The organism is Thalassotalea litorea (genome assembly GCF_043642205.1).
GTDB classification, from domain to species: domain Bacteria; phylum Pseudomonadota; class Gammaproteobacteria; order Enterobacterales; family Alteromonadaceae; genus Thalassotalea_A; species Thalassotalea_A litorea.
Genome location: NZ_JBHZSG010000027.1, coordinates 1 through 45,227, shown reverse-complemented (window position 1 = coordinate 45,227; position 45,227 = coordinate 1). Strand labels below are relative to the sequence as shown.

Genomic DNA, 45,227 nt, shown 5'->3' with positions numbered 1-45,227 from the left:
CTCTGCAATCAAAGCCTTGTCTAAAAGCCTTTAAATTCTCACTGAGTGAGCAATAATTTAATGTGATTGGTATTACCTAACAGCCCTTGATTGTGCGCTTTCCAACCTCAGTAATACCAATCACCGACTAATGATGTCAGCCTCAAACATTAGGGTTCTTGCCCTTTTGATATCAATGGCCGCGATCAAAAAAGCCTCCGTTCGAAAATATCGATAAGAGGCTTTTCTGAGTTACCATTGCCTTTTTAAATGGCAATGTTATGTAAATTTGTTAAAACAATTCTTTGGCACTAGGATTCGTTACACTTTAAAGAATATTCTTTTCCGGTACAGGTAATCTAACACCCAATAGCTGACAAACAAAAAGCTTATTGCAAACATCAACGAGCCGTTGTAATTACCGAAAACGGGTTGAAACACCTCTGAAAATAACCAACCGCCAAGACTGCTTTGCGCTATCGGGATCATCATTAATAGTCTGGCTAAAACCCCTGCAAACATATAGAAGAAAATGGCATTGGCACCACAAACAACAAATGGCGCACTCCAGTATTTATGCCCTTTAATATCAATTAACCACGTCAGAAATGCCAGACTTAGCAGCGCCCAGCCACTGCTCATCACCACAAAACTTGAGGTCCACAATGCTTTGTTGATGGGAAATACCAGCCCCCAAATTTCACCGACAACCACACATACCAGGCCAACTACAAACATTTTCTTGGCTTTATCGGACAAAGATAAGGCGTTATTAGTCAAAATATTGCCGGTGAAAACTCCGGCCAGACAACCACTGATTGCAGGCAGAGTACTAATTAAACCTTCGGGATCAAATGCAAAGGGTTTAGCGTCTGCATAGTAAAGATGCTTGGCAGCAAATACCCAGTTATCAATGAATGCCGGTAACGAGTTACCAAATTCAAGCAACCCCGTGTAAGTGTTGCCTGAATTGTCACTGTAAGGTACCAGTATCACAAGCGCCCAGTAACCCACGAGTAAACCCATTGCCCACAACCAGCGTCCCAAATTTTGCCAGTATAAGACGATAAACACCGTCGCAAAATATACCAAACCTATTCGTTGTAAAACGCCCATGACGCGCACGGAAAAAAGCTGAGCGTCGACCCAGCTAAACGCCGGATTGGTAAAATTGTAATAAAACAGCGCCAGAAATAAGCCTAAAGCAAAGAGCTTAATGCCTCGAACCAATGCATGTTTGAGTAAAAACAGTTTGTCGGTTCCCTTGGCGAGTTCGCGATTCATCACGATTGCCACGGATACCCCGGCGATAAAGATAAAAAATGGAAAGATCAAATCGGTTGGTGTCCAGCCATGCCATTTCGCATGCGCCATCGGCGCATACACATATGACCAACTGCCAGGGTTATTTACCAATATCATCGCGGCGATAGTGATCCCGCGAAACACATCCAATGCCAGTAAGCGACCTTTCGGTAGCTGGTCAATGATGTTGCGGGCATAACCCGAAATAATATTACTCATAATTTTTTATCTATTTTAGTTTGAACGATTTGGCGCCTGCGCATGACTCTCTGGGGTAAGTTCAATATTGACGGGCAACGTACCTAACGCCGTGATTTTTCCGACAAGTAACTTTGCCAGAGCAGAGTATGCTGGGCCTACGGCCAGGACGTCTGTCTCACCTTGTTGTTGAGCGTGAACATTATATGAGAAAGTCGCGATCAATACATCACTAAAGGGCTCATAGCGCTTCATTTCATAAGGCGCCCGCAAACTGACGAAAATAGTACTTTTATTGTTTTCCTTCGCCAGAGTCAATAATGCTTCAATCTGTTGTTCCTGTTCTTGTTTACTGAGGCGCGGAGCAACAGAACGTTGTAACTCAAGATCTTCCATACCGCCCATTTCCACCGCACTTTGCTTGGGCGTGATGTTGGCAACCACAAAGACATCCGTCTGCAACATATGATGTCGGGTTTGTTGATAGTCAAATTGGTGTAAATCACTGCAACTAACCAACAATCTTTCATTGTTCGCCAATAAAGCATGTTGCAGAGCTCGGCACTTACCTAAATCCGGCATCAATAGATGTACCCGTTGAGTCTCCTCAAGTGGGACCACCTGATTATTTTTTACCAGTACGAGGGATTGTTCCGCTAAATCCTTTTCAAGTCTGCGATGTTCTGGATTTCCCACGACACCATTAGCTATCGCCAGGTTTTTCCGGATTGTTTGCTCAGTGAAATGGCTGTTTATTTGCTGTTTAAGACTGAATATGCGTTCGACGGACTCGAATACCTGCGCCTGGGAAAGCCGACCTTGAGAAACGGCTAATTCAAGTTGATCTAAAGTCTGTGATAAGCGCTTAATGTCCTCTGCCTTGCGAATTCGAAATGGCATCAGCGCGATATCACTGCCGGCATTAAACGTTTCGATAATCGCATCAACCGGTTCAAAAAACTGACTGATACCGGCCATATCCAGTGCATCGGTGATGACAACACCATCAAAGCCCATTTTATCCCGTAGTAAGTCTGTCAAAATTCGTTTCGACATGGTTGCCGGTTTTATCATGGTGCTGCCGTCGCTGGCCGTAAATGTCGAATCATCCAATTGCGGATATTGAATGTGAGCCGTCATAATCATTTTTGCCAACCCAGCATTTATCGCAGTCTGAAATGGCAACAAATCTACGGCGATAATGTCTTCAATCGAGTGATCGACTCTGGGCAACCCGGTATGAGAGTCAACACTGGTATCACCATGACCTGGGAAATGCTTTAATGTGCCAACCACCCCCTGTTGTTGCATCGCATTTAACTGAGCTGCACCCAGTTCCGCCACCAGGCTCGCTTGCTCGCCAAAGGAACGCACATTAATAACCGGATTTTCCGCGTTGACGTTAACATCCACATTCGGGGCATGATTCAAATTAAACCCAAGTGCAGATAATTCCAGACCAAGAATTCGACCGGTTTGCTCTGCAAAATAGGTTCCCGATGCGGCATGAGTTGCGCCAATGGCCATGTTGCCGCTAAACGATGTAGCTTGATCCCGAGGCATACGGGCTACACGCCCACCTTCCTGATCAATTGAAATAAATAATTCCAGGCCTGAATAGGAATTTTTTGCAGCCTGTTGCATATCATAGTTAAGTTTTACCACCTGCTCTACAGACTGAAGATTTTCAGCAAACAGGATTATGCCGCCGACATTACTCTCTTCAATCATGGCCGCCAATTCGGGTGGCAAGGTGGTCAACGGTGTTCGGCAAACCTGCGTGCTGCCATGCCTGATCAACTCATCACTCTGGCAATAGTAGCGTAAATCCAACATGATTTTTTGAGCCAATGCGACTCTTAAGTTTCCCTTCACTTTATTCATAGTGTCAGTCTTGGCACTTCCGCATCCGCTTATTGCCAATATAACCAGTAAACAACTCATACTTTTCAATGACATTTTCATTACGATTTTTCTCAAGGCTTGCAGTGACACTTGCCTGTAAAATTTATTGAAGAAAGAAATTCGCTTATTCATCAATAGCGACCCCTGTATGGAACTTTTTGAAATTATTTAACACTAAGCAATAGACTCGATACAAATAATTTATTATTATGCAAACAGTATACTGGGAATTATATATTCTTTACCAGAACATTTAGAACGGAAAACAATAATGACAACACAGTTCGCTGCTGCCGATTGGATGGTTTTTACCGTTTATGCGTTGATCATGATATCAACAGGGTGGTATTTTAATCGACAAAAATCCGCCAATACCGATGATTATTTTCTTGGCGGTCATAAAATGCCGGTATTTTTAGTCGCCGTTTCAGTTCTGGCGACTTCGCAATCAGCGGCGACTTTTTTAGGCGGACCGGATCAAGGCTATCGCAACGATCTCTCTTACCTGGCGACCAATATTGGTGCTTTTATTGCGGCTTTTTTTGTTGCCATTTATCTCATTCCAAAGTTTTATCAGCACAAAGTTACCACCGTTTATGAACTGCTATCACAGCGCTTTGGCGAAAACGCCCATAAGCAAGCGGGTATCATGTATTTGTTCGGTCGAATTTTTGCCAGCGGCGCACGTTTATATATGGCAGCAATCGCCGTATCGATGATTTTATTTGGGGATATTGCCGCACAGAGTGTCATTATCTCTACACTGGTATTAACTTGCGTCGGCCTTATGTATTCAATCATTGGCGGTATACGCACCGTCATTTATTCCGATGCGATTCAATGTGCAGTCTATGTCAGCGCCGCAATTCTGGTCTTATATTTTTTACTGCAGGCAATACCTGCTGATTTTTCGCAAATCATTGACGCTCTGCGCTACCCGATAGACCGAGAGCAATCTAAATTAACGGTATTTAATTTTGATTGGGATTTTACCTCGGCCGGTGTCTTTACGATCTGGTCATCATTAACAGGATTTGTCCTGCTCAATATTGCCGCATTTGGTTTAGATCAGGATATGACTCAGCGAGTGCTGACCTGTAAAGATGCCAGACAGGGCAGTTTTGCAATGATCTATTCAGTACTTATGGTCATCCCTGTGATGCTCTTATTTATCGCTATCGGCCTGTTGCTTTATGTGCTGTACCAGCGCCCAGATCTGGCCTTTGGTGAGTCCGCTAAGGATATTACTCAAAGTTTCTCCGGCGAGAAAATTACCATATTCATGTATTACGTGCTCAATGAAATTCCGGCTGGGGTTAAAGGGTTAGTAACCATAGGTGTCATCGCTGCTGCCTTATCGACATTGAATTCAGGATTAAATTCCATGGCGTCTGTCTTAGTTCAGGATATCTATCGCCCTTATTTGAATAAGAAAGGCGCGCAAAAACCTGAGCAACATTTTGTCAAAGCCGGACAATTCTGTATGGTGCTGGTGGCATTGGCATTAAGCGCTATGGCAATCTTGTGTTATTACTGGCAGCAATATTCCGACACTCCACTTTTAGCATTTGCACTAAGCGTTATGGTGTTTTCATACAGTGGTTTATTAGGGGTTTATTTCACCGCCGTTTTTACCCATCGCGGCAATGCAACAACCGTTCCTTTGGCACTGATTACTGGTTTTTTAGTTAGTCTTTCGTTTCAACCATATATCATAGATAACGTTTTACCCGCACAGTGGCAGTTCAACCTGGGCTTTACCTGGCAACTATGTATTGGAGCCATGCTATCATTTCTAGTATGCGTTGCAGGCAACAATACCCCTAACTCTCTTAAAGTCAAACAAATGGAGGTTCAACCGTAAATGGCAATTACATACATTCTTGGTATCGACGGTGGTGGAACCAAGACGATAGGTCGTTTACAACACACAGAGACCGGACAATGTTTTGAGGACATAGTCGGTTCTAGTTCGCTGACCAATGATTTCGAGGGAGCGTGCATTGCGTTGTCAGGGTTGATAGATCGTTTATTAGAACGTTCCGCAGTGGCTCCCGAAGAGATTGCCGTGGTGATGGGACTCGCTGGTGCGGGTAACCAAACGCAAGTAGAGCGTCTGCGTAATCGTTTGTCCTACGCTTTTGCGAGTCTTGAAATATTTAATGATGCCAGAACCTCTTTATATGGCGCGAATCAAGGCAACCCCGTTGCTGTTATCGCATTAGGCACAGGCTCTGTCGGCGCTTTGTTGCGTTCAGAAAACGATGAAGAATATGCCGGTGGATGGGGGTTTCCTATCGGTGATGAAGGCAGCGGCGCTAAATTAGGCTTTAATGCAGTCAAAGTGCTTTTACTTGAAATTGATGAGCAACGCGCGAATAAAAGTGAAGTGGCCCGTTATATTCAATCTCAAATTGGCAACCGTCAAGACGATATATTAAATTGGCTACGCAAAGCAAAACCTGCAGATTACGCAGTGTTTTCCCCCAAGGTGTTTGAGCTGGCGCAATCTTGTGATAGAGCCAAAGCGCTTGTCAAAGACCATGCAAGCGATGTCGAAAATCTTATCGATTTAACGGTTAAACAAGAAACCATACCTGTGGTATTGATGGGTGGCCTTGCCGTTTCGACCTTAGCTTATCTAGCTAAGCCATACCAGCAAATGTGTCAATTGCCCAAAGGCAGCTCTTTGGACGGCGCGTGCTACCTGGCTCGCCAACTGGCGGCCAATCAAACCTTAATAAAAACCAAACGCAAGGTTGAAGAAACCGATGAGCAAAGTTTATTGCTCGCACAATTAAATTCCATGGTTTCAGAAGAACGCAACCCAAATACCATGCAGGTAGATTTGATGACATCCAGAGAAATTCTGGAACGCCTTAACGAAGAAGATGCCTATGTCGCCGTGGCCGTGCAGCGTTGCATCAGCCCCATCAGTGATGCGGTTGAGATGATCGTTAATGCCTTTAGCAAAGGTGGGCGCCTTGTTTATATCGGCGCAGGTACCAGTGGCCGACTTGGTATTCTTGATGCCGTTGAATGTCCGCCGACATTCAGTGTTTCGCACAAGCAGGTTATCGGTTTAATTGCTGGTGGTAATGACGCCATATACAAAGCCGTTGAAGGCGCAGAGGATAGCCTTGATGGCGCGGTTAATGATTTAAAAGCCATTAACTTTAGTGCTGATGACGTACTCGTTGGTATTGCCGCGAGTGGCCGTACGCCTTATGTAATCGGTGGTTTAGATTACGCCAACTCACTCGGCGCGAATACGGTGTCTTTGACCTGTAACCCAGGTTCAGAGGTATCTAAACACGCAAAAGTCAGTATTTGCCCTGTAGTAGGCCCGGAAGTACTAACCGGCTCAACCCGATTAAAATCCGGTACCGCACAAAAGCTTGTACTCAACATGTTAACCACAGCTAGTATGATTCGAATTGGTAAGAGCTATGAAAACCTGATGGTCGATGTGAATGCCAGTAACGAAAAATTATACGCCCGTGCGATACGCATTGTCATGCAGGCAACCAATTGTGATCGCGATACCGCACTGGAAGCGCTCACTAAATCCGGTTATAAAGCCAAATTGGCTATTTTACATGTACTCACCGGTGTCGATACCGAACAAGGTAAACAACTACTTGAGCAACACGGTGGTTTTTTAAGACGCGCTGTAGAGGCTTGCCAGCAATACTCACCCAACGTAACGGAGAAATAAGGAAGGTCATGTCAGTTAGCCGACGCTCGCAAGTAACAGGATTAATACTAAAGACATTTTGCATTGTGGTTTTGACCCTTTGTACTCCGTTGACGACATCAGGCGTTCAAGCTAAGGAAGGCTTGATACCTGAATCCTCACACACTCTAATGCCCATCCCGGGTGCCGAGCGAGGACATCAATACCTGAGTGCTCTCAAAGGTAAGCGGGTTGGCGTGATTGTCAATCAGACATCTCGAGTAAAAGACACGCATCTGGTCGATTTTCTTCTGAGTAACAACATAGACGTAAACTTTATTTTTGCACCTGAACATGGATTTAGAGGCGATCACGATGCCGGTGCCATCGTTGACTCGTCGGTTGATCCTAAAACAGGTATTGAAATCCTATCAATATATGGCAGTAGTAAACGTCCCGATGATGCAACGTTAACGCAACTCGATGTTTTAATTTTTGATATTCAGGATGTTGGCCTGCGTTTCTACACCTACATTTCATCCATGCATTATATGATGGAAGCAGCGGCAGACAACGGCATCGAGTTCTGGGTTTTCGACCGGCCAAACCCTAATGGCGCATTCGTCGATGGTCCCATTTTAGAACCGGAATTTAAATCCTTCGTCGGCATGCATCCAATACCTGTTTTACACGGTTTGACGGTCGCGGAACTGGCTCGAATGATTGTTGGCGAAGGTTGGCTAGAAAGTGATAACCCTTTGCCCCTGCATGTTGTAAAGGTGGCAAATTATAAACATACTATGGCCTATCACCTGCCGGTACGACCAAGCCCAAATTTACCTAATTCACAATCTATTGCCTTGTATCCGTCGCTGTGTTTTTTTGAAGCGACGCCAATAAGTATTGGCCGCGGTACACCATTCCCGTTTCAGGTGATCGGCTACAAGAGAGACAGTGACGCTACCATTGGTGACTTTAACTTTACCCCGCACGCGACGCCAGGCGCATCACTCACTCCTAAACTACAAAACATCCCATTGCGTGGCCAGGATCTTCGCCACGCCGACATTCGAGGTTTACAGTTAAACTCGCTGATTGAATGGCATCAAAAATTCTCGGAAAACGACTTAGTTTTTTTTGAACGCGCTGATTTTTTCGATAAATTGGCAGGCACTAAATCACTACGGTTGGCCATTGAAGCTGGTCTGAGTGAAGAGCAGATAAAACAGAGTTGGCAACAAGGTTTAGAACAATATCGGCGCATCCGAAAAAAATACCTGATATATCCGGAGTCCTAAACCAATAAATTATTTATCCCGCATTCAGGAATTGGCTATAAATCTTAAGACGCTTTCTGCTTTAGAAGTCCTGACTTCAGCGCTTGATTTTTTACTCAGTCACATAACAACCGCTCCGAGCTAAAAACGATTAGTGGCTTTGTACAATAAAGTCTCGAACCGCTTTATTCGATTCCTCAACCATTTTTCGAGCGCTCCGCGATGCCTGAGTTAATGCGATGAACAACAGATCAATCACAAATTCCTGAGACGTACGGGATATTATTGATGATAACCGCATAGACGATTGTTCTGCCACCGTATGAAGCTTGATATCAGCATGTTTCATCAATAGGTTATCACTGTAATTGGTGATCGTAATAACATTAGCCCCGCATTCTTTTGCTAATTTAGCGACAGCGACGACATCACTGGTATTCCCGGACTCACTGATACATATCACCAAATCATCCTGGTTGAACGTCGAAACATAGGATAACTGAATATGGCCACTGGCCTCAGCCAATGCCATTTTGCCAATTTTTTGTAACTTGTAACTCAAGTCTTTCGCGACTAACGCCGATGCACCAATACCGCTAACCAATACTCGCTTTGCCGATTTAATCATCTTAACGGACCGTTCGATATTCGCGTCTGTATTCAGGCCTGACGTTTCAATTAATACCTTGTGTTTACTGGCCAGCAGCTTCTTATTCAGCTGTTCAAAATCATCGTTTACGGTAATTTTGCCATGCAACTGGACATCATCGGCTTCAGAATTAATCGCTTCAATTAACGCAAACTTAAAATCCGGATAGCCCTTATAGCCAAGTTTTTGGGTAAATTTAACGATGGATGATTGGCTCACGCCAACCAGCATCGCGAGCTTTTGCGAGGATAAATCTTTGATGACATTAGGGGATTGAAGCGCAAATTCAGCAATTTTTGCTTCATTGGAGGTTAATGATTCACGTATTGCACGGATCTTAACTAGGACCGACATTGGCATTTCCACCGACTAATAAACAATTAGGTAAAATACTACCACAAACCCTGTTTACAGCTCAACGAAGGCGTCAAAAAGCCAATAAAAACAACATCGTGAACAACAAATCTGGCAGGGAATAACACCAATTTCGGAGAAAATAAATTTATTCACAAGAATTCAGCATGAAGGACTAAATATTTCCTTAGCTAAAATTGATAACCAACCTGTAATAACAAACCGAATTCAACATCATCTTTGCCATCACCAATGACGAAACTGGCACCAAGGTTTGTACCGGGTTGTTCAATGCCATTTAGAAAATAATGATAACTACCGGCAAGACCCCATACAATTTCATTGTCATAATCTGGAAATCTGCGACTCGGTTCACGACTTTTTTCACTACCCACGGCACCAAGGTAGATGCCTATACCGTGTTTGTCAGCATAAAACGGGTCAACATCGAACAAATTTGTGCGGATCCAGCCAACGCCTAAGCCACAAGCTAATCCCCCCTCAGAGGAATGACCCAGACAGCCAATTGATGCATATTTCATATCATATTGCTTAGTAACATTGATGTTACCGCCAAGCCCACTATATAAAATCCCAAAACCAAGCCCATAACCAAAATCATCATAGGCGAAAAAACTGTCTTCTTTCGCCGTATCATCACCAGAATCTTGATTGTCGCCTGCAATTTCCTCTGCATTGCTGTTTAAAGGTTGATTCGCCGAAGCATCGGGCTCATTCACTTGCTCGGAATCTGTACCTGGTATAGGCTCTGCTGGTGTAGCTTCAACCACGTTGTTATTTGTTGTTTGCTGTTCCGTAGCTTGTTGTTGAGCAAAACATGGGGTAGCAACCACCAGCACGGACAGGAGGAGGATTAGCGATTTCAAGGCAAGTCCCTTCTATTAATGATAAATTATTGTTTTACCGCATTTATCTAAGTCTATAAGATAGTTTTCAGTTTGCCAGTTAATCACCAAACGGCATCGATTATGCAATCGATTTACTGGATTTTGCAGGGTCGATATCTGGCCAAAAACAGATGTAATAAAGACATAAAGGTTTGAGGTTCGCAACAGACTAAGGGCACGGCTACGTTATCGGATTGAATACGTTTTGTTAACTTAAGGTCAATGCTACAAATATGTACACAAAAAACCCTTGAATTCGTTGCAACGGTCACTTTTTTATAATAGAACATGTGCATAAAGAATTAAGCCGTATCTCCCAAAAGCGAATCACGATAACAATGAAGTACGCTGGTCTCCTATTCCTAATCATCGCCAATCTGGTATGCGCCCGCGCGTCTCTGGCTCAACAAGAACCTGAACAAACTCTGGTAAAACCCGGCACGTTTGATGTTCGCCTAACGGCCGGTTTCGGTGGGATCGAAAACCCGCTAAGGGAACGGGATCACATTTCCTCTCCTTTACTGCCGGAATTTAGCTACTATGGCGACAAATTTTTTGTTGAAAACCTTGTGCTTGGCTACAGTCTGCACGAGTCTGAAAACTGGCTAATTGATGCTTATGGTTATTTCAATAACGACGGTTATTTTTTCGCAAAAAATAACAGTGAAAAACTGATTTCTATTGCCGGAATCACACAAAATACCTGGCGAGCTAATAAGGTAGCCTTAAACCTCAAGGAAGTAGAGCGAGATTTAAGTTATATGGGTGGCATTAATATTACCCATATAACCCCGTGGTACCGCACTAATTTATCGTTAGCGAAAGACATCACATCCGTGCACCATGGTGAGGAAGTATCACTGACGTTTTCCAAACCCATACAATGGCATGCGTTTACAGCAACCGTGCAAACAGGTGCAACCTATAAATCGGCTAAGATTAATGAGTATTATTACGCCTTAACTCCCACAGAAAATATCATTTCTATTCGACAGCAATCGGTTGGCGCTACCATTTCACCTTGGTTAAATATGAGTTTACGCTATCATTTTACACCAACGTGGTCCGTTGGATTGTCCCTGAAAAAAACATGGTTGGACAGTAAAATGGAATCAAGTATTTTGGTCGAACAATCCAGTTACTATTCAGGCTTTGTAGGGGTTTCATACAGGTATTAAGATGACGTTGAAGCCACTTTCGATAAGATTCTGCAGTTTGATTGTCTGTTATCTGAGTATCTTTTGTACTCAGGCGCAGGAAGCGGTGACTGCCTCAGCAGATATTTCTGACATAAATATCCTGCCAGAGATTTGTGTGCGCAATCAACGCAGTGCCCAGTGCCAGTTTAAATTAGACGTAAACCTGCAATTAAAATCGAAAATGGACGTTTGCCTGGTGATAAAGGCGATGCGCATTCGACAATGTCTTACCGATGTCGACCATGCCATGTTTCAACGCACCTTAACCATTAGCGAGAACGTCAAAATAGATATTATCAATCGTCAAACCAATGACATTCTTTACACCTCAATTCTAAAACTTGCGGAGTTTAAACCGGTAGATTTGCGCCCGAGAAGAAATTTCGGCTGGATACTATAAAAATGCCTGTTAAAAACTACCATTTGTTATTGATTGAAGATGATATTCCTCTGGCAGAATTAGTCAGCGACTACCTAAACGATTATGAATTTGCTGTTACCTGTGTACACAGCGGTCAGGAAGCGATAGAGCAAGCCCAAAACGCCGCTTTTGATCTCATTCTTTGCGATATAATGCTCCCCGATATTGACGGATTTGAATTATTGCCCAATCTGGATATCGGTCCACAAGTTCCGGTTCTTTATTTAACGGCGATGACCGATAGCATGTCGCAAATCAAAGGGCTCAATGCCGGAGCAGCAGACTACATATTAAAACCCGTGGATCCAGAAGTCCTTCTTGCCAGAATACGGGCGAACATACGAATGATGGAAAGAAGGACCCAGGCGACATCGTTAACGCTTGGAAACTTATTTCTCGATAAAACCACCGCTCAGGCAACCTATTACGGAAAACGGTTAGACCTAACAGCTCAGGACTTCGAAATCATCTGGTATTTTGCCCAGCGTGGTGATGATATTGTCGACAGAGACAGTCTGTTTGAAGACATTATCGGACGGAGTTACGATGGCAAAGACCGAGCGGCCGATCTGCGTATCAGTCGCTTGCGAAAAAAACTAAGCACGGTAGGTCTGGAAGAATTAAGTATTGTCTCAATACGTAATAAAGGGTACGTTTTCAAATACTGGGCTCATCTGAATAATGCATAGTCACTTTATTCGCTTTTACCTGTTTATCCTGTTAGCTGTCTTTGCCCTGGTTTTTAGTTTCGGTCAACTGTACAGTCAGTTTTATGCGCCGCCAGTACAATACAATATCCCTGTGGAAAGCGTATTTTCAGCTCAAAAAAGTGACAACCCAGCAACGTTCCGCTACATCCATAAATCCAACATTCAGCTTTCTAGCGAATTGCGCTCGCAGTTAAAGAACCAACAAACCATCGCATATGCGGTCAATGAGCAGATGTATTATCTGCGTAATCACGATCAAAATCGCTATATTCAATGGGGTCCGGTAGACATCAGTCCTGAGTCGGTCGACGATAATTACCTGATTTTATTCTTTTACAGTGGTCTTGCTATCGTATTTTTATTACTGATGTGGCCAATGTTCCGGGACCTGTCATTTTTACAAAAGTGCGCCATTGAGTTTGGCGAAAACCCGCAAGCCCAACCCTTGACCATACGTAAAAAATCCACGGTTTATCCTCTGGCCCATGCGCTTTACACCATGAGCAGTCGCCTTGTTGAATTTGTCACATTACAGCGAGATATCGCAAAAATTATTGCCCATGAAGTTCGCACCCCACTGGCTCGGATGAAATTTGTTTTAAAGCGTGTTGAAGGAAAAATAGAGGACAAGCATCTCCAACGCATGCTTATGGATATTGCAGAGCTAGAAACGCTAGCCACCGACTATATGACCTTTAGTCGCTCGCAACAATTAGATCCGGATTACTTACAACCTCTCGGTCTACAAACGATACTTTGCAACCTGGAAAATAAATATCGCAACCTGGACACACCGGTTTATTTCCGCTTCCCTGAACCTACCATCGAAGTGTTTGCAAATCAGACGCAACTTGAACTGGCGCTATCAAACTTGCTCAATAACGCATTACGTTATGCACAAAACCAAGTACAGGTGAGTATTGACTGCGATGATAACGCTGTTATGTTTCATATTGACGACGACGGTCCTGGCTTTGACGCAGATAGACCTCGCACCAACAATCAGGGTACAACCACAGGCTTTGGTCTTGGCTTGTATATTGTTGAATCCATCGTAAAACGGCACAATGGCGAGTTAAGCAAATCTTCTTCGCCTATCGGCGGTGCTCGCGCATCGGTAACAATCCCCCGTAACATACGGTAAACATTCCTTCCTCAAAATTCAGTCCAAAGTGGATTGGCAGTGCTACTGGTGCCGCCATGTAATTATTGCTCACTCAGTGAGAATTTAAAGGCTTTTAGACAAGGCTTTGATTGCAGAGAATGGTCGTTCCATTGTCTCAAAATCGGTCAAAATCAGTAACGTCGGATAAACGCCTTTAATACTCACCCGTAGGGAGTTTATCTTAAGGCCCATTTACGACCCTATATTTCAATAATATAGATTGACTATATCAATGAAATCTATGTTGTAACTGAACCTCTGCCCTAACTCTGAGTTGTGCACAAACTTAATGTGATTGGTATAACCTCCATTTCAGGGGTTATCGCGGCATCTCATTAACCAAACACTAAAGCGCGTTAGACCCTGCGTTAAACGTCGTTTATGATTCAACAAAAAATAACCAAAGCATTACAAACTGTTAACAGAAGTTTTTGCTCAGCTCGGTAAACTAAAACCTAACGGCCAGATGCAGTGTCAGGTGCAGCGAATCTTAATAAATATCCACAAGTGAGCTGCTAAGCAGGTTTTGGTTAAATAAAATAATAAGCATTTCACGGAGTGATGATATGAAAGATCTAATTGTATTGACTGCGATTGCCTATCTTGTGCATCAACATATCGGCGATCACTTTCAACTGGTAAAGTATGACGCTAATGATGAAGTCATTGCCAAAGTTGATACGTTTGCCACCCTGGATGAATGTCGTCAGGAAGAGCTGCGTCAAAAACAAAATGCACAACTACTCGAGTTCCTGAGCAGCAGTTATTCCTGCGAAGAAATCCAGTGGTTTAGCAAAAAGTAAACTGTCCTGATAAATTGTGCACATCCATTGTGCCAGGGCAGGCTATGCTTGCACGGACAAACTTTCCCCTTTTTAAGGTTCCAGTCTAAGATTAACTAAGTTAAACATTAGATTACGGGCAAATGTTATTTGCCTTAAAAGGCTAAACTATGGGGAATCATCCAATAAAATTATCTTTGATAGTTTTGTTTGTACTCACATTAATATCAGGCTGCAGTTCGCAACCTGACGACTATTGTCCGTCACAATATCAAGCTGATGAATGTGCACAAGCACGGGCAAACGACAATACCACGATAAACAAACATTACGAACAAAGACGCTGGCGAAGCTCGAAAGAGCAAAAGAAAGAGCCATTAGAGCTTGGCATAGAAGCTGAGATCCCGATTCTCGACGGGCAAGTAAAAATTGTTGGTCCTACCATTGAAGATGGCGTTAATTCTCTGGCGATGAAAATCTGGATGATTGAAAATGCCAAATATACTGTCGATGCAACCTACTACATTTTTGATAACGACCTCGCCGGATACGCATTTTTAGGCGCTATGTGTAATGCCGTTAAACGTGGTGTCGATGTCCGCTTGATGGTGGACTCACTCGGTTCGGCAGACATGCGTCATGAAGAATTAAAAGGCCTGATTCGGTGTGGCGATGAAGCCGGATTTATTCGTGGACCGGATGGCAAGCTCACCAATAAACGTGCGCGGGTACAGGTAATGATTTTCAACGCTGTTTCGAAAATTTTTGTCAATATTAATCGCCGTTCGCACGATAAGTTATTAGTCATTGATGGCAATTCACCTCAAGATGCCTACGTTATGACCGGTGGCCGAAATATCTCGTTGCATTACTATGGCATCGACGAAAACGGCGAAAAAAATAAGGATACGTTTCAAGATTTAGAAATAGTGATTAAAAACCCTGAAGGGTCAATGGAACAACTATTAAAAACTCATAAGCGAGGAAAACACGGGTTCCCACTGACCATATCAAAAATATCAGAGCTTTATCTGACCTTACTTTACAGTCATTCTGGCAACAAATACCTTACCGCCTGGTTGCCCTATTCAGGGCAACAGAAAAAACTTCAGGAATCGTTAGACGAAATCAAACAAGGCCCATTATTTTCCAAATCTTATGCAAATATTGAACAGGAATTACAACAAGGTTACAACCCATCGAAACTTAGGTTGGCTCATGAAATGGCCAATATTGTCAGCTGGGAAGTCTTTGAAAAATATTCCGATGTACAGGGTCGAAACCCAAATTCAATCGTCGAAATACTTCAGGAATTAAGTAGCGAAAAATACAACGTTAAACATATTCGCTTAGTGTCACCCTACATTTTTCTGGCCAATGAGGAACCGGAAGAAAAGGATGGACGTTATGAGGAATTGGAAGGCATGCGACAATGGTTGGCAGATGATCCGGAACGTACCATTGAAATCATCACCAACTCGGTCATGTCTTCGGATAATTTCATGACCCAATCCATTATCGATATGGAAATGGTACCACGCATGTTAAGTGATGATCCTACATTTATCGATACATGGCAGGACGATTTAGAGGTCAGTGAAGAAAATCCAGAATTTATTGCCTCGAAAGACTTTCAAGACGCTATCAGTAACCCACGCATTAAAGTGTATCAACTTGGCAAACTTGATTCGGACTTGATCGGCGGGGATGAAACCTACGGTAAGCTTCATGCAAAATACATTGTCACCAATAATGTTTCTTTCGTCGGCACCACAAACCTCGATTACCGCTCCCGTTTTATTAATAATGAAATGGGATACTTCATGCTCGGCGCCGGCGTTAATGATGAACTCAATCAAATATTCGATAATTTGAAAAAGCGCTGTTATTTATGGGGTGAGCCTGACTGGCTGGAAATGCGCAAAAAAATGCGAGACCAGGAAGGCATGGAAGGGTTTTCCGCCAGAAGTCAACGCAGCGTCTATAGCAAGCTCATTTTCACTGGCATAAAATGGCAATTATAAATACATTCTGATGAGCAGACAGTGAGAACTGTCTGCTCATCTACTACCAGCTTCGACTTCCACCTTCCATCCTTGAGCTTGTACTAGTGGATCACCTGCCGGCTAAAATGCAAATGCTTACTTTCTTTCATTAACTGATAAAAATTTTGCTTATCAATTTTAATCAGGGTTTGATGATCACCCCCTTCAATATAGACATGCTCGAGCTCATCAAGGTCCTCTTCACAAACCGTATGCAGATTATAAGCCTGGCCTACGGCAGGTATCGCGCCATGCTCACAATCATCGAACATTGAATACACTTCCTGCTCTCTGGCAAGCCGATAGCTTGCCAAAAGCTCATCATTTAACGCCGATAAACTGATTTTATTGCTCGCCGGTAGCACCGCCAACAATCGTCGGCCCTCATGATCTTTCAACACTACCGCTTTGGCAATGTGTTGCAAGGGGACGCGAGCTGAAATTGCAGTGGAAACAGAGCTACTGCTGTGCGGGTGAACAACACATTGAAATGGCACATTGCGATCATGTAAAAAGGATTCAAGTGTGGTAGAAATTGTCATAATAACTTACCTCCTGACAAACACTTAGTATCAAAGAAACGTCTGATATTTAAAGCCGATGGCGTCCTTGATTTATGGCAAATGCGGTTACTTAGAAAAGCAATAAAGGCAGCGAAGCCATGCTAAAACAGAGCAAACACTAAGTGGATTCTGCTTTAAATTATAGTTCAATTGGATTACAAGAACGCAATTTAAATGATCCAGATCAAAGGGTATTGATATTGTCAGAAACCGACATCCGATATCGCATATGCTTCTGATATAAGAGTTTCGTGTAGCCAATCAACAACCATCAATATTTTATCGCTACACTTATATGGAAAGAATTGATTAATACCGTACCAACGGACTCTACAACTCAGGGGAACCGAGCATGGGCAGAGAAATATTTACCAGGGAAGAAGAGCAAAACGTCGTCCTGTTTAAACAACGCCTCGAAGAACAACTGGTTGAGCTAAAAAGCGTATTAAATCGTCCTGAATTTGGCGAAGGACCATTGAGTATTGGAGCTGAATTGGAAACCAATATCATCAATAAGAATGGTCAGGCAAGCCATTGTAATCAATGGCTAATCGAACAATGTAACGACCCACGCCAAACCCTGGAATTGAATCGCTATAACCTTGAATTCAATTTAACTCCACAACCAACTCTGGGAACCCCTTTTACTCATCTTGCAACCGAAATGAAAGACGTGATTGCTGCGACCAATCACGTTGCCAAACAAAAACAGAGCGAGCTGATTAGCATAGGAATTTTGCCCACATTATCCCCTCAGGATTTAAATGATGATGTATTGTCTGACATGCAACGCTATAAGCTTTTTTCATCCTTATTATTAAAAGACAGAGGCGAGCCTTTTCAATTAAATATTGATGGTAAAGAGCCATTAAAACTCACCACAAATTCGATAGCCTATGAAGGTGCCGGCACGTCATTTCAACTGCATATTCGGGTCCCCACCAAAACCTTTGCCAATATCTATAATGCGGTACAACTAATCACCGCCCCGGTTCTTGCGTATTGCTGTAATTCTCCATCTTTGCTTGGTCATGAACTTTGGGACGAGACTCGTATTGCATTGTTTAAGCAATCTATCGATACACGAAGCGATCATAAAGAGTGGCGGCATCCGCCAAGGGTTGTTTATGGCCAAGAGTGGAATCGTCATGGGGTTTGGGAACTATTTGCTGGCAACTCACGCTTATATGAACCGATTTTTGCAGAAATTTACCCTCAACAAGCCCCCTCCAATAACCAATTACCCAAACTCGAAGAGTTACAGTTGCACCAGGGCACGGTTTGGAGCTGGAATCGAGGTATTTATGATCATCATGAAAATGGCCATCTCAGGGTTGAATTAAGAACGCTGCCGGCCGGACCAACGATATCGGACATGGTCGCCAATGCAGCTGTAATGACAGGCCTTGCCTATGGCCTGGCAGAGGATATTGAATCCTGGCTGGTAAAGCTTCCGTTTAAGTATGCCGAATATAATTTCTATCGAGCCGCTAAGCATGGCGTCAATGCCAAATTGATTTGGCCAAAAGCTGACGGTTTTGGGTTGCGCGAACACACTCCCGATGAAATATTACAGCAATTGTGGCCGTTGGCTCACCAGGGATTACGCAAAATTGGTGTAGTAGACAGGGAAGCAAACCACTGGTTAAGTATATTTAAAAACCGTTGGCAAGCTCAAACATCAGGCGCTTTGTGGCAACGTCAACAGTTAAGCGCACTCAGTAAAACCTGCTCAAAAGCACAGGCCATGACAACAATGTTAGAGCGATATCTAGGCTATCAGCGCCAGGACCTACCCGTAAGTGAATGGCAAATAGGTGAGTAATAATGGATAAGTCCGATGTCATTAATACCGCAGAGACCGCAGAAAAATATGGATTTGCTCTGTATGAACCGCATCAACTTTGTGCCCAGGATAGCCTGGAAACATTTATCAAGCAGTTCAATCACCAACCCTTTATCGTGGTATTTCGATCGAGAAAGAGCGACACAACTCCACAACTATTTACGACCTTGCTGCATGGCAATGAAACTTCGGGTGTCGAAGCGTTACGCAGACTTTTGGTCAAACCTCCGACGCCATTACATGACACCTATATCCTTGTGGCATCGGTCAAAGCCGCGGCCACTGAACCTTTGTTTTATCATCGGATGCTTCCAGGTACACAAGATCTTAACCGCTGCTTTTCGCCCAGGCTACTAGAGAAAATTGAACAATCAATACAATCGCAGCCGCAGGTGCCAGATCCACAAAATAATGCCTCAGCAATTACTCAATATTCGGACCCTCAAACTCTGGCATATCGAATCTGGCGATTTACCATAGAACTTAACCCGCGTTGGTTGATAGATCTTCATAATACCTCAGGGCTTAGCCCCGCGTTTACGGTTATCCGCCACGTAAGTGATGAACATATACTACTGTGCAAACAATTCAGTCCCTATATCGTTCGCTCAAACATTAATGTCGGTGCCCTATTTGAGCTAAACGTTGAATTCCCCTGTGTCACCATTGAGTGTGGCGGTACCGGCGATGAACTGGCAGTCCAAACCGCATATACTGGCATACATAGATTGATGCTGGCTCCTTTAGCGGAGCTACAAGAGGATAGTGAACCAGCATTGATGCTTGACGATCCTATCCGGCTGGAAATCGACAGCAGCAAAGACATTCGATTAGGTTATGGTACCTGCCAGAACGATGATTATGATATTACCCTTCTGGCAGATATTGACCGATTTAACTTTGCCAATTGGCAGGCTGGGCAAACACTGGGTTGGGCGTCAGAGAAAGGCTTTCAAGCTTTGATGGCCAAAGATGAGCAGGGTCAGGAAAGGCTCGATGATCTATTTCAGCGACAAGGTAATGAATTACAGTGCAAAGCCAACCTGCATCTGTTTATGATCACCAACCGCGCTGATATCGCCTTATCCGACTGCCTGCTCTATGCGGTATTACTGTCTTGAAGGACAATCCATACAAAATTTAGCCAGCTTTTTGCATCCAGGCACTGCACCAACCATTATTATTGACCAGTTTATTTGGGAATAATGCACAGGGTTTCCAATCAGGATCATCTCCGGCCTGGATATGCGCACAGTTGCTGCAATTTTTTCCGTCGACCTCAGACTTATGGACATATTTTAACGCCTTAGCAGTCGGGTCTTCGGTATCCAATTTCTCTGCGGCGTAACTTTTCAACGAGATCCCGCCTAATGTGACACCAATCATTGACGCAGAAGATAGTTTTAAAAATGAACGACGATTAAACTTCGACATAACATTGCCCTCTTAGATGAATAGAGATGACGTTTAAAGCATAACAAGCCCTAAGGCATTTCACGTCTATCATCCCTAAGCCTAGATGAAATACGTCTAATTAAACAAAAATCCATCAAATATCTGGGTAAACCTAAACCCAAAGCGTCAGGTTCTGACTAATAGCAATCACATTAAGTTTGTGCACAACTCAGAGTTAGGGCCGAGGTTCAGTTACAACATAGATTTCATTGATATAGTCATTCTATATTAATGAAATCTAGGGCCGTAAATGGGCCTTAAGGTAAACTCCCTACGGGTGAGTTTTAAAGGCGTTTATCCTGAGTTACTGATTTTGGCTGATTTTGAGATAATGGAATAACCATTCTCTGCAATCAAAGCCTTGTCTAAAAGTCTTTAAATTCTCACTGACTGAGCAATAATTTAATGGGATTGGTATAAACTTAAACCATCAGTAATCGAATTTTGTGGTGATTTATGTTGTCTGTTATGCAACAACACGTTGTGCTTTGTGATACAAAAGGTCGACCGACCGGCTTAAAAGAGAAGCTTGCTGCCCATATCGATGGCGATCTACATCTGGCTTTTTCCGTCATGATATTTCGGCACACTGATGACGGTGTAGAATTCTTTCTGCAAAGGCGTGCCCTCGACAAATATCACAGTGGCGGATTGTGGACCAATACCGTATGCTCGCACCCCCGACAAAACGAAGCTATCTCCGCAGCTGCATTACGACGCATAGGCGAGGAACTTGGTACATTTTCCCCACTTCGATTTAAAGCCATAGGCCATATTGTTTACAAGGCGCGCCTCGACAATGGACTAACCGAGCATGAATATGATCATATCCTGGTATGTGAATGCCCCGTGATGGAGGTAACACCAAATCCTGAAGAAGTGATGGACTGTCGGTGGTGGAATGAAACCGAAATCGAACAGGCAGTAGCACAATCCAATATTACATTTACGGCCTGGTTTGAAAAAGTGTTTACCAAGACTCGCTCATCTCTTACTGAACTTGCTACTTAACCACTCAGCCTTTTTTCCGTTTTTGCATCCTGAGACGCTTGAGCGCGAATAAAATCAATGGAGTATTGATTAAAAGCAACAGCCTGATCTACATTGCAAACATGACCGCTATCGGGTATTTCCTGCAATTGCGCACTGGGCTGATGAGCGACAGACTCGCGCACCGGGCCAATAAACATATGATCCTCTTCCCCCATCAAGTAAAGCAATGGCGTTTTGGTTCTATTTTCTTTGTAAAATTTCATTAGGGGATTCACGTCGCCAGCAAGCTTAAACCAACGCTTAAACTCTTTTTGACACAGTTTTTTGGCATCACGAATAAACATGTTTCGAGACAGACTCTGTGATTTTTTGGGCATAAGCACAAAAGCGAATAGCCGATACAACCACATGTATGGCATCACATGTTTGAACATATCTCCGAGTTTCACCAAAAATGCCGAGCGGAAGTTAAACTGGGTAACCGCGCCTCCCAGCACCATGGATTTCACCCGCTCTGGCGCCAACTCTTCAATATTGCGTATTAAAATGGTGCCCAGAGAAATTCCAACAAAATGAGCACGACTAATGGCAAGGTGATCGAGCACATGGAGAATATCCTGACTTACGTCTTTGAAGGTATAACGCGACGACAATAGTGCTTTATTTTTCATTGGCGCGGATTCACCGTGCCCGCGCAAATCCAGCAGCAAGACATTAAAATATTTTTTAAACGCCTTTATTTGCCGAAACCAAATCGTCGAACTGCCTCCAGCACCGTGGACAAAGACCACCCATTCATTACTGGAAGGATGGGTATAGGTTTTATGGAATAATAATTCAGATGTCATCAAATACTTCTACGATGAAAAACGGGATAACGGATCAAGACACCTTACTTTATAACGTTTGTCGTGCAGGCGTACATGAATAGCCATACAGGCATGTCAATTCTAAGGCACAATGTAATCAATTAAAAATCAAGAAGCAACCGATCAATCTATCTGTGTTGTTCTATACTTTACGAGACTAAATTTATATTGAACCGCTTAGAGGTATGTATGTCAGAATCTCACAACTGGTCGTTGAAAATGCACAACATTGAGAGCTGCAGTTGCAATCACGGATGCGGTTGTCAATTCGCGGGCTTCCCTACCAGTGAAAACGGGGGATGTCAGGCCATCATCGGTTATGAAGTCATAGAAGGTCATCTGAACGATTTAGATCTTGCCGGACTGAAAATGGTGCTAGTTGCATCCTGGCCCAAGGCCATGCACGAAGGCAATGGTGACGGTGCTTTATTTATTGATAAATCAGCCAGTGCTGAACAGGTGGCGGCTCTTGCTACCATAATGTCAGGACAACATGGTGGCATGCCCGTTGAAGCGATTGCTTCGTTATTTAGTGCGTTTGATGGCCCTATCATGGCCGACATTGATATCAGGGTGAATGAATTTAATTCCTATGTAAGTATCGATGGCATACTTGAAACCGAACAAACGCCGCATGTAAATCCAGTCACAGGTGCAGAAAACCTCGTCCACATTACCTACCCAAGCGGTGGTTTCTTGTGGAATGATGGGAAAGTGGGTCGCACCAAGGTATTGAATGTAAACCATGGCGAAATTGCCTTTGATTTTTCAGATACATTTGCCGCAAATGCCGTAGTCGATTGGCCTACCACATAATTGTTAAAAACGTGAACATGGGCAAAACCGGCAACCGTAATAGGTATTGGGCACCTTACTTCGAACAGAGCAAATTCCAGCAGTAATGTACATAGGTGCCTTTAATTGAAATTGAAACTGAATCTCAACCGGAATCTAAGCTTGACCTAATACAACGTGATACACCATATGCAAATAAAAATAACGCCCAGGCAACATGCATAACCTGGCATAGGACAGTTAACTTTGGCACTAAATATTCATCGATTGCTGATCATCACTACCCTACTGTTTGTGATCTACTTAAGTTGGCATTACATGTTGTTTGGTATGACCATGAATATGGATCCGGTTGCTACCTGGCAAGGCAGTGATATTTTTCTGTTGTTTGTTATGTGGGCGATCATGATGGCAGGAATGATGTTACCTTCTGCTGCTCCTGTCATTTTGCTTATCGATAAAATCAATCAAAAGCGCCTTATAAATCGTCAATCTTATACACCCACCTTGTTTTTCATCTGCGGTTATTTACTTGCCTGGTCTAGCTATTCGATACTGGTTACGTTATTGCAATGGTGGTTTCATCACTTAGCTCTGCTCACCCCGATGATGGACAGTGCCAACCATTTCTTTAGTGCTGCAATACTTATCATTGCCGGAATCTATCAGTTCACCCCTTGGAAGCAACAATGTTTGCGTTTTTGTCGCTCGCCGTTAGCTGTTATCAGTAAGGGCTGGCAGCCAGGCATCACTGGAGGCTTAAAACTGGGCTTTACCCATGGTAGCTATTGCGTTGGTTGTTGCTGGTTTCTAATGGCAATATTATTTGTTACCGGCGTGATGAACCTACAGTGGATTTTGATTTTGACGTTACTGGTTTTAATAGAAAAAATTGCTCCAAAAGGTATTCAATTCAGTAAACTAATTGGAGCGGTACTTATTGTCTACGGGCTTAGCTATTTAATTTAAACACTGCCCTCTCCTAATTTCAGCCCCTTAAAACTGACGTGTGGTAAACATGCTTTCCAATTTTTTCAGCGGCCGCACAAGTTGCCAGGTCATACTCGCATATAATTTCTCAAACCGATGACGAAAGTGCACTTCACTTGCCTGCACTTGCATAAGGTGCTCTTTTAAAACTGGATGCATGCTGGATTGAAACACCTGATACTGTTCAAACAAACGTTCAACCTCCGACATATTATCCGCTTTGATCGCCCGATAGAGATCAACCGCCATTATCGGCAAGATCCCATTCACACTGGAGGTATCTATTACTTGTCGCTTCAATTTTTTATCGATAAAGCTAGATTCTTGCTGTGACGCATGATCCACGTCCAGTATCTCGACCAAAGGCCTGGTCGCTTTTTCAGGATTATCGAGTAGCGCTTCAAAATCGATAATCACCCGGCGACTCTGAGTTGAATATAAATAACTAAAAAAGTTGTAATTAAGCCATAGCATCAAGCTTTTATCTTCACTAAAACCATCACGTTTATGCAAGGATGCAGCAACCTCTAACGGGTGTCGAATCATCAGCACGTAGACAGGTGTGATCGATGCCGCCTTAAAAACACTGTGCCAAAAAGGCAATAATATAGAAACCCGGGGATCTTTCATTCCCCACAATGTGGCTGTACCATACTCACTTTTAAGAAACGATAAACACTGTTTCTTAAAGGATTCCGATAATGATTCAGGTAAAGATGGAGGCAGTAAGGGGTAGTCCCAGCTCAAATGAAGTCTATCTAGAAGCTGTTCATTTAGCTCCAATAATCTCGCATTTTCATAAAAGCCTTTATCATTAACCCCTTTTTGCGGTTTCAATAGGGTCTTGCCCATAAAGACTCCTAGCCTAGACAGCTCCCCGGACAGAGCAGATGTACCGCTGCGGTGCATGCCGATCACAATAACTCCCAGATCATGCTTGCTCGGATGATTGATTAATTCCATTTGAGTCATATCGTTAGCTCAATTTATCTATAGCGTTGATTAAAAACCTTTAACGAGAGTGACTGCTAACGGGTTAGCAGTCTTCTGCTTTGCTGGCCAAGTTTCAATAAGGCATCGGGTAATATCTTCAATAGCCGCCCCATCCACCGGTATTTAGCAGATGGTACCCATTTATCCGCTTGAATAAACGTATCACCAGCCAAGTTATACAAACCGCTATAAACAAAGGATTTGCCATAACGAATACTGCTGGCAAACTTAATTTTGTTCCAGGGTATGTTTTTTTGCAGCTTTAATTCATCAAGGTATTGTTGAATTTTTTCAAGACAAATCAGCTCAGCCTTGTACATTGCAAAGTCATTCTGAGAAAAATTTGTCCCATGGAATACATGGGTTGCCAAATGTTCGGGCACAAAATCAAACTCACTAAAAAGCGAAATTTTTAGCCATAAGTGCCAGTCATCAACCCCCATCAATGCTTTATCATCATCAAAACCACCAACATAATCGAACAAAGACTTACGGATCACGCTGGTACAACAGGTGAGCATATTTAATCGCACCAGGTGCTCAAAGACATCACCGCGATGCTTATTTTCAAATGAAGGGGTATGCACACTCTGTCGTTCGGTATATTCGCTAAGCGCTCCGCAATACACTAGCCCGACTTTTGGGTTTTCAAACAGCGGCACTTGCTGACTTAATTTTTGCGGGTGCCAAAGGTCATCCTGATCGCAAAACGCAATGAAATCGCCATGAGCTTTGGAAACGGCAAAGTTTCTTGCTGCACCAACGCCAGCGTTTTCCTGATGAAACACCCTGATCCTAGGATCTTGTTTTCCAATTGCCTCCAACAAGGTCGCCGAACCATCACTAGAGCCATCATTTACCAGAATAAGCTCAATATTTTCATAATGCTGCTCAACAATTGATGCAATGGTTTTTGGTAAATACCTTTCCCCGTTATACACAGGTATGATGATTGAAACTAAAGGCTGTGTTTGCTTATTATTCATCGTGAAATCCACAGTTATCCATCTTAACGGAACAAGAGCATGTTAAAAATTCAACAGACGGGTAATGATGCCGTCATGGTTGGGAATGTGGCACGTTGAGTAACGCATTATGATAGGTTCTGATTTTCAGAACCTGTGTAGAATCATTCCCTAGAGGCAAACAACGCCTTTTTAATCATTAGTTCTCTCCAGTCAATGAGTATGGTTCAGGATTACATATTTTTCGAAAAAAATTATTTTGAGCGCCACAGGCCAACAATTTCTAAACCTCTTAGCAGAAAAACCTTTATAATGTCGTCTTATCCTTTGCAGTTTTGATTAGGCGAAAACATGTACACTCAGGAAGAATATGAAAACAACCCACTCCACGGAACCAGTCTGGAGCAGGTGTTAACCCAAATGGTAGATCACTACGGGTGGGAGATCCTTGCCGCTTATCTGAACTTAAATTGCTTTAAACAAAACCCCAGCATCAAAGCCAGTTTAAAATTTTTGAAGAAAACCGAATGGGCCCAACATAAAGTAGAAAGCTTTTACTTGTATCAATTTAAGAACCTGCCCCGAGCAGATGATGCTATGTTTGAATTACCACCACGAGATCGCATCGTCCCTTTGCATCAAAAGCCTAAAGAGCCGCAAGAGCTTAGCCTTGAAGACGCCGAGCGCTTACGATTAAAAAGAGAAAAAGCCGCGCGAAATAAAGATAGCCGACACCATGGCGATGACCGAAGTCGCTCTCGCCAGAGCAAAACCTCGCATAGTCCATACGAAAAGACTGCTCAAAAAAGCGAGACTAGCAATGACCCATATGCCAATTTCAAAAGCAAAGGCTAGGGTAATTTAATCGGGTAGCTTCTCTAACTCGAGAGCTACCATTCTCGGCAATCAAGGCCTTGCCTAAAAGCCTTTAAATTTTCACTGACAGGGAAAACACTTAGTGGAATTTGTATAATTCAAAGGCTTTCACCATTGCTGTTCCTGAACCAATTTAAAATGTGTTAAATCTGGTGGTCAATAATCCTATCATCACTAATACCCGAGCATTCTTAGCGCCCCCCATCATTGCCTGTACAGTTTTACGACCGGTCCGACCTTGAACAAGGTTAATCGTACGGCTTCTATGGATTACCCACGGCACCCTAATGGTATGTAGAGCTGTTCGTTCAGAAACACAGTCCTAATACCAATTACATTAAATTATTGCTCACTCAGTGAGAATTTAAAGGCTTTTAGAGAAGGCTTTGATTGCAGAGAATGGTTATTCCATTGTCAAAATCAGTGACGCAGGATAAACGCCTTTAAAACTCACCCGTAGGGAGTTTACCAGAGGCCCATTTACGGCCCTATATTTCATTAATATAGAATGACTATATCAATAAAATCTATGTTGTAACTGAACCTCTGCCCTAACTCTGAGTTGTGCACAAACTTAATGTGATTGGTATAACTTGCATTTCGTTAATAACTAGAAACTATATGATTTTTCGAGCATTTTCTTTCGTGTTTTCTTGAGGTTGATTAACCTATTGAGATCATCAGGTTTATTCGCTTTAATAATGTTAACCAAGTAAGCTATTTATCAAGACTCGTCACAAACAACGCCGATTACGGGACAGACATGCCTGATTTACTCATTTTGGGGCTCATAGGATTACTAGGATTTTGCTGCCAATGGCTGGCATGGCGAGTCAACTTGCCAGCCATTTTATTTTTGTTGCTTACCGGCGTTTTAATTGGCCCAACATTTCATTTGGTCGATGTCGATGCTCTCTTTGGCGACCTGCTGTTCCCTTTCATTTCTTTAAGTGTTGCCATAATTTTGTTTGAAGGCAGCCTGACATTGAAGCTTCAGGAACTCAAGGATGTCGGCAAAAGCGTGCGCAATATGATTTCCTACGGTGCCCTCATCAATGCGACGGTCACCACCGTTGCCACCCATTACATCATTGGTTTGAGTTGGTCCTTATCCGCATTATTTGGCGCCATAATGGTGGTAACTGGCCCGACGGTGATTATGCCAATGTTACGCTCGGTCAAGCCCAGCGCCAATGTCGCCAAAGCGCTGCGCTGGGAGGGTATTGTTATCGACCCGCTTGGTGCCTTGTTAGCGGTATTGGTATTTGAATGGATAGTGGCACAACAAACCAGCGCCAGTATCGCCCATGTATTCATTGTTTTTAGTCAAACAATATTAATCGGTATAGCCATGGGGATAAGTGCAGGTCATTGCTTTGGGTTGTTATTGCGAAACCATCTGATCCCCGACTACTTACAAAATTATGCCGCTATCGCCTTCGTCGGCGCCGCATTTGCGTTATCGAATACATTGATGCACGAATCCGGCTTACTGACTGTAACTATCATGGGAATATGGCTGTCAAATATGAAAGATGTCCATATTCGCGATATTTTAAACTTTAAAGAAACCCTGACAATTATCTTTGTCTCTGCACTGTTTATTATTCTTGCCGCCCGAATTAATTTTGAAACCTTGGCGCAGCTTGGCTGGGGAGCAGTGCTAATTCTTTTAGTGATGCAATTCATTGCCCGCCCCTTAAAAGTTTTTATCTCAACTATGGGCTCTAGTTTCAGTCTGCCAGAGCGCACATTACTGGCCTGGATCGGCCCAAGAGGTATTATTGCCGCCGCCGTTTCTGCTGCGTTTGCCCTACGTTTAGAAGAATTGCAGTTGCAGAACGCCGAACTCCTCGTTCCACTGGCGTTTAGTGTCATCATAGGTACGGTGGTGATTCAAAGTGCTACCGCTCGTCCTCTGGCCAGACACCTTAAGGTGAGTGAACCCGATACAGAAGGTTACCTGATTATTGGCGCCAATACGGTGGCGATTACTATCGCGACCGCATTAAACAATGCCGGGGTTAAAACGTTATTATGCGATACCCAATGGGAAAATATTTCTGATGCCAGAATGAATGGATTAACCACATATTATGGCAATCCGCTCTCCGAGCATGCCGAGCTTTACATGGATACATCAGGTCTGGGTGGCATGCTCGGGTTATCGCCTTATCATAGTCAGAATATCGCTGCAGCGTTACGATTCAAGGAGGACTTTGGTATCCGAAATATTTATACCCTAGCGTCAGCGGAAGATGAAAAATCCAATGCGAAGCATCGCGCCAGTGGCTTTTACAAAGGCCAGGTTCTGTTTGCTCAAAACATTCGTTATCGGGATCTAAGCCGGATCTCCCGAGGCGAGCACCAAATAAAAACCACGCAACTTACCGAAAACTATCAGTTTAGTGACTGGCAAGAAAATCATAACCCTGAGTTATCAATACTTCTGTTTGCGATAGATGACCAAAACAATATCCATTTCGTCACGCCTGAAACCAACTTAACGCCGCAGCAGGGCTGGCGATTATTCACCCTCAAGGTTAAAACAACTTAAGCGTTGTCACCGAAAGAGATGAACAAACGATGCTATTGGCAAGTCGGTAAAGATGGGAGTCGTAGTCAAACCCAATACATAAAGAGGTTGCGCTTGCCTAAAACCTAATGCTTAATGCTTAATGCTTAATGCAATGAATTGTCTGGCAAGCGCTATAATGGAATACATTGCGCATCCATTGTGTCCCTTAATAATTTAAAAAACCAACGAATATGACGCCACTTTTAAATTCTCATAGCATCGCCATTTTGATTCTGATCACCGTTGCCCTGGTGTTATTCGCGCAAGAACGCATTCGACTGGAAACCTCCAGCCTGCTTATTCTCATTATGTTGGTTTTGGGTTTCCAACTGTATCCATACACCACCGCATCTGGGGAAACCTTTAGTCCGATTGAGTTTTTTATGGGCTTTGGCCATGAAGCATTGCTGACGATTTGTGCGTTGATGATGTTGGGGCGAGGTATAGAAATCAGTGGTGCATTAAAACCGCTAACCACCTTGATGGCAAAAAATTGGAGCCGATACCCCACACTAAGCCTTGCGATGACCTTAATGATTGGCGCCCTACTCAGTGGTTTCTTAAACAATACCCCCATTGTGGTCATGCTTTTACCCGTTTTGATTGGTGTCGCACTGAGCAATGACAAACCGCCGTCAAAAATATTAATGCCCGTTGGCCTGGCAACGCTCATCGGAGGTACAGCCACGACCATAGGTACCTCGACAAACTTGCTTATCGTCTCTGTTGCCCATGATCTAGGTGTCCATCAATTTACGATGTTCGATTTTGCCTTACCAGTGCTGGTCGTCGGCGGAGTCGGTCTATTGTATTTGATTTTTATCGCACCAAAACTCTTGCCTGAGCGGGACGTACCGTTACAACACAAAGAGAGCCGGATATTTAAGGCGTCAATGATGATCACTGAAGATACCCAGCTTATTGATAAAACACTGGCGGAGGTATTGCGCAGTACCGATTATAAGATGCAGGTATCGAGAATTGTTCGTGGTGATAATCAATTGATTAAACTACCGACCATTCGATTAAAAGCAGGTGATGGGTTAATTATTAGCGGTACAGCGGAGCAGCTGCTCGAATACAGCCAGCAATTTAAAGCCGATTTGTACAGTCTCAATGATAACGTCCACCCAATCTCCAAAGACAATCCATTTGATGATGACGATCAAATTCTCGCCGAAATTCTGGTCACGGAAGGTTCATTGCTGGCCAATAAAACTCTCAATGAAACTCGCTTTTCCAGTATTCATGAACTGGTTGTTCTGGCGTTGCATCGCTTAAACAAACCGCAGCAGATTAATGGTTCCATTAACGAAGTGGCATTGCATCGTGGTGATATCCTGTTAGTTCAAGGCCGCAAGGACAACTTGCAAAAACTCAAAGAAAATACTCGTTTGTTGGTATTGGACAACACCATTCATGTGCCAGCGTCTAATAAAGCACCTATGGCAATTTTCATCATGATTGCCGTGATTGCGCTTGCAGCACTGCAGTTATTGCCAATATCCATCAGCGCATTAAGCGGTGTTGGCGCGATGTTGGTAACCCGATGTTTAAACTGGCGAGAAATAAGTAACGCCCTGAACCCATCGATTATTATGATAATCGTTGTATCTCTGGCCTTGGGTAAAGCCATGCAAATCACCGCCGCTGATCAGTTCCTTGGCCACCAATTTATTGAAATCATGCAAGGCTCCTCTCCGATCGTAATCCTGGGGGCATTAATATTCCTCATGTCTGTATTAACGAATGTGGTTTCCAATACGGCGGCAGCCGTCATTGGTACGCCAGTGGCGATTAATATTGCACAAGAATTAGGAGCACCAGCAGAGGCATTTATTCTTGCCGTATTATTTGGCGTAAATATGAGCTATGCAACGCCAATCGGTTATCAAACTAACCTTCTGATATTTAGCGCCGGTGGTTATAAATTTTCTGATTTTCTCAAAGTCGGTATTCCATTGACCTTGATTATGGGGGTAGGTTTTACCCTGTTTTTGGCCTCCTATTACCAACTATAAAAGGTAATCTCTGTGTTGAATTTTGAACTCGACTGGGCAATTATAATAAACCACAGCTTCAGTCTGGGCATGGCATTTTTATTAGCTCTACCGATTGCAATTAACCGCGAAACCGAAACTCGAAGTGCCGGACTTAGGACGTTCCCCATCGTCAGCGTTTCCGCCTGCGGATTTATATTGATTGCCTCTCACGTTTTCTCCGATGTAAATGCCCAGGCAAGAGTCATTCAAGGGGTGATAACCGGTATTGGCTTTATTGGCGGCGGAGCGATTTTAAAAAGTGATAAACAGGTTACAGGGTTAGCGACAGCGGCAAGCATATGGACGACCGGAGCGATCGGCATTGCTGTCTCCTGGCATCGCTATGAAATCGCGATTATTTTATCTCTGGTAACCTTCCTGACCCTGCAATTTGGTAGTACCGCTAAAAAAGCAATGCCTCAAGATGATAATGATCCGGAATAACGGCTCATGTCAGTGGATATAAATTGAAAGTTTGGTGAGTAAACTTCACCTTTTAGGATGGCTAACCTGTTTTCATGAATGAGAGAGCCTCACCTCTTTTTACGGCTGAACATTATTCCAATCCTCCCCGGAACTGTAAATGAACCAGTCGCTGATAAAGCTCACAGGATTGCATCAAAGATTCATGATCACCACTATCGACTACGGCACCATTATCCATAACCGCAATGTTGTCCGCATGTTGAATTGTAGACAGACGATGAGCAATGATGATCGTGGTACGATTGTGCATTAGTTGCTCTAACGCCTGTTGCACATGATGCTCACTCTCGCTATCTAATGCGCTAGTGGCTTCATCTAATAGCAAAATATCTGGATCTTTTAAAATGGCTCTGGCAATCGCTATGCGCTGTCTCTGCCCACCTGATAACCGTACACCTCGCTCTCCCAAAAAGCTCTTGTAACCCTCGGGCAGATTCTCGATAAAGCCATGGGCATGAGCTTTTTTCGCCGCATCGATCACTTCTTCATCCGTGGCCTCGGGCCGACCATAACGAATATTATGCATCACATCTGAGCTGAACAACGCCGGCTGTTGCGGTACGAGCGCCATCTTATCCCGCAGCGCTTTAGGATCAAGGCTTCGAATGTCAATGCCATCAAGTCTGACGCTCCCTTTTTGCGGATCGTAAAAACGTTGCAGCAATTCAAATATCGTGGTTTTTCCAGCACCAGATGGCCCGACAAGAGCCAGTACTTTGCCCTGCTCGACGGTTAAGGTTAATGCGCTTATTGCCGATTGGTCCGGCCGTGATGGATAGTTAAATGACACTTCATTAAAGGTGATAACCGGTTGCAACAACGATGCATCTACGACAGTTGTTTCAGGAGGGAGAATATGATTATCCACATTTAATATTTCGATTAGTCGCTCAGTCGCACCTGCGGCTCTTTGCAGCTCTCCGATAACTTCAGAAATGGTTGCCAGGCTGGATGCCACTAAAATCGCATAGAAGACAAAAGCGCCAAGATCACCTCCGCTCATTTTTCCAGAAATAACATCACTGCCACCTACCCAAAGCATGCCAGTTATTGCCCCAAAGACAATGATGATAACCCCTGCGATTAAGATTGCCCGTTGCATTACTCGACGACGGCCGATATCAAACGCCTTTTCCACCTCATCCGAGAACGCCTGTTTTTCCTGTTGTTCGCGAGTATAACTTTGCACGGTTTTTATGTGTTCAATTGCCTCACCCGCATAACTGCCCACATCGGCCATGGAATCCTGGCTCTTGCGGGAAAGCTTTCTCACCTTACGGCCATAAAACAAAATTGGTACAAGAATGAATGGGACTGACGCCAGCACTACCAGAGTAAGTTTAATATTGGTCGCAAATAGCATCACCATCGCACCAACACACATTAACGCACTTCGCAGTGCCATAGAAAAAGAAGAGCCAATAATACTCTGTAGCAACGTTGTATCGGTCGTGATCCGCGACATAATGTCGCCACTGCCATTGGTTTCAAAATAACTAGGGTGTAAGGTAATGACATGGCTAAACACCGCTCGGCGAATATCGGCGCTCACCCTCTCGCCAAGCCAGGACACCAGATAAAATCGGGTAAAAGTCCCTATTGCCAATAAAACAGTAACGAAAAGAATAAATAGCACCGCAGATTTAAGCTCTGCCATCGACTGCTGTGCAAATCCCTGGTCAATGAGCATCCGCACACCTTGCCCGACTGACAGCATTACGACAGCGGTGAAAATCAACGCAATCATCGCCGCAATTAACCGTCCTTTATAGGGACGCACAAATTGCACCAATTCCATTAAAATACTCAGGCGCTTATTCACCGGTGCATTTACGTCTAAATTCTCAGGTGTTTGCTGCTCGGTGCTGGGTGAAGATGACATGAATATTCCTGAATAAAGCTAAATCGGCATAAATAGATGGAGATTAACTCATATAATAAAGTCAATGATCCAGTTTGATATTAAGTAAGTTGCTGGCAGAATTACAAAAAACAGACGCACGTTATAGCAGTACTACCCACAACATTACTATAACACGATAACTTTCATTAAAACTGTTCATCCCATTGTTTTGAGAAAACCTTGGCCTGCTTATCGCGGAGCATCAGACATTTGGCGAACAAGCTTGTCGTCTGTGGTTGACGGCATTGCTCAGAAGGTTGATAGAATCGTAACCAAGCCGCTTGCTTTTTACCCGTAAATTTCCCCCGAATAACCAGAGCTTGATTGCCGAGTTGGTCGGCATTTTTTGTCATAATTACAGCCGTGGATGATTGTGATTTAACGGCCGGTTTATGCCTTGCTTTACCTTTTTTCTGGTTGAGGTTATTAGGGTTATTTGTGCGCGATTGGTAACCAAGACATAACCGAATTTTCTCCTTAAGTTTACGCTCTTTGTCTCTTAATATTTCGCCTCGCGGTTCGCGATAGCCAGCACGCATTTCCGCCCTGATGTTAGCCAAAGCCTGGTGATATGGTTCACATTCGGGCTTTGCCTGAGCACGAAGACTAGTGAAAATACTCAGGCAAACCAGCAAGAGAAAGATAACCACAACCACTTGTTTTCCTGAAGCCATAATCGTCCTTAAATCCCTTGCATTGATGTTACTTTAGCTTAATGCTCTTTGCCTGAAGTCCTTTTCCACTTAGCGTTACCAAACCTTCGCCCTTACCTACTCGTTTTATCAGGAATAAGCCCCTACCCTGGTGGGTTTTCAGGGTTTGAGATTGATAGCTGGCAACAGTCGCACTATTACCATTATCACTGGCAACCATTTGTAAATTTGCAGATAACTCAAGTGTGACATCCTGCTCCACGTGAGACACAGGGTTTCCTTTAGCATCTAATAACTGTACTTCAATATGCGCAATGCGATTGTTATCTTCCTTTAGCGCCTTAGTATCCGATGTTATCAGGACTGTCTCCGGAGAGTTAGCCGTAGTAACATTATCCGTTACCTCACAATTTTTATCGCCGCTGACGCTCAATAATCCAGCCGAAAAAGGCACCAGCCATTTATAAACCCGATCCGGAAAATCTACCAGATTTCTCTTACCTAATGACTGATCATTTAGACGTAAATCCAGCGAAGGACAATTTGAGAACACTTCAACAACAACCGCTTCATTATCGTCGTAATTCCAATGTCGATTAACGTTATACCAGCCCCATACGCGGCGTTGCCAACCACCTTTGCGCTTATCAACAAACTCTCCATTCTTGCCCATTTCATAAGTGGACGCATCAATAGTCTGGGTTGTAATATGCGCATGAGGCTGGTCTTGCCATAAGGTTTTAAAGAGATGGAAACCTGGCTTGTCGAAACCGGCCGTATCAAGCATCCCCGCATCAATATGTTTTGCAGGCCATTTCGAATGGGCTTCGCCCAGATAATCAATGCCTGTCCATAAAAACGTACCTGCGATAAATGGCCGCTCTTCTATCGCCTGCCATTCATGCCACTGCACGACGTTTTCGGTACCCATGATGGGTTTGTCAGGATAACGCTGATGACCATAATCATAAATAACTCGGCGATAACTATAGCCAATCACATCAAGCGCGTCGGTATATCCGCTGACATGACTTACCGAGGGTAAAATTAAATTCGCGGTAACAGGTCGTGTTGTATCAACGTCTTTTACCCAGTTTGATAGTTTTTTCGCGGTGTTTGCCAACACATATTCACCCGGCTCTTGTTCAAAAAAGCGGTGTTTAATTTCCTCGGCACTGATAAACGGCGGGTTGTAAAAATAATTACCCGATGCATTCATATCGAAATAGCCTGAAGCCTGCTTGTACCGCGGATAAGTCCATTCGATCTCATTACCAATACTCCACATAATGATAGAAGGGTGATTTCTATCTCGTAAAATGGCATTTTTTAAATCTACCTCAGCGTTTTCCTGAAAGAAATCAGCATATCCCCGACTTACAAAATCATCGTGACGCTCCCACTGATTCAGGCGCTTGTCTTTTGGATTATCCCATTCATCAAAAATTTCTCCCTGAACCAAAAACCCCATTTCATCACACAACTGCATAAACCGCTCTGACATAGGATTATGGGCGGTACGGATCGCATTGACCCCCGCCTCTTTGAGTTTGGTTAACCGTCGACGCCAGACATCGTCAGCCACCGCAACCCCTACACTGCCCGCATCATGATGCAGGTTTACACCTTTAATTTTTAAATTTTCACCGTTTAACCAAAACCCCGTGTTGGTATCAAATTTAAACGATCTGAATCCCACACGTTCATCTTGCTTATCTATCAACTTGTCCTGACGATAAATCTCAGTACTTAGAAGATAAAGATACGGAGAATTCACAGACCAAAGTTTCGGTTCAACCACAGCCAGATCAAACACCTCTTCACCCAGACTATTCGCACCGATATCGACGGTACGCGTTGCCCGCGCAACGACCTTACCTGCCATATCAGTAATTTTCGTGCTAAGTTCAAATTGCTGAGGTTGGTCATTATCATTATTAAGATCTACCTTGATCTTAGCTTGGGAGCGCTGCGCTCTGACCTCTGGCGTCGTAAATTGCACGCCCCAAATTGGTATATGTAATTTGTCTTTAGTGATCAGCTTAACATCGCGATAGATACCAGAGCCCGTGTACCAGCGACTATCAATATAACGACGGCGATCCACGCGCACAGCGAGAACATTAGCCTTTCCCCTAGGTGCTAAATAATCGCTGATATCCAGATAAAATGGTGTATAACCATTAACCCAACCGCCAATTTCCTGACCATTTAAATAGATTTTCGAATGATTATAGATGCCATCAAAGTACAAAAATTGCCTTTGCGTTTGCGGGTTAATGTGTGTTTGAAACGATTTTCGGTACCAACCTACGCCACCAGGCAAATAGGCGGTTGCACCATTTAAAGTCGAGTCGAAAGGCTGCAAAATACTCCAGTCATGGGGTAACTGGATTTCCTGCCATTGGCTATCATCCTGTGAAGTCAATTTAAAAGACGGATTATCCTCAAGAATAAATCGCCAGTTTTCATTAAAAACCGTTTCAGTTGCGAAACTAGGCAAGCTCAAAACAGCGCACAAAATGATTGTAAAAACGGGTGTTTTTCGTATTTTGGTTAACATATCGGACTCGAATTATTGTTTATTGTCAACAATAACACGATTTGTGAAAAATTCTACCCTTAACATTTTCAGTTGTTCGGTCTTATACCAATCCCATTAAATTATTGCTCACTCAGTGAGAATTTAAAGGCTTTTAGACAAGGCTTTGATTGCAGAGAATGGTTATTCCATTGTCAAAATCAGTAACGCAGGATAAATGCCTTTAAAACTCACCCGTAGGGAGTTAGTGAGAGGCCCATTTACTGCCCTATATTTCATTAATATAGAATGACTATATCAATAAAATCTATGTGGTAACTGAACCTCTGCCCTAACTCTGAGTTGTGCACAAACTTAATGTGATTGGTATTAAATATCTCATGGCTGAACTGATTGGTATTATTTTAGGCTGGGCGATAAAAGCCTATGGCGTCTACAAAGTTACCGCGAGTGTCATAAAGGAATAAAACGTAAAACACAGCCGGTAATCACTATGATTAGAAAGCTGAGAAAATACGTAGAGACGCTCGTTGCTTGAACTACCCTAAATTGGAGCAGCGCTGTAGAGAAAAGTGAATATAGTCGCGTTGTTATTAACGCTTTTGCCAGGGTTTATATCTGGCGAAGAAGGGAAATGGCATTACAGAAAATAGGGCGTGGCCAGCGAACCCTCGCTGGCCCGGCAAAGATACCTAATACTACATAAGGTATCTTCGGGATATCCTATCAATCGTTAAAAACGATTATTTCCACCAAAAATCGCCGCGGTCTGCAAGACGACGCGCTTCAAATTTTGTTAAACAGGCTTTTAGTGGGCTAGCTGATAAATCGCTTTCCGTTACCTGACGCTCTTTACCTTTTAAAAGTGTATCGCCATGAGAAACTTCAACACGACACTTTATTTCATCACCTTGAACCGTCTTAATGACTTTAACGTCATTAAATGAGGTTAGAAGGCGCGCATATGGACCGAACGTTTCCTGTTCCGTGTAATTGCTGTATGAAACACCTGCATTCGCAGCTGTTGAGAAAATCAAAGTAAATAGTGTAATCGCTAAAGTATTTTTCATGGTCAATCCCGTTACTTGGTTTAAAAGTTAAGCAAAAGCTCTAATTGATGGTTATTTTAGAGTACAAACTCTAAGAATGCACGCACTTTTTGTAATAAAATTACAAAAAATCACGTTTTATGGCTGAAAAATTCTTATTCATATAGATTAATCGTAGGATCCTGTAACTTTTATGTAAATTTACAACATTAATTTAGAGGGTAGGTATAAATCAGAAAGATAAGTGAATAGACAGGCGCTAATACCAATCACACTAAGTTTGTACACAACTCAGAGTTAGGGCAAAGGTTCAGTTACAACATAGATTTTATTGATATCGTCATTCTATATTAATGAAATATAGGGCCGTAAATGGGCCTTAAGATAAACTCCCTACGGCTGAGAACTCAGGCTTCAATACCCCGTAAAGGCTGCCCCTGTAAAGCCTTTACGGGTATAAAATGTAAATTATTTACTATTTTTCGTGGTGACTTGTTTGCCATCAAGAGACACTGGAAGCATGATGTGGGCATAATCGGTATCTCCCCACATAATATACGGTCCACCAACGTTGGGATCATCGCTAAGTCCTTTTAATAACGCTTTAGGGACAATAATCATCACATGAGGGCCGGTTTCAACATAGTCTTTTGAGTTTTTATGATCCGGATGGTGGGGTGAGGAGTTGCTCACACCAGAACCCGTAGGCTCACCTTGTAGCATGTAAGAGATACCAATCTTATCGGCGACAAATGCTTCCTTTTTCCCTACTGCTGCCATCATTTTCATCCAGGTTTCGTCATTGCACATTGGCGCTTTATCGCCGGGCATCGTATCTGGCAAACAGGTCCAGCCATTACTGCCTTCCTGCAGGACAGTGCCGTCAGTATCAATTACTGTCGCATTATCACTCACAGCGGCAGGCGCCGCCGATTTTGCTCGTGCAATTTTGTCTTCTTTAGATTCATCAGCAATTGCGGCCGCTGAGAAGATAAAGGCGATAGCAACCGATATAGATTTAAGTTTCATGTTCATCATTCTTTTCCAAGGTTGATTATAAAAGCCACTATGATCTTGCATCACCAGTAAGTTGAAATAATCGGTAGATCAAAGTGTGGAATGAGTCAAGAATAGTTGATGATGAATTTTTATCCAGCGATTAGGCACTCGCCATTGCTCATTAAATAGTTCAACTATTTGGCAAGCCAGCTCAACGTTGATCAATTGTCAGTCCTTCGCTTAAATGGTAACGGGTAAGCCTTAAAGCCAGAGATACTGAATCGCTGACATTTTTGAACGTTCAATACCAATCGAGCTCGTGGTATATAGCTCAAGCCGCCAATACTCGAATGGCTGCCTATCAGCGCTTCCTGCATAAAATAAACACGATTTAGATAACCTACAGGACCACCATATTTAACATTTTGACAGGTGGCTAAAATCGTTAAGGAGTCGCGTGAATAATCGCAGATACATGGTTTTCAACTATGGTAAATATAACGTTATCTCCAACCTTGAAATCATGTCCATGCACGAGACAGTTGTATTCAACGCCATCCTCTCCTTGCAATATCAAGCGATCAACAACATCGCCGTATTTGTCATTAGCAATATCCTGGCCAATAAACGCGCCGGTAGTCCCCATGATTGTACTGGCACTGCCGCCACCAATTTGCCCTCCGACTAATGCGCCAATAAAAGAAGCTCCAAACTGTTTCCCTAAAGAAGCATCCTTTTTAACTTCGCGAATATTGGCAACGACCCCGCTGTGCCTGACGATAGTTGGCGCGTCGTCAAGGTGGTCGGTCGGCACCTCTTGTTCCGACGTTGCACAACTTTGAATCAACATGCCAAAGATAACCAAAAGAGTAAAACGTAAAATTTTCATAAAATTTCCTTTGTAAAATTATTCATTGCTCAATGATGTTTACACAGTCGATAACCAGTTCCGCAATACCTCAGTCATGTCGATGTCAGTGGCTTAAGACGCAACGACTAAGCCTAATGACCAAGAGGATACGACGATTCCCTAAAAGTCATCCGAGCAGGATAAGATTCTCAGATCATACATTTAAAGCTTAGTTGATGATTTAAATATATTTATTTTCACAATTCCACTTCATTGACTAATCTAAAAAGACGGTTCGCTGAAAAGGCGATGGCTTTTGCTGTAAAGCCGCCATAAAAGGCGATAAATGGTGGGCTACACCGTGCTCGTTATGTGAGCCATAACAATGATTACAGCTAAATTATTAACCCCATGTAATGAGGAATGTCGAACATGCTATGTAAGTTATTAGCGATGAGTTTAACGGTTAGCAGTTTAATGACGGCGCATGTCTATGCAGCAGAAGGTGATGATGCCCCGGTAGATATTAATGAGGTTGCCAGACAGTTAGCAAACCCGAATACGAATCTGGGGGTATTAGCTTTTCCATTAGATTACATTCAATACCAAGGGGATATTAAAAACTCAAGCAGCCAGTCTGCGATGAAATTAAGTTTTCAACCTTCTTTACCTTATAAACTCAATGATTCAATGAATCTATTTTTTCGACCATTAGTGCCTGTCATATTCAAACAGCCGGTTACTGAGCTTGATGAAAATAACGAACTTTCGTTTACGAACCAAGGCATTGAATTAGGCGATATTTCATTTGATGTCGCCGTTGGCAAAACGTTTCAAAATGGTGTTATGGCAATTGCTGGTATTGTTGGTACGTTGCCAACAGCAACGGATGATAGCCTATCTTTAGATCAAACCTTGCTTGGGCCAGAGTTTTTAGTAGGTTATGCCACTGAAAAATTCGTCGTAGGTACATTATTTACGCAACAGTGGGACGTGGCAGGCGAAGACTCATTTGATACAAGTATTACTGGCGGGCAATACTTTTATACCATTAATTTAGCTGACGGTTGGCAAATTCAAGCACAACCCACATGGTCTTATAATCATAATGCTCAAAGTGGCCAAGAGTTAACATTTCCTATCGGCACCGGCCTTTCAAAAACACTAATCTTCAATAAAACCCCATGGAAAGTGAGCGTCCAATATTGGCACTACCTTGAGCAGCCCGATGCCTTTGGCCCTGATTATCAAATACGCTTTCAATTTGCCCCTGTTGTGCCATTACCTTGGTAAGAATATAGAGATTAATTAAATGAACATGAAAGTACATTCACTGTTGAGTATTTGTGCTCTTGTAGTTTTGAGTCAGTCTGCTTTAGCGAATATTGCCTTAACCGATGCTGAGTCACCTGTGCAGGTATCTGCGGGAGGGTACTTAAAATTAGATATGATTTATGACTTAGACGGCAACCGCAATAAGAACCAATTTTTAATGTCCGGTATTTCGGTGGAAGGTGACCCTGATTATAATTCAGGCAGCTATTTTTCAATGCATGCGCGAGAAAGCCGCTTTAATGTCGATGTGAAACGCAACATTGATGGCTCAGAACAACGATTTCATATTGAAATGGACTTTTATGATGAGAGTTCAAATTCACCACGGTTAAGGCTATTTTACTTTCAAAAAGACGAGTTTATCTTTGGTCAGTATTGGACCAACATTACGGATTTAAATGCCATCCCTTATTTTATCGATTTTGCTTTTGGCGAAGCATTGTACGGTGGGCGAAGAAATCAAATTCGTTGGACCAAAAAATTATCTGAATCTCTAACCTACGCCGCGTCAATAGAAGAGCCAACAAATACGAATATCGATAACCCCTTTAATCTTTCAGGATCTGAACAAAGCAAAATACCTGTACTAACGTCGCGGTTAAGCTACCTGTTTGATCAGGGGCATATTAATCTCGCCGGTGAGGTGATGGAACTTTATTGGGAAGGCATTAATCAAACGCCGGATGACTCAGCAATGGCTTGGGTACTTTCATTATCCGGTAGGTATAAACTTTTTAATGAACACGATGCGCGCGTTGCAATTACCCATGGCGACGGTACAGCCAAAGGTGTGTTAGGCCTTGCCGGTCGAGGTTCCGGTGCCAATTTAACCCTTGATGGCAAAATTGACACCGACAGACATACCACCATTGCGGTAAGTTATACCCATAACTTTACCTCGGTTTTAAATAGCACTCTGGGATATGCATGGCTGAACGTTACGCCTTCTTATCAGCGTGATGAAGCCGATATTGAGAAAAGCGCCATTGCCCATTTAAACGTTTTATACCAATACGATAAGCATATTGATATGGGTATCGAGTATATGCTTGGTGATCGCATTAACATCAATGAAAAAGAAGGGCGTGGACGCAGAGTACAAGCCATGGTTCGTTATACGTTTTAATACCTCGTAGCAACAGACTGTCGAGAATGGCGACGAGCTGTCATTGCGTAAGACAGTTAATTTAAAGCTAACGACATTTATCATGGGTTGTTACACCCAGATCAGGCCAAACCCGCATCATGATGTTTAGTCGCTAAATTGCCAGGATAAGGAAAATGGAAAACGACAAAGGACAAAGGACAAAGGGAAAAAGCAAGAGAAAAACGCTAAAGCCGCGGCCGATTCTAATGGATTTTGCAACATGAACAAAACGTTGAGCCAGATCTCGAAGATCATTCTATCAATGCTCCTAATAGGTTTTTCACTACTCGCCCAAGCAGTTGAGGCTCCCGGTGGGATGACTATCCTAGTAAAAGATCAATTTACTGACCGACCTCTACCAACCGCGCAGATCACGATCACCGAACGGGAAACCAACGCCACCCGTTCGATGGAAACCGACGCACAAGGTCGCGTTATCGTGAAGCAGCTCGACCCGGGTCTTTACTCGGTTAAGGTAACGAAAAGCGGGTTCGCTTCTTCCTACGAACCGAGCATACGCGTGATTACCCGTAAAAACATAAAAATTGAATTTGAACTACTCAATAAAACAGTAATGGATATTGTGGAAGTCAGAGCCAGGCAGGCTGATGTATTTGCATCAGGGTCTAGCACCTATCTCAATAGAGAAGAGTTACGCAGTGCCGTTGGTGGTGGCGCAGATCCGCTTCTGTCGCTAGACGGGTTACCTGGCTTGGCAGCCACTGGAGAATTTGCAAGCTTTAGCGTGCGAGGCCGTGGTCCAAGAGATAATTTATTATTCGTTGATGAGTTTCCCTTTGATAAAGCGGTGCATTTTGATGCGACACTAGGAGAAGACGAAGATGTCGGTGGCGGCGGACGTTTCTCGATTTTTGCACCGAATGTTATTAATGGAGCGGAGTTCTCTCCAGGTGGATGGGGGCCAGCATATGGTGGCCGGGCGGCATCATTGCTCAAACTCGAAGTCGCTGGTGGTAATCCAAGCCCTTCAGCAAGCCTGCGGTTTGATCTTGCGGGTTTTGAAGTAGGTTATGACGGCCCTGCCGGTATCACTGAAGACTCGACATTGCTGCTTTCTGCTCGCCGCCTGGATTTCGGCGCTTTCTTTGAAACGATTGAAGAACTCGATATTGGAGACCCAGTGTTAAGTGATATCATCGTAAAGTCAGTTATACCAATCAATCAAAACCACACCTTCGAAATTTTACTGATGGATACCCACGAAGACTATACGCGCGACATAACTCATGTGTTTGCATCACCTGATTTCCAGGATGTTGCGCTACTGGATTTCAAACAAGACAGTGATTTATATGGTCTGACGTTGCAATCATTGCTTGGTGAAGAAGCTGTCTGGACCAATAAGGTTTACTATCGCCAGAGCGACAAAGTCAGCTCAGAGGGTGAAGCTTTTCCTGATCTTGTTCCCCCGGGCACACCCGCGCCGGATATTCCCCTGCGAGAAGACATTATTACCATCGGTGAAGATGAGACAGAGCTCGGTTGGCGAAGCGACTTCGAAACCGTGAATCAATGGGGTGTGTTCAGCACAGGCATTCAAGTTACACAAATTGAACTGAATTACGCAACGATCTTAGATGGCGATTGGAACCGATTTGTCTACGACGAAAATGACTACAGGCCATCCCCCGAACAGCGTTATATTGTGCTGACACCCACCGACACCAATGCGTCATTAAATCAGAAAGAAACCAGCTACGCTGGATACATAGATCAGGTTATTGAGTTCGGAGATTGGGATTTTCGCACCGGTGTTCGACTCGAGCGAGATGGCTTTGCTGACGAGAACATCGCATCGCCCAGATTCAGCGTTAACTGGCGGCCCGGTACGGGGATTCGATATTTTGCCACCGCAGGGCTATTTTACCAGTCACCGCGTTATTTAGACCTTGCCGCTAACGAGTCGAACAACCTTAAGAACGAAGAAATTGCCCACAGCAGTTTGGGTTTTGAATACGTTCCGATCAACAACTGGTCATTACTCACTGAAGCCTACTATCAAAATCTCGATAACCTGGTGGTAGACCTAGATCGAGTGCGGGGCACCTTCGCTAATATTGGTGACGGCACATCGTACGGCGTCGATGTCGTCGTCAATGGCACAATTCGAGAAGGTATTTACACGACAGCGACTTATTCTTATAACGATATCGTTATCGACCGCAAAGACGGCCGCGGCGCTATTGCCGCCGACTTCAGCCGCGAGCATGTGGCCACCCTTGGTCTGACCTGGGAAATCAACGACCGCTGGAAAATCGCCGGTCGCTACAAATTCCTTTCTGGCAGACCAGACGAACTCTTTATTATTCATTCAGACGTACTGGGCCCTGGACAGCCTTTGCGGTTCTCAAAAGAGATCACTGAGCGCAATGTTGGTCGCAAAAGCAGTTACAGCTTAGTGAACCTGCGCATTGACTATCGACGAGCACTTGGCCCCATAGATGTCACGGCCTTTCTTGATGTTATCAACCTAACCGCAGCGTCCTCCAGCGACGACACCGAGTTTGACTATCGCCGAGGTATTGAAGTAGAGGATGATAGTGAAGCCGAACCGCTGATTGGCCTGCGCCTCGATTACGCCTGGTAATGAACAAAGCCAATATTACGCACTTAGTGAAGCTTTGAAGTTAATACCAATCACATTAAATTATTGCTCACTCAGTGAGAATTTAAAGGCTTTTAGGCAAGGCTTTGATTGCAGAGA

At 43.4% G+C, this 45,227-nt stretch carries 36 protein-coding genes and 1 pseudogene; 22 read left to right on the top strand and 15 right to left on the bottom strand.

Annotation, left to right across the window (positions count from 1 at the left end):
• Nucleotides 1-300: 300 nt before the first annotated feature.
• Both ACHUFQ_RS12005 and ACHUFQ_RS12000 read right to left on the bottom strand, forming a co-directional pair.
• Nucleotides 301-1,503 carry an acyltransferase family protein gene (locus tag ACHUFQ_RS12005; protein ID WP_394175860.1) on the bottom strand — a complete coding sequence of 401 codons (1,203 nt, stop codon included), beginning with the start codon at nucleotides 1,501-1,503 and terminating at the stop codon, nucleotides 301-303.
• A gap of 15 nt (nucleotides 1,504-1,518) precedes the next feature.
• The gene (locus ACHUFQ_RS12000) at nucleotides 1,519-3,366 is read right to left on the bottom strand and encodes a glycoside hydrolase family 3 protein (RefSeq protein WP_394175858.1); all 1,848 of its coding nucleotides are present in this window, start codon (nucleotides 3,364-3,366) and stop codon (nucleotides 1,519-1,521) included.
• Nucleotides 3,367-3,658: 292 nt separating this feature from the next.
• Between ACHUFQ_RS12000 and ACHUFQ_RS11995 the strand changes: the two genes are divergently transcribed.
• The 4 genes and pseudogenes from ACHUFQ_RS11995 to ACHUFQ_RS11980 all read left to right on the top strand — a co-directional run bounded on the left by ACHUFQ_RS11995 (nucleotide 3,659) and on the right by ACHUFQ_RS11980 (nucleotide 8,361).
• Nucleotides 3,659-5,251 carry a sodium:solute symporter gene (locus tag ACHUFQ_RS11995; protein WP_394175857.1) on the top strand — a complete coding sequence of 531 codons (1,593 nt, stop codon included), beginning with the start codon at nucleotides 3,659-3,661 and terminating at the stop codon, nucleotides 5,249-5,251.
• Nucleotides 5,252-6,004 (top strand): annotated as a pseudogene (locus ACHUFQ_RS11990) (BadF/BadG/BcrA/BcrD ATPase family protein); the annotation flags it as partial.
• A 168-nt stretch (nucleotides 6,005-6,172) separates the two neighbouring features.
• Nucleotides 6,173-7,105 (top strand): N-acetylmuramic acid 6-phosphate etherase, encoded by a 933-nt coding sequence (gene murQ / locus ACHUFQ_RS11985; RefSeq protein ID WP_394175866.1) that lies wholly within the window; start codon nucleotides 6,173-6,175, stop codon nucleotides 7,103-7,105.
• A gap of 44 nt (nucleotides 7,106-7,149) precedes the next feature.
• On the top strand, nucleotides 7,150-8,361 hold the full coding sequence (locus ACHUFQ_RS11980) for an exo-beta-N-acetylmuramidase NamZ family protein (protein WP_394175864.1): 1,212 nt from the start codon (nucleotides 7,150-7,152) through the stop codon (nucleotides 8,359-8,361).
• Between the two features lie 130 nt (nucleotides 8,362-8,491).
• On the opposite strand, the gene ACHUFQ_RS11975 is transcribed toward ACHUFQ_RS11980, so the two are convergent.
• Together ACHUFQ_RS11975 and ACHUFQ_RS11970 are read right to left on the bottom strand one after the other, a co-directional pair.
• Nucleotides 8,492-9,343, bottom strand: a complete 852-nt coding sequence (locus ACHUFQ_RS11975; protein WP_394175856.1) for a MurR/RpiR family transcriptional regulator — start codon at nucleotides 9,341-9,343, stop codon at nucleotides 8,492-8,494.
• Nucleotides 9,344-9,534: 191 nt separating this feature from the next.
• Nucleotides 9,535-10,230 carry a hypothetical protein gene (locus tag ACHUFQ_RS11970; RefSeq protein WP_394175854.1) on the bottom strand — a complete coding sequence of 232 codons (696 nt, stop codon included), beginning with the start codon at nucleotides 10,228-10,230 and terminating at the stop codon, nucleotides 9,535-9,537.
• 359 nt (nucleotides 10,231-10,589) lie between these two features.
• On the opposite strand from ACHUFQ_RS11970, the gene ACHUFQ_RS11965 reads away from it, so the two are divergent.
• The 6 genes from ACHUFQ_RS11965 (at nucleotide 10,590) to ACHUFQ_RS11940 (ending at nucleotide 16,552) form a co-directional block, all read left to right on the top strand.
• On the top strand, nucleotides 10,590-11,429 hold the full coding sequence (locus ACHUFQ_RS11965) for a MipA/OmpV family protein (RefSeq protein WP_394175853.1): 840 nt from the start codon (nucleotides 10,590-10,592) through the stop codon (nucleotides 11,427-11,429).
• A gap of 1 nt (nucleotide 11,430) precedes the next feature.
• Nucleotides 11,431-11,850, top strand: a complete 420-nt coding sequence (locus ACHUFQ_RS11960) for a DUF3019 domain-containing protein (RefSeq protein ID WP_394175851.1) — start codon at nucleotides 11,431-11,433, stop codon at nucleotides 11,848-11,850.
• A 2-nt stretch (nucleotides 11,851-11,852) separates the two neighbouring features.
• Entirely contained in the window at nucleotides 11,853-12,560 is a 708-nt protein-coding gene (locus ACHUFQ_RS11955) for a response regulator transcription factor (protein WP_394175849.1), read from the top strand.
• Nucleotides 12,553-13,725 (top strand): sensor histidine kinase, encoded by a 1,173-nt coding sequence (locus ACHUFQ_RS11950; RefSeq protein WP_394175847.1) that lies wholly within the window; start codon nucleotides 12,553-12,555, stop codon nucleotides 13,723-13,725. Before ACHUFQ_RS11955 ends, ACHUFQ_RS11950 begins: the two co-directional genes overlap by 8 nt.
• Nucleotides 13,726-14,312: 587 nt before the next feature.
• Nucleotides 14,313-14,549, top strand: coding sequence for a hypothetical protein (locus ACHUFQ_RS11945; protein WP_394175845.1), 237 nt, complete (start codon nucleotides 14,313-14,315; stop codon nucleotides 14,547-14,549).
• A gap of 149 nt (nucleotides 14,550-14,698) precedes the next feature.
• Entirely contained in the window at nucleotides 14,699-16,552 is a 1,854-nt protein-coding gene (locus tag ACHUFQ_RS11940; protein ID WP_394175844.1) for a phospholipase D-like domain-containing protein, read from the top strand.
• 83 nt (nucleotides 16,553-16,635) lie between these two features.
• Here the strand turns inward: ACHUFQ_RS11940 and ACHUFQ_RS11935 are convergent, their stop codons facing one another.
• Nucleotides 16,636-17,115 carry an aminoacyl-tRNA deacylase gene (locus tag ACHUFQ_RS11935; RefSeq protein ID WP_394175843.1) on the bottom strand — a complete coding sequence of 160 codons (480 nt, stop codon included), beginning with the start codon at nucleotides 17,113-17,115 and terminating at the stop codon, nucleotides 16,636-16,638.
• Nucleotides 17,116-17,488: 373 nt separating this feature from the next.
• Between ACHUFQ_RS11935 and ACHUFQ_RS11930 the strand changes: the two genes are divergently transcribed.
• Together ACHUFQ_RS11930 and ACHUFQ_RS11925 are read left to right on the top strand one after the other, a co-directional pair.
• Nucleotides 17,489-18,961 carry a glutamate--cysteine ligase gene (locus ACHUFQ_RS11930; RefSeq protein WP_394175842.1) on the top strand — a complete coding sequence of 491 codons (1,473 nt, stop codon included), beginning with the start codon at nucleotides 17,489-17,491 and terminating at the stop codon, nucleotides 18,959-18,961.
• A 2-nt stretch (nucleotides 18,962-18,963) separates the two neighbouring features.
• Nucleotides 18,964-20,103, top strand: a complete 1,140-nt coding sequence (locus ACHUFQ_RS11925; protein ID WP_394175840.1) for a M14 family metallopeptidase — start codon at nucleotides 18,964-18,966, stop codon at nucleotides 20,101-20,103.
• A 19-nt stretch (nucleotides 20,104-20,122) separates the two neighbouring features.
• Here ACHUFQ_RS11925 and ACHUFQ_RS11920 read toward each other — a convergent pair whose 3' ends face one another.
• Nucleotides 20,123-20,416: a high-potential iron-sulfur protein gene (locus ACHUFQ_RS11920; RefSeq protein ID WP_394175838.1), complete on the bottom strand. Its 294-nt coding sequence runs from the start codon at nucleotides 20,414-20,416 to the stop codon at nucleotides 20,123-20,125.
• Between the two features lie 489 nt (nucleotides 20,417-20,905).
• Here ACHUFQ_RS11920 and idi point away from each other — a divergent pair, with 489 nt between their 5' ends.
• Nucleotides 20,906-21,448 (top strand): isopentenyl-diphosphate Delta-isomerase, encoded by a 543-nt coding sequence (idi, locus tag ACHUFQ_RS11915; protein ID WP_394175837.1) that lies wholly within the window; start codon nucleotides 20,906-20,908, stop codon nucleotides 21,446-21,448.
• On the opposite strand, the gene ACHUFQ_RS11910 is transcribed toward idi, so the two are convergent.
• Nucleotides 21,445-22,278: an alpha/beta fold hydrolase gene (locus ACHUFQ_RS11910; RefSeq protein WP_394175835.1), complete on the bottom strand. Its 834-nt coding sequence runs from the start codon at nucleotides 22,276-22,278 to the stop codon at nucleotides 21,445-21,447. The two genes, idi and ACHUFQ_RS11910, sit on opposite strands and share 4 nt — an antisense overlap.
• A 210-nt stretch (nucleotides 22,279-22,488) precedes the next feature.
• On the opposite strand from ACHUFQ_RS11910, the gene ACHUFQ_RS11905 reads away from it, so the two are divergent.
• Both ACHUFQ_RS11905 and ACHUFQ_RS11900 read left to right on the top strand, forming a co-directional pair.
• On the top strand, nucleotides 22,489-23,115 hold the full coding sequence (locus ACHUFQ_RS11905) for a DUF1326 domain-containing protein (protein ID WP_394175834.1): 627 nt from the start codon (nucleotides 22,489-22,491) through the stop codon (nucleotides 23,113-23,115).
• Between the two features lie 225 nt (nucleotides 23,116-23,340).
• On the top strand, nucleotides 23,341-24,063 hold the full coding sequence (locus tag ACHUFQ_RS11900; RefSeq protein ID WP_394175832.1) for a DUF2182 domain-containing protein: 723 nt from the start codon (nucleotides 23,341-23,343) through the stop codon (nucleotides 24,061-24,063).
• Nucleotides 24,064-24,090: 27 nt separating this feature from the next.
• Here the strand turns inward: ACHUFQ_RS11900 and ACHUFQ_RS11895 are convergent, their stop codons facing one another.
• Nucleotides 24,091-25,056: a sulfotransferase family protein gene (locus ACHUFQ_RS11895; protein ID WP_394175830.1), complete on the bottom strand. Its 966-nt coding sequence runs from the start codon at nucleotides 25,054-25,056 to the stop codon at nucleotides 24,091-24,093.
• A 56-nt stretch (nucleotides 25,057-25,112) separates the two neighbouring features.
• Nucleotides 25,113-26,063, bottom strand: a complete 951-nt coding sequence (locus ACHUFQ_RS11890) for a glycosyltransferase family 2 protein (RefSeq protein WP_394175828.1) — start codon at nucleotides 26,061-26,063, stop codon at nucleotides 25,113-25,115.
• A 330-nt stretch (nucleotides 26,064-26,393) separates the two neighbouring features.
• Here ACHUFQ_RS11890 and ACHUFQ_RS11885 point away from each other — a divergent pair, with 330 nt between their 5' ends.
• The 4 genes from ACHUFQ_RS11885 to ACHUFQ_RS11870 all read left to right on the top strand — a co-directional run bounded on the left by ACHUFQ_RS11885 (nucleotide 26,394) and on the right by ACHUFQ_RS11870 (nucleotide 31,982).
• Nucleotides 26,394-26,897, top strand: a complete 504-nt coding sequence (locus ACHUFQ_RS11885) for a VF530 family protein (RefSeq protein ID WP_394175826.1) — start codon at nucleotides 26,394-26,396, stop codon at nucleotides 26,895-26,897.
• A gap of 784 nt (nucleotides 26,898-27,681) precedes the next feature.
• On the top strand, nucleotides 27,682-29,475 hold the full coding sequence (locus ACHUFQ_RS11880; RefSeq protein WP_394175824.1) for a cation:proton antiporter: 1,794 nt from the start codon (nucleotides 27,682-27,684) through the stop codon (nucleotides 29,473-29,475).
• A 212-nt stretch (nucleotides 29,476-29,687) separates the two neighbouring features.
• Nucleotides 29,688-31,517 carry an SLC13 family permease gene (locus ACHUFQ_RS11875; protein ID WP_394175822.1) on the top strand — a complete coding sequence of 610 codons (1,830 nt, stop codon included), beginning with the start codon at nucleotides 29,688-29,690 and terminating at the stop codon, nucleotides 31,515-31,517.
• Nucleotides 31,518-31,532: 15 nt separating this feature from the next.
• Nucleotides 31,533-31,982, top strand: coding sequence for an MgtC/SapB family protein (locus tag ACHUFQ_RS11870; RefSeq protein ID WP_394175862.1), 450 nt, complete (start codon nucleotides 31,533-31,535; stop codon nucleotides 31,980-31,982).
• 112 nt (nucleotides 31,983-32,094) lie between these two features.
• On the opposite strand, the gene ACHUFQ_RS11865 is transcribed toward ACHUFQ_RS11870, so the two are convergent.
• The 6 genes from ACHUFQ_RS11865 to ACHUFQ_RS11840 all read right to left on the bottom strand — a co-directional run bounded on the left by ACHUFQ_RS11865 (nucleotide 32,095) and on the right by ACHUFQ_RS11840 (nucleotide 40,059).
• The gene (locus tag ACHUFQ_RS11865; RefSeq protein WP_394175821.1) at nucleotides 32,095-33,906 is read right to left on the bottom strand and encodes an ABC transporter ATP-binding protein/permease; all 1,812 of its coding nucleotides are present in this window, start codon (nucleotides 33,904-33,906) and stop codon (nucleotides 32,095-32,097) included.
• 167 nt (nucleotides 33,907-34,073) lie between these two features.
• Nucleotides 34,074-34,601 (bottom strand): hypothetical protein, encoded by a 528-nt coding sequence (locus ACHUFQ_RS11860; RefSeq protein WP_394175819.1) that lies wholly within the window; start codon nucleotides 34,599-34,601, stop codon nucleotides 34,074-34,076.
• Between the two features lie 28 nt (nucleotides 34,602-34,629).
• Nucleotides 34,630-37,083 (bottom strand): glycoside hydrolase family 2 TIM barrel-domain containing protein, encoded by a 2,454-nt coding sequence (locus tag ACHUFQ_RS11855; protein WP_394175817.1) that lies wholly within the window; start codon nucleotides 37,081-37,083, stop codon nucleotides 34,630-34,632.
• A 782-nt stretch (nucleotides 37,084-37,865) separates the two neighbouring features.
• A complete protein-coding gene (locus ACHUFQ_RS11850) occupies nucleotides 37,866-38,192 on the bottom strand; it encodes a hypothetical protein (RefSeq protein WP_394175816.1) in 327 nt (108 codons plus the stop codon).
• Between the two features lie 447 nt (nucleotides 38,193-38,639).
• Complete coding sequence (locus ACHUFQ_RS11845; RefSeq protein WP_394175814.1) at nucleotides 38,640-39,200, bottom strand: hypothetical protein; 561 nt, start codon at nucleotides 39,198-39,200, stop codon at nucleotides 38,640-38,642.
• A 415-nt stretch (nucleotides 39,201-39,615) separates the two neighbouring features.
• On the bottom strand, nucleotides 39,616-40,059 hold the full coding sequence (locus ACHUFQ_RS11840; protein WP_394175812.1) for a hypothetical protein: 444 nt from the start codon (nucleotides 40,057-40,059) through the stop codon (nucleotides 39,616-39,618).
• 393 nt (nucleotides 40,060-40,452) lie between these two features.
• On the opposite strand from ACHUFQ_RS11840, the gene ACHUFQ_RS11835 reads away from it, so the two are divergent.
• The 3 genes from ACHUFQ_RS11835 (at nucleotide 40,453) to ACHUFQ_RS11825 (ending at nucleotide 45,110) form a co-directional block, all read left to right on the top strand.
• Nucleotides 40,453-41,313: a hypothetical protein gene (locus ACHUFQ_RS11835; protein ID WP_394175810.1), complete on the top strand. Its 861-nt coding sequence runs from the start codon at nucleotides 40,453-40,455 to the stop codon at nucleotides 41,311-41,313.
• 25 nt (nucleotides 41,314-41,338) lie between these two features.
• Nucleotides 41,339-42,481, top strand: coding sequence for a DcaP family trimeric outer membrane transporter (locus ACHUFQ_RS11830; RefSeq protein ID WP_394175808.1), 1,143 nt, complete (start codon nucleotides 41,339-41,341; stop codon nucleotides 42,479-42,481).
• Nucleotides 42,482-42,818: 337 nt separating this feature from the next.
• A complete protein-coding gene (locus ACHUFQ_RS11825) occupies nucleotides 42,819-45,110 on the top strand; it encodes a TonB-dependent receptor (RefSeq protein ID WP_394175806.1) in 2,292 nt (763 codons plus the stop codon).
• The last annotated feature ends 117 nt before the right edge of the window (nucleotides 45,111-45,227 follow it).

Bases quoted from the DNA above. Each gene is read 5' to 3' on its own strand.
- ACHUFQ_RS11845 (WP_394175814.1), bottom strand. From the start codon at position 39,200: ATGAAACTTAAATCTATATCGGTTGCTATCGCCTTTATCTTCTCAGCG.
- ACHUFQ_RS11895 (WP_394175830.1), bottom strand. From the start codon at position 25,056: ATGACTCAAATGGAATTAATCAATCATCCGAGCAAGCATGATCTGGGA.
- ACHUFQ_RS11890 (WP_394175828.1), bottom strand. From the start codon at position 26,063: ATGAATAATAAGCAAACACAGCCTTTAGTTTCAATCATCATACCTGTG.
- ACHUFQ_RS11840 (WP_394175812.1), bottom strand. From the start codon at position 40,059: ATGAAAATTTTACGTTTTACTCTTTTGGTTATCTTTGGCATGTTGATT.
- ACHUFQ_RS11925 (WP_394175840.1), top strand. From the start codon at position 18,964: ATGGATAAGTCCGATGTCATTAATACCGCAGAGACCGCAGAAAAATAT.
- ACHUFQ_RS11835 (WP_394175810.1), top strand. From the start codon at position 40,453: ATGCTATGTAAGTTATTAGCGATGAGTTTAACGGTTAGCAGTTTAATG.
- ACHUFQ_RS11960 (WP_394175851.1), top strand. From the start codon at position 11,431: ATGACGTTGAAGCCACTTTCGATAAGATTCTGCAGTTTGATTGTCTGT.
- ACHUFQ_RS11850 (WP_394175816.1), bottom strand. From the start codon at position 38,192: ATGAAAAATACTTTAGCGATTACACTATTTACTTTGATTTTCTCAACA.
- ACHUFQ_RS11830 (WP_394175808.1), top strand. From the start codon at position 41,339: ATGAAAGTACATTCACTGTTGAGTATTTGTGCTCTTGTAGTTTTGAGT.
- ACHUFQ_RS11885 (WP_394175826.1), top strand. From the start codon at position 26,394: ATGTACACTCAGGAAGAATATGAAAACAACCCACTCCACGGAACCAGT.
- ACHUFQ_RS11935 (WP_394175843.1), bottom strand. From the start codon at position 17,115: ATGACAATTTCTACCACACTTGAATCCTTTTTACATGATCGCAATGTG.
- ACHUFQ_RS11880 (WP_394175824.1), top strand. From the start codon at position 27,682: ATGCCTGATTTACTCATTTTGGGGCTCATAGGATTACTAGGATTTTGC.
- ACHUFQ_RS11920 (WP_394175838.1), bottom strand. From the start codon at position 20,416: ATGTCGAAGTTTAATCGTCGTTCATTTTTAAAACTATCTTCTGCGTCA.
- ACHUFQ_RS11945 (WP_394175845.1), top strand. From the start codon at position 14,313: ATGAAAGATCTAATTGTATTGACTGCGATTGCCTATCTTGTGCATCAA.
- ACHUFQ_RS11950 (WP_394175847.1), top strand. From the start codon at position 12,553: ATGCATAGTCACTTTATTCGCTTTTACCTGTTTATCCTGTTAGCTGTC.
- ACHUFQ_RS11860 (WP_394175819.1), bottom strand. From the start codon at position 34,601: ATGGCTTCAGGAAAACAAGTGGTTGTGGTTATCTTTCTCTTGCTGGTT.
- ACHUFQ_RS11975 (WP_394175856.1), bottom strand. From the start codon at position 9,343: ATGTCGGTCCTAGTTAAGATCCGTGCAATACGTGAATCATTAACCTCC.
- ACHUFQ_RS11930 (WP_394175842.1), top strand. From the start codon at position 17,489: ATGGGCAGAGAAATATTTACCAGGGAAGAAGAGCAAAACGTCGTCCTG.
- ACHUFQ_RS11965 (WP_394175853.1), top strand. From the start codon at position 10,590: ATGAAGTACGCTGGTCTCCTATTCCTAATCATCGCCAATCTGGTATGC.
- ACHUFQ_RS11940 (WP_394175844.1), top strand. From the start codon at position 14,699: ATGGGGAATCATCCAATAAAATTATCTTTGATAGTTTTGTTTGTACTC.
- idi (WP_394175837.1), top strand. From the start codon at position 20,906: ATGCAACAACACGTTGTGCTTTGTGATACAAAAGGTCGACCGACCGGC.
- ACHUFQ_RS11905 (WP_394175834.1), top strand. From the start codon at position 22,489: ATGTCAGAATCTCACAACTGGTCGTTGAAAATGCACAACATTGAGAGC.
- ACHUFQ_RS11995 (WP_394175857.1), top strand. From the start codon at position 3,659: ATGACAACACAGTTCGCTGCTGCCGATTGGATGGTTTTTACCGTTTAT.
- ACHUFQ_RS12000 (WP_394175858.1), bottom strand. From the start codon at position 3,366: ATGAATAAAGTGAAGGGAAACTTAAGAGTCGCATTGGCTCAAAAAATC.
- ACHUFQ_RS11865 (WP_394175821.1), bottom strand. From the start codon at position 33,906: ATGTCATCTTCACCCAGCACCGAGCAGCAAACACCTGAGAATTTAGAC.
- ACHUFQ_RS11955 (WP_394175849.1), top strand. From the start codon at position 11,853: ATGCCTGTTAAAAACTACCATTTGTTATTGATTGAAGATGATATTCCT.
- ACHUFQ_RS11825 (WP_394175806.1), top strand. From the start codon at position 42,819: ATGACTATCCTAGTAAAAGATCAATTTACTGACCGACCTCTACCAACC.
- ACHUFQ_RS11875 (WP_394175822.1), top strand. From the start codon at position 29,688: ATGACGCCACTTTTAAATTCTCATAGCATCGCCATTTTGATTCTGATC.
- ACHUFQ_RS12005 (WP_394175860.1), bottom strand. From the start codon at position 1,503: ATGAGTAATATTATTTCGGGTTATGCCCGCAACATCATTGACCAGCTA.
- ACHUFQ_RS11910 (WP_394175835.1), bottom strand. From the start codon at position 22,278: ATGACATCTGAATTATTATTCCATAAAACCTATACCCATCCTTCCAGT.